Source organism: Cyclobacterium roseum, assembly GCF_010119225.1.
GTDB lineage: Bacteria > Bacteroidota > Bacteroidia > Cytophagales > Cyclobacteriaceae > Cyclobacterium > Cyclobacterium roseum.
Map to the genome: position 1 here is coordinate 1 of NZ_WNKF01000011.1, position 57,671 is coordinate 57,671.

Annotated in this window: 44 protein-coding genes and 1 tRNA gene (1 of these 45 running past the window's edge); 35 read left to right on the forward strand and 10 right to left on the reverse strand. The window is 46.2% G+C overall.

The genetic code is table 11. The annotated features are described in order from the left end of the window. Positions 1–361: 361 nt before the first annotated feature. Positions 362–1,270 carry a 1-aminocyclopropane-1-carboxylate deaminase/D-cysteine desulfhydrase gene (locus GJQ68_RS15470; RefSeq protein WP_162418217.1) on the reverse strand — a complete coding sequence of 303 codons (909 nt, stop codon included), beginning with the start codon at positions 1,268–1,270 and terminating at the stop codon, positions 362–364. A gap of 66 nt (positions 1,271–1,336) precedes the next feature. Between GJQ68_RS15470 and GJQ68_RS15475 the strand changes: the two genes are divergently transcribed. The 6 genes from GJQ68_RS15475 (at position 1,337) to rhuM (ending at position 11,243) form a co-directional block, all read left to right on the forward strand. Continuing rightward, positions 1,337–2,371, forward strand: a complete 1,035-nt coding sequence (locus GJQ68_RS15475) for an RluA family pseudouridine synthase (RefSeq protein ID WP_162418218.1) — start codon at positions 1,337–1,339, stop codon at positions 2,369–2,371. 487 nt (positions 2,372–2,858) lie between these two features. Next, entirely contained in the window at positions 2,859–7,211 is a 4,353-nt protein-coding gene (locus tag GJQ68_RS15480; protein WP_162418219.1) for a hypothetical protein, read from the forward strand. 75 nt (positions 7,212–7,286) lie between these two features. Further along, the gene (gene pheS / locus GJQ68_RS15485; RefSeq protein ID WP_162418220.1) at positions 7,287–8,315 is read left to right on the forward strand and encodes a phenylalanine--tRNA ligase subunit alpha; all 1,029 of its coding nucleotides are present in this window, start codon (positions 7,287–7,289) and stop codon (positions 8,313–8,315) included. A gap of 213 nt (positions 8,316–8,528) precedes the next feature. Further along, complete coding sequence (locus tag GJQ68_RS15490) at positions 8,529–9,221, forward strand: FkbM family methyltransferase (RefSeq protein WP_235941589.1); 693 nt, start codon at positions 8,529–8,531, stop codon at positions 9,219–9,221. Next, positions 9,221–10,003 carry a glycosyltransferase family 2 protein gene (locus GJQ68_RS15495; RefSeq protein ID WP_162418222.1) on the forward strand — a complete coding sequence of 261 codons (783 nt, stop codon included), beginning with the start codon at positions 9,221–9,223 and terminating at the stop codon, positions 10,001–10,003. The genes GJQ68_RS15490 and GJQ68_RS15495 overlap by 1 nt, the downstream gene beginning before the upstream one ends. Positions 10,004–10,763: 760 nt before the next feature. After that, entirely contained in the window at positions 10,764–11,243 is a 480-nt protein-coding gene (gene rhuM / locus GJQ68_RS15500) for a RhuM family protein (protein ID WP_235941591.1), read from the forward strand. 11 nt (positions 11,244–11,254) lie between these two features. Here the strand turns inward: rhuM and GJQ68_RS15505 are convergent, their stop codons facing one another. Next, positions 11,255–11,899: a collagen-like protein gene (locus GJQ68_RS15505; protein ID WP_162418223.1), complete on the reverse strand. Its 645-nt coding sequence runs from the start codon at positions 11,897–11,899 to the stop codon at positions 11,255–11,257. A gap of 451 nt (positions 11,900–12,350) precedes the next feature. After that, a tRNA-Arg gene (locus tag GJQ68_RS15510) sits at positions 12,351–12,422 on the reverse strand. 322 nt (positions 12,423–12,744) lie between these two features. On the opposite strand from GJQ68_RS15510, the gene GJQ68_RS15515 reads away from it, so the two are divergent. From GJQ68_RS15515 to GJQ68_RS15625, 23 genes are all read left to right on the forward strand, one after another. After that, positions 12,745–13,383 (forward strand): 30S ribosomal protein S16, encoded by a 639-nt coding sequence (locus GJQ68_RS15515; RefSeq protein ID WP_162418224.1) that lies wholly within the window; start codon positions 12,745–12,747, stop codon positions 13,381–13,383. Positions 13,384–13,397: 14 nt separating this feature from the next. Further along, positions 13,398–13,928 carry a ribosome maturation factor RimM gene (gene rimM, locus GJQ68_RS15520; RefSeq protein ID WP_162343461.1) on the forward strand — a complete coding sequence of 177 codons (531 nt, stop codon included), beginning with the start codon at positions 13,398–13,400 and terminating at the stop codon, positions 13,926–13,928. A 1-nt stretch (position 13,929) separates the two neighbouring features. Continuing rightward, on the forward strand, positions 13,930–14,655 hold the full coding sequence (gene trmD / locus GJQ68_RS15525; RefSeq protein ID WP_162418225.1) for a tRNA (guanosine(37)-N1)-methyltransferase TrmD: 726 nt from the start codon (positions 13,930–13,932) through the stop codon (positions 14,653–14,655). Between the two features lie 58 nt (positions 14,656–14,713). Further along, a complete protein-coding gene (rplS, locus tag GJQ68_RS15530; protein ID WP_162418226.1) occupies positions 14,714–15,079 on the forward strand; it encodes a 50S ribosomal protein L19 in 366 nt (121 codons plus the stop codon). A gap of 279 nt (positions 15,080–15,358) precedes the next feature. Next, positions 15,359–18,433 (forward strand): SusC/RagA family TonB-linked outer membrane protein, encoded by a 3,075-nt coding sequence (locus tag GJQ68_RS15535; RefSeq protein WP_162418227.1) that lies wholly within the window; start codon positions 15,359–15,361, stop codon positions 18,431–18,433. A gap of 19 nt (positions 18,434–18,452) precedes the next feature. After that, complete coding sequence (locus GJQ68_RS15540; protein WP_162418228.1) at positions 18,453–19,961, forward strand: RagB/SusD family nutrient uptake outer membrane protein; 1,509 nt, start codon at positions 18,453–18,455, stop codon at positions 19,959–19,961. A 358-nt stretch (positions 19,962–20,319) separates the two neighbouring features. Then, positions 20,320–23,415 (forward strand): SusC/RagA family TonB-linked outer membrane protein, encoded by a 3,096-nt coding sequence (locus tag GJQ68_RS15545; RefSeq protein ID WP_162418229.1) that lies wholly within the window; start codon positions 20,320–20,322, stop codon positions 23,413–23,415. Positions 23,416–23,445: 30 nt separating this feature from the next. Then, complete coding sequence (locus GJQ68_RS15550) at positions 23,446–24,951, forward strand: RagB/SusD family nutrient uptake outer membrane protein (RefSeq protein ID WP_162418230.1); 1,506 nt, start codon at positions 23,446–23,448, stop codon at positions 24,949–24,951. Positions 24,952–25,161: 210 nt separating this feature from the next. Further along, the gene (locus tag GJQ68_RS15555) at positions 25,162–27,819 is read left to right on the forward strand and encodes a c-type cytochrome (protein WP_162418231.1); all 2,658 of its coding nucleotides are present in this window, start codon (positions 25,162–25,164) and stop codon (positions 27,817–27,819) included. 76 nt (positions 27,820–27,895) lie between these two features. After that, positions 27,896–28,693, forward strand: coding sequence for a 3-keto-disaccharide hydrolase (locus GJQ68_RS15560; RefSeq protein ID WP_162418232.1), 798 nt, complete (start codon positions 27,896–27,898; stop codon positions 28,691–28,693). A gap of 89 nt (positions 28,694–28,782) precedes the next feature. Beyond that, entirely contained in the window at positions 28,783–29,847 is a 1,065-nt protein-coding gene (locus tag GJQ68_RS15565) for an aldose 1-epimerase family protein (RefSeq protein WP_162418233.1), read from the forward strand. 34 nt (positions 29,848–29,881) lie between these two features. After that, positions 29,882–31,087, forward strand: coding sequence for a cupin domain-containing protein (locus tag GJQ68_RS15570; protein WP_162418234.1), 1,206 nt, complete (start codon positions 29,882–29,884; stop codon positions 31,085–31,087). 173 nt (positions 31,088–31,260) lie between these two features. Then, entirely contained in the window at positions 31,261–32,292 is a 1,032-nt protein-coding gene (locus GJQ68_RS15575; protein WP_162418235.1) for a sugar phosphate isomerase/epimerase family protein, read from the forward strand. A 52-nt stretch (positions 32,293–32,344) separates the two neighbouring features. Continuing rightward, entirely contained in the window at positions 32,345–33,499 is a 1,155-nt protein-coding gene (locus GJQ68_RS15580; RefSeq protein WP_162418236.1) for a Gfo/Idh/MocA family protein, read from the forward strand. Positions 33,500–33,686: 187 nt separating this feature from the next. Then, entirely contained in the window at positions 33,687–34,574 is an 888-nt protein-coding gene (locus GJQ68_RS15585) for an EboA domain-containing protein (RefSeq protein ID WP_162418237.1), read from the forward strand. A gap of 106 nt (positions 34,575–34,680) precedes the next feature. Further along, the gene (locus GJQ68_RS15590) at positions 34,681–35,592 is read left to right on the forward strand and encodes a TatD family hydrolase (RefSeq protein ID WP_162418238.1); all 912 of its coding nucleotides are present in this window, start codon (positions 34,681–34,683) and stop codon (positions 35,590–35,592) included. Between the two features lie 8 nt (positions 35,593–35,600). After that, positions 35,601–36,500, forward strand: coding sequence for a UbiA-like protein EboC (gene eboC, locus GJQ68_RS15595; RefSeq protein ID WP_162418239.1), 900 nt, complete (start codon positions 35,601–35,603; stop codon positions 36,498–36,500). Between the two features lie 69 nt (positions 36,501–36,569). Beyond that, positions 36,570–37,730: a 3-dehydroquinate synthase gene (locus GJQ68_RS15600; protein ID WP_162418240.1), complete on the forward strand. Its 1,161-nt coding sequence runs from the start codon at positions 36,570–36,572 to the stop codon at positions 37,728–37,730. 36 nt (positions 37,731–37,766) lie between these two features. Continuing rightward, a complete protein-coding gene (gene eboE / locus GJQ68_RS15605) occupies positions 37,767–38,975 on the forward strand; it encodes a metabolite traffic protein EboE (protein ID WP_162418241.1) in 1,209 nt (402 codons plus the stop codon). Beyond that, on the forward strand, positions 38,972–40,348 hold the full coding sequence (locus GJQ68_RS15610) for an alkaline phosphatase family protein (RefSeq protein WP_162418242.1): 1,377 nt from the start codon (positions 38,972–38,974) through the stop codon (positions 40,346–40,348). The genes eboE and GJQ68_RS15610 overlap by 4 nt, the downstream gene beginning before the upstream one ends. Before the next feature lie 47 nt (positions 40,349–40,395). Continuing rightward, complete coding sequence (locus GJQ68_RS15615; protein ID WP_162418243.1) at positions 40,396–40,782, forward strand: transmembrane 220 family protein; 387 nt, start codon at positions 40,396–40,398, stop codon at positions 40,780–40,782. A gap of 67 nt (positions 40,783–40,849) precedes the next feature. After that, entirely contained in the window at positions 40,850–41,860 is a 1,011-nt protein-coding gene (locus tag GJQ68_RS15620; RefSeq protein WP_162418244.1) for an adenosine kinase, read from the forward strand. A 130-nt stretch (positions 41,861–41,990) separates the two neighbouring features. Next, positions 41,991–42,392, forward strand: a complete 402-nt coding sequence (locus tag GJQ68_RS15625; RefSeq protein ID WP_162418245.1) for a hypothetical protein — start codon at positions 41,991–41,993, stop codon at positions 42,390–42,392. A gap of 56 nt (positions 42,393–42,448) precedes the next feature. Here the strand turns inward: GJQ68_RS15625 and GJQ68_RS15630 are convergent, their stop codons facing one another. Genes GJQ68_RS15630 through GJQ68_RS15655 form a run of 6 tightly spaced genes read right to left on the reverse strand, consistent with a single transcriptional unit; the run spans position 42,449 to position 47,904 of the window. Beyond that, positions 42,449–42,985 carry a hypothetical protein gene (locus GJQ68_RS15630; protein ID WP_162418246.1) on the reverse strand — a complete coding sequence of 179 codons (537 nt, stop codon included), beginning with the start codon at positions 42,983–42,985 and terminating at the stop codon, positions 42,449–42,451. After that, positions 42,970–43,659 (reverse strand): tRNA (5-methylaminomethyl-2-thiouridine)(34)-methyltransferase MnmD, encoded by a 690-nt coding sequence (gene mnmD / locus GJQ68_RS15635; RefSeq protein WP_162418247.1) that lies wholly within the window; start codon positions 43,657–43,659, stop codon positions 42,970–42,972. Before mnmD ends, GJQ68_RS15630 begins: the two co-directional genes overlap by 16 nt. After that, complete coding sequence (gene ispF, locus GJQ68_RS15640; protein ID WP_162418248.1) at positions 43,656–44,153, reverse strand: 2-C-methyl-D-erythritol 2,4-cyclodiphosphate synthase; 498 nt, start codon at positions 44,151–44,153, stop codon at positions 43,656–43,658. The genes mnmD and ispF overlap by 4 nt, the downstream gene beginning before the upstream one ends. Before the next feature lie 37 nt (positions 44,154–44,190). Continuing rightward, positions 44,191–45,429 carry a M16 family metallopeptidase gene (locus GJQ68_RS15645; RefSeq protein WP_162418249.1) on the reverse strand — a complete coding sequence of 413 codons (1,239 nt, stop codon included), beginning with the start codon at positions 45,427–45,429 and terminating at the stop codon, positions 44,191–44,193. Positions 45,430–45,479: 50 nt separating this feature from the next. After that, positions 45,480–45,692 carry a heavy-metal-associated domain-containing protein gene (locus GJQ68_RS15650; RefSeq protein ID WP_162343436.1) on the reverse strand — a complete coding sequence of 71 codons (213 nt, stop codon included), beginning with the start codon at positions 45,690–45,692 and terminating at the stop codon, positions 45,480–45,482. Between the two features lie 4 nt (positions 45,693–45,696). Then, a complete protein-coding gene (locus tag GJQ68_RS15655; protein ID WP_162418250.1) occupies positions 45,697–47,904 on the reverse strand; it encodes a heavy metal translocating P-type ATPase in 2,208 nt (735 codons plus the stop codon). 172 nt (positions 47,905–48,076) lie between these two features. On the opposite strand from GJQ68_RS15655, the gene bshC reads away from it, so the two are divergent. The 3 genes from bshC to GJQ68_RS15670 are packed head-to-tail and all read left to right on the forward strand — an operon-like array spanning position 48,077 to position 50,707. Beyond that, positions 48,077–49,675 (forward strand): bacillithiol biosynthesis cysteine-adding enzyme BshC, encoded by a 1,599-nt coding sequence (bshC, locus tag GJQ68_RS15660; protein WP_162418251.1) that lies wholly within the window; start codon positions 48,077–48,079, stop codon positions 49,673–49,675. Further along, positions 49,632–50,207 carry a 5-formyltetrahydrofolate cyclo-ligase gene (locus GJQ68_RS15665; protein WP_162418252.1) on the forward strand — a complete coding sequence of 192 codons (576 nt, stop codon included), beginning with the start codon at positions 49,632–49,634 and terminating at the stop codon, positions 50,205–50,207. The genes bshC and GJQ68_RS15665 overlap by 44 nt, the downstream gene beginning before the upstream one ends. Before the next feature lie 20 nt (positions 50,208–50,227). Beyond that, complete coding sequence (locus tag GJQ68_RS15670; RefSeq protein WP_162418253.1) at positions 50,228–50,707, forward strand: hypothetical protein; 480 nt, start codon at positions 50,228–50,230, stop codon at positions 50,705–50,707. 52 nt (positions 50,708–50,759) lie between these two features. Here GJQ68_RS15670 and GJQ68_RS15675 read toward each other — a convergent pair whose 3' ends face one another. Then, positions 50,760–51,911, reverse strand: coding sequence for a PQQ-dependent sugar dehydrogenase (locus GJQ68_RS15675; RefSeq protein ID WP_162418254.1), 1,152 nt, complete (start codon positions 51,909–51,911; stop codon positions 50,760–50,762). A gap of 512 nt (positions 51,912–52,423) precedes the next feature. Between GJQ68_RS15675 and GJQ68_RS15680 the strand changes: the two genes are divergently transcribed. The 3 genes from GJQ68_RS15680 to GJQ68_RS15690 all read left to right on the forward strand — a co-directional run. After that, positions 52,424–52,858 carry a hypothetical protein gene (locus GJQ68_RS15680; protein WP_162418255.1) on the forward strand — a complete coding sequence of 145 codons (435 nt, stop codon included), beginning with the start codon at positions 52,424–52,426 and terminating at the stop codon, positions 52,856–52,858. 65 nt (positions 52,859–52,923) lie between these two features. After that, positions 52,924–54,477: an LruC domain-containing protein gene (locus GJQ68_RS15685; protein ID WP_162418256.1), complete on the forward strand. Its 1,554-nt coding sequence runs from the start codon at positions 52,924–52,926 to the stop codon at positions 54,475–54,477. Positions 54,478–54,742: 265 nt separating this feature from the next. Continuing rightward, positions 54,743–57,671, forward strand: the 5' portion of a protein-coding gene (locus tag GJQ68_RS15690; RefSeq protein ID WP_162418257.1) for an Ig-like domain-containing protein. 8 nt of this gene lie beyond the right edge of the window; 2,929 of the gene's 2,937 nt are visible here — the first part of the coding sequence; its start codon is at positions 54,743–54,745; its stop codon lies beyond the right edge, outside the window.

The window sequence follows — 57,671 nt, forward strand, 5'->3', positions numbered from 1 at the left end:
ATAACGATCGCCCTTATATTTACTTAAATACCTTATATGGTTTAAAAAAAAGGGGGACCATATAAGTGATATAAGGACATGTAAGGGATAACGATCGCCCCTTATATTTACTTAAATGCCTTATATGGTTTAAAAAAAGGGGAATCATATAAGAGATATAAGGGCATGTGAGGGATAACGATCGCCCTTATATTTACTTAAATACCTTATATGGTTTAAAAAAAAGGGGAACCATATAAGAGATATAAGGACATGTAAGGGATAACGATCGCCCTTATATTTACTTAAATACCTTATATGGTTTAAAAAAAAAGGGAATATAAGAGATTTAAGGGGTTTACGTATATGATCGCCTTATTTCTTATAGATCCAATCCAAAGCGTTGGTTAAATCCCCTGATTCCTTGCAACCCACCGGTGTGCAGGGCAAGTATTTTGATTCCTTTTGGAAAATAATCTTTTCGGATCAGTTCCAATAGTCCGAAAAATAGCTTTCCCGTGTATATGGGATCCAGCGGCAGATTGGCCTGGACTTGCATATGCTTGATAAAATCGATGAGTTCCGGCGTGAATTTGGCATAGCCTCCAAAGTGAAAATCGGTTTGGATTTCCACGGGTTTGGGAGGATTGATGTGGTGTGCTTCCAGTAGTTGTTGTACTTCCTTTCGTATAAAATCACCTTTTAAAGCCGAGAAGCCGAGTACTTGTTGGTGAGGCAGTGCGCTGGCAGCAATTCCGGCAAGGGTACCGCCCGTACCTACCGGAAGGGCTATTACTTGCATGGAGGCATCCTCATGCGATAAAATCTCCGAGGCACCCCGAATAGCAAAAGCGTTGGTGCCTCCCTCCGGGATCAGGTAAAAATTTCCAAATACACGGCGGAGTTGTGCCAGTACCCGCTCACTTTGTTTTTCCCGATAATCTGAGCGGGAAAGTGGGTACAATCGCATGCCTTGTTCCCTGGCATCCGACAAGGTGGAATTTTGCGGATCATCCACTTCTCCCCGGATAATGCCTATGGACTGAATGCCCGCTTCAGCACAAGCCATTGCCGTGGCGTGAATATGGTTGGAATAGGCACCTCCAAACGTCAGGACTTGGGTGTGGCGGCTTTTTTTTGCTTCTTGTATGTTGTAGCGAAGCTTGTAATACTTATTGCCCTGCATGCCCGGATGCATCAAATCCAGCCGTTTTACGACTACATGCACCTTCTTTTCGGAAAGTAGAGGTAGTTCAAGTGGTTGGTAGATGGGAGATTTATCGCTTTCCAAGAAATTATATTTAGGGATTTTAGATTAAAATTCTGATTGTTTTTCATCATATCCTAATTTTGTGCCATGACTACATCCAATGAGGGAGAATTGCCGGAGGAAGAATCCTATTTCGAACCGTATGAGCTGCAGGTAGATCCGGGGCAAAGGCCCCTGCGTATAGACAAATTTATTACGGACAAAGTGGCCAATGCTTCCCGGAATAAGGTCCAGCAAAGTATTTTGGCTGGTATTGTAAAAGTGAACGGGCAGCCTGTAAAGGCCAATTACAAGACAAAAGCCGGAGACCAGGTCTATTTTGTAATGGAGCGGAGCAGGAAGGATACGGATGTGGTTCCAGAACCCCTTCCATTGGATATTCGCTACGAAGACGAATACCTGCTCGTGGTTAACAAGCCCGCTGGAATGGTGGTACATCCGGCCCATGGAAACTGGACCGGTACGCTGGTAAATGGATTGGCCTATTATTTCAATCAGCTTCCGGAATTGCCTGGAAATTCCGGCAGACCTGGATTGGTTCACCGCATTGATAAGGATACCTCCGGTCTTTTGGTGGTAGCCAAATCCGAGCAAGCCATGGCGCACCTGGCCGCTCAATTTTTTGATCACAGCATCAAGCGAACCTACCTGGCGCTGGTATGGGGTGAGCCGATCGAAGAGGAAGGAACGGTGGATGTACCCATAGGTAGAGGGATGAAAGATCGTAAAGTAATGCAGGCCTATCCCGATGGGACCGCAGGCAAATCGGCGATTACCCACTGGAAATTGCTGCAGCGATTCCGCTATGTGAGTTTAATCAGCTGTTCGCTGGAAACCGGTAGAACCCATCAGATACGCGTTCATATGAAATACATCGGTCACCCCCTGTTCAATGATGCCGTTTATGGAGGAGATAAAATCAGAAAGGGAACGCAATATGCCAAATACACTTCTTTTGTAAAAAATTGTTTCAAACTGATTCCCCGGCAGGCCCTACACGCGCAGTCGTTGGGCTTTGTCCACCCCATTACCGGCGAAAATCTGTTTTTTGAATCAGAAATTCCGGAAGACATGGCCGCAGTAATAGAAAAGTGGGAAAAATACGTGCAGATTGATTCCTAATGGTTATTGATTTGTTAACCGATAGATTTAAATAGGGGTCACGATTGATGATAACCCTTAAATTTTAGCTTTTTATTGAATAGTATTAAAAAATAGATAAATTTTTATGAAATTATTTCTTTAAAAGTAAGCTTTCATTACATTTGAAGCATCAAAGTATTTACGGGTGGTAGTGCTGCCAATCGTTTTGGATTATATTTTGGTATCAACTTGTAGGATGTTGAAATTGGCAGACAAGCCCTCCTGTCTCGGGGGTGGGGAATCCGGATTTATCTGGTGTACTGGATAAAGCACACATCGAGCTCAATGTGTTGCCTAACAGCTCCGTGGAGGTTCGAATCCTTCTCCTACAGCGATAAGTAACAATCCGGCGGGTTTACCTGAGTGTATCCTGCCGGATTTTTTTTGTTGCTACCTTGCGGTAATTGTTTCTTTTGTTTCAGATTTTTGAATAATATCCACTTTATTTTGTATTCTTGATCTGGCAATGAGTGAAGAACGTTTACATACGAAACAGCAAAAAAACAGGAAGAGACGCTGGCTAAAAGTAGGTGGAATCCTGGTTTTCTTTACCTTATTTTTGCAAGCGGGCTTGTACTATGGTGGGGACCTGTTGTTTAGAGAGCTCATCAAGCAACAGGTAGAAAGCGTGTCTGACGGAAAATATGAGGTGGATTTTGATCGAATTTATTTCTCTTTGCTGCAAAGGGGCTTATTTGTAAAGGGATTTTCCCTGAACCCCACCGATCCGGCTATTTTTGATGAACAAAAAATTCCCTATTACCGGATTGATATAGACCAATTTGACCTCCTGGGACTTAGCTATTCTAGCAGCTCCGGCCAATTATCAGTGGGTACGCTTCGACTAACCTCCCCCAGGGTGCAGTCCCGACAAAATGCCAGCCCGGAAGATACCAGCAATGCCAGTCCCTTACAGTTGCTGGAAAACGAAATTCAAAAATCCCTGGGTGGGCGTCTACGGGAGATTTTAGTGGAAGATTTTTATGTAGAACAGGCCAATTTATTGATCGAAAACTTTATCAGCCAAAAGTCAATCTCTGCTTCCAACACCAACTTATACGTAAAAAATATCCAGGTAGGGGGAGAACACCCGGGTGAGCTACCCTTTGGATTGGAAGGCTTCCGCCTGGACTTTGATGATTTTGACATCGTTTTGTCGGATAGTATTCACCGGGTGACAGCCGAAAAGGTGCAGGTGTCTTCGTTGGAAAAACGCATCAGTGCTCAGACCCTGCAAGTGGTCCCGGACCTGCAGCGAGCAGCCGATGTGTATTATGAAATCGGCCTGGAGCAGTTGGTGCTGGAAGATGCGGATATCATGGAAATGTTTCGCACCGCTGAGGTAAACGTCGGATCCCTGAATCTGGAAGGACCGGAATTTGTTTTGTATACCGATCGAGCCACCCTGGAAAACGAACGAAGGACCACGGATCTCTATGAATTAATCCGGGATGTCCTTACCTCGATTTCGATTCAGGACCTCACCATAAACGAGGGACAGTTTCTTCAAAGGGGAGTCAGTGAGCCCAACCAAAATCGGATTGAAGCTGATGATATCCGATTTTCCATGGAGGGGGTTTACATTGGACAGGATGAGGCATTGAAAGCAAACAGTTTCTTTTATGCCAACGATGCCACCTTGGAAATAGACCGGGCAAGGATTGCCCTGGCAGATGAAATCCATTGGATTACCGGCCGTCGAATCTATTTGTCTTCCTACGATGACCGGGTCACCATAAACGAGGTAGAAATCAATCCTTTGGTAGACGAGGACAGTTTGTCAGATATCTCCTTGTTCGAGATCAAAGTTCCCCAACTGGAGTTTGCCAATGCCAATCTCAGGAAAGTATACAACGAGAAGATTATCGACATCGGAGAACTGATGATTCGTTCGCCGGATGTAGTGATTAAAGATATCCTGGGCAATTCTGAAAAGCCTGAACGAAGCACCCAACTGGCCTCACTTCAGCAATTGACAAAGGGATTTTTAAACGCAATTTATATTCAGCGATTGGAAATGCAAGAAGGCAGCCTGGTGCTGGACAACCACCTGAGACTTCGACAGGACAGCCTTTCCTTTGGAAAAATTGATTTTGTCCTGGAAAATTTTCAGTTGGATGAACAGCAGTTAATGGATTCGTCTTCCAGAATTTTTCTGGCCGAAAACCTGCAATTAGAAATCGAAGATTATGCCCTCAAGCTTTCCGATAACCTGCACTTGTTTTCCGCTGATAAAATCCGCATAGATACCAAAAGGGAGGAATTGATGATCAATGGGTTCCGCTTGCAGCCCCATTCGCCGGAAGAAGTGCTACAACTACTGGACCGGTATGGCAGAACTACGGTTCTGGACATTACCATTCCTGAATTTCTAGCCAGCGGGGTGGACATCAATCAGGCCTATTTTCAGGAAAAGTTATTCATTAACCACATCGATATTCCTAGCCCCAATATCCAATGGACCAAATACATTCCATCTGGAGAGGAAGAGCAGGCTAAACTGGAGCGTGGAGATATTCTAAACCTGATCACCAATTACTTCGAAGTGGTAAGCATTGATTCGCTGAGTATCAGCGAAGGGTCTTTTGTGTATGATAACTTTGCCAATGAGCGTTTTCGTACTTTTGCAGAAAACGACATTGAGGTCAACATCCGAAATTTTTACCTGGATGAAAAGGTAGATCCGGCCGAAAACCAAACGCTCTTTGCAGAGGAAGTGGATGTCAACCTGAACAATTACCTGTTTAATATTGCCAATGGGAAATACAGTATCGTTGCCGAACGTATTACCTTCAATTCTGCCACGGAAGAAATCAACACGTTTAATGTCCGGCTGAATCCAAATCGGTACCTGGATTCCAAAGTAAGCATAGCAGCGACCATTCCCGAGCTTAGCTTTCGTGGAGTGGATCTAGAGGCCTTTTTATTTGATAATACCCTGTCGCTTTCGGAGTTAAAGCTCACCGATGCCGGTGTTAAGCTGTCAATTAACCGCGATTATGGCGAGGAGGAAACCGAGGCAGAACCGGAGGAGGAAAAGCCTGCGGGACGGAAACTGCCTAAACGGATAGATGTCATTCGGATAGATTCCATTCTTACTTCCAATGCTTCCTTTAACGTGGCGTATTACCAGGAGGGGAAAGACCTGGATTTGATAAAAACGGGGATTAATCTATCCATTGCCGCTTTTTTATTGGATTCAGCACGTCTTTCGGAGGGAGATATTGCCAGTTTTTTCTCCAATGTCAGTCTGGAAGTGGACGATTTTTCCCTGGCACTAAAAGACAGTATCCATACGCTGACTTTCTCCAAAATTGGCTTTGATTCCGGAGATGAGGAGATTTTAGTGGACAACCTCCGCATTGATCCCAGTCAGATTTCAGGGATTAAAGGGGTACCAGTGGTGAGGGCTAGCGTTCCCAGGGTTACCATCAATACCCGATCCCTGCAGAGTTTCCAACGCACCGGCAGCCTGGATGTATCCCTTCTTCAATTCAGCGATCCGGATGTAAGCATCTACCTGGACGAAGACGAAACCCTGACCCTACTGCAACCGGAAAAAGAGAAAGAAGTGGTGCAAAAAGTCCTGGAAAGCCTGCTGATCAGGGATTTCAACCTCTCCGGAGGGAAACTTGCCCTAATTAATAAAGCAGATACCACCAAGGTGACGGCGTTTGAAAATCTGAGTTTAATACTTAGTGATCTTAATTTTGATTTCACTCAGAATCAAACCATCAGTTCCGAGTTCTTTTTTAGTAACGACTTCCAGTTTGAACTAAAAGACTACGAGCTTGACCTGCCGGACAGCCTGAACCGGCTGCAGATAGGGCAGGTGCTGATTTCTTCGAATCAACTTGTTCTCAATGATATTCGTTTCTTTCCCAAATCGGGACGGTATGCGTATACCCGACAGGTAGGAACGCAAACCGATGTGGCCGAGTTGTACATCCCGCAGGTAGTGGTGGATGGTCTGGATGCCGGGAAATTTATTGCGGAAGAAAAGTTAGTCGCCCGGTCCATGACCGTCAATTCCCCTCATGTGGAAATATTCCGTGACAAACGAATTCCTGAGGACACGACCGTGGTGAAGCCAATGCCGCAACAAGTTATGGATGCCATGAGTATGGTGATGGTTTTGGATACTTTGCTCGTGAAGAATGGTCGCCTTCGCTACAGGGAGTTTCCGGAAAAAGGAATGGTTCCCGGTGAAATCCTTTTTAGCCGGATGGAGGGGCTCATGTATCCTTTCAGTCTGGGGAAAATGGATCAGGAACGGGAAGAGGCCATTGTTAAAGCCTCCTTTCTGATCAATGACGCAGCGGATCTGGATGTGAGTCTTTCCATGAAGTTTGCTCCTCCCTATCCCATTGCAGTGGAGGCAAGCGTAGGTTCTTTTGACCTGCCGGTGATCAATTCCATATTGGAATCCAATGCCTTTGTCACGGTCGAAAGGGGCAAAATTCGGGAAGGAGAATGGCATTTTACCGCCGATCAAGAGCATGCCATTGGCGAAATGACGCTGAAATACAATGATTTAAAAGTCCGTTTACTGGAAGAACGGACACTCAAAAGGGCGGGAGGCCGAAAGGGCATCCTTACCTTTGTGATCAATGCCCTGGCCATGCGAAAAAATAATCCCCGGCCCTTATTTAAACGACTGGTATCATCGCCCATATACAAAGAGCGTACACCCTATAAGTTTGTCTTTAACTACATGTGGAAGGCTACCTTTTCCGGATTGATGGGGAGTTCGGGCTTGATGCAGCCTCGAATTCCTGCAAAAGAGGAAGAAGAGGAAGGCTTTGAAAGCGAGGAATGAGCCTTTCCCTATTTAAAAGGTAGGTGGCATCAATAATTTATTATAGATTTGTGACCTTAAAAAGACCAATTGCCCATGCAAAGCCAGAAAATAGACCAGATTAAAGCTGAAATTGCTGCTGCCAATGCCGAGTCCACGGAGGAGTTAGAAGCCTACCGGATGCGGTTTATCAGTAAGAAAAGTGTGGTAGCGGCGCTGTTTGCGGATATGAAATCCATCCCTAATGAGCAAAAAAAGGAATACGGGCAACAGGTCAATGAGGTAAAGCAACTGGCAGAAGAGAAGTTTAAACAATTGATCGAAGCGGTCAATACAAGCCGGCAACAAAAGACCGGACCCTTACCGGATCTTACCCTTCCGCCCACCACCTGGCCGGTCGGTGGGATTCACCCCCTAACCGCTACCCGGCAACGGATCGTGGAGATATTCGAACGGATAGGCTTTAACCTTTCCGAAGGCCCTGAGATAGAGGATGACTGGCATAATTTTACGGCCCTGAACTTTCCGGAAAACCATCCTGCCCGGGAAATGCAGGATACCTTTTTCATTGAAAAAGATCCGGATATTGCCCTGCGGACCCATACCTCTTCCGTACAGGTGCGGGTTATGGAAAATGAAAAGCCCCCCATTCGTACCCTGTCACCCGGTAGGGTGTTTCGAAATGAGGCCATTTCGGCCCGGGCGCACTGTATTTTTCATCAGGTAGAAGGCCTGTATGTAGATGAGAATGTGAGTTTTGCTAACCTGAAGCAGACCTTATATCATTTTGCCAAAGAAATGTTTGGCAAGCAAACACAGGTACGGTTTCGGCCTTCCTTCTTTCCTTTTACGGAACCCAGCGCAGAAATAGACATTTCCTGCCAGCTATGCGGGGGAAAAGGCTGTAATATCTGTAAGGGAACCGGTTGGGTAGAGATCGGTGGCTCCGGAATGGTGGACCCCAATGTGTTGGAAAATTGTGGAATTGATTCCGAAAAATACACCGGATTTGCCTTTGGTATGGGCATTGAGCGAATTGCCATGCTCAAGTACCAGATCAATGATCTGAGGTTATTTACTGAAAATGACATCCGTTTCTTGCAGCAATTCAGGGGATTGCTTTAAAGGGGTTAAAGTAGTCTGCCCCGAAATAGTTGGAGGCTACAAAATCAGCAGGGAATATTAGGTTTGGACATAAGGAATATGCAATCACCATTTTTGCCTCTTAAGAGAACATTTCAAAGCCAATGGAAGGCCCTGCGTTTTCAATTAAGCGCGTCGAATCATCCAGCGTTTATTGGTTTTTACAAGTATCTTTATAAGCCCGGGAAAGGGAGTTTGAGTGATTTTCTGAGCCGGTATTCGCTTTCAAAAAAAGGTGATTTTACGGTCGTTCAAATTGGGGCAAACGACGGCATCACCCACGATCCCATCCACAAATTCATCAAAAGGGATGGGTGGAACGGGGTTTTGCTTGAGCCGCAGCCGGAGGTCTATCATCGGTTTTTGAAGAAAATTTATGCCAAAAATAAGGGTATAAGCCCCCTATGCGCTGCCATCGGTGAAAAGGACGGCACACAGGACATTTATAAAATTGGCTTTTCCGATATGCGCTGGGCGACCGGATTGACTTCCTTTTCCAGGGAAAAAATCGAAAAGGCATTTGAGGACGGTATCGTTGCTGCCAATTGTTCGAAATTTGGGATAGCGATCCCCAAGGATAAAGATCGGTGGATCAGTAAGGAAGAGGTAGAAGTAATTGCTCCGCGAACCCTGATGAAGCGGTATGACATTCGTAAAATTGATCTTTTGCAAATCGATGCAGAGGGCTATGACCTGGAAGTGATCCGGATTTTTGACCTGCCACGTACAAACCCCGAGGCGATTGTTTTCGAAAACGTGGGTTTGAATGAAGTTGATTACGTTGCCTGCCTGGCACTCTTGCAGGAAAATGGCTACGGTACCCGGAAGTTCGGGCCCAATACCCTGGCCTTAAAAAAGACTGCGGAGATTTATAAAACGTTTTTTTAATGAGCAGGGAGGGCTTGGTTTCGGTCGTTATTCCCTGCTATAATCAGGGAAAGTACCTGGCAGAGACCGTGCAGTCGGTATTGGCATCCACTTACCGCCCGCTGGAGATTCTGATCGTTAATGACGGTTCCACCGATAATTCCCTGGAAACAGCCCTGGATCTGGAGAAGCAACATCCGGAAATCAGCGTCATAGACCAGGCAAATGCAGGGGTAGCCAAGGCCCGTAATACCGGGATACAGGCCGCCAGGGGTGGCATACTGCTACCGCTGGATGGGGACGATAAAATTTCTCCGGATTATATTGCACGGGGCGTGTCTGTGCTCCATCAGGATCCCGGGGTGAAAGTAGTGTATTGCCGGGCAGTAAAGTTTTCCGAAGCACGGCAGAAACCCTGGAAATTAAAACCTTTTAGCCTTCGAGCCCTGGCCAGGGACAATATGATTTTTGTGGCTGCCCTTTTTCGGAAAGCAGATGCATTGGCAGTGGGCGGTTTTTCGGAAGACATGCACATGGGGCGGGAAGATTGGGAGTTTTGGATCAAAATGCTCAAAAATGGAGGGGAAGTGGTACAGCTGCCCTTTGTAGGTTTTTATTACCGGATGACACCGGATAGCAAAAGGAAGAAGACCGGAACCGGCCGGAAAAAGCGGGAGCGAATAGATTATTTGAATGCCAAACACATGGATTTTTTTGAAAGGGAGCTCAGGGGCCCGCTACGATTTCAGCGCAGCTGGTCCAGGAGGTACAATACCTTGTTGAAGTGGTTGGGGAAGGGCTGATATTGGAAGCTTGGCCTTCAAATGGAAAAAAATCCGGATAGGTGCCGTAGTTGATAGTATGTTGCCCTGGTTGAACAAATGTCCAACTTCTTTATGTGAGAATTGGGGTTGTCTGAAAATCTGGTAGTCAAACTAAAGCCGAAGAAGTTGGCGTCAGGTACTTGACAACCTAAGTTCGATCTATTTTCCGTAAAAAGGTTCAACCCCGTCCGGGGTTGGAGGTTTGTTTTTGTTAGCTTTCCGCGGGTTGCACCCACGGTTATTATTGTTCAGGCCCTTCAGGCCTGCTTTTACTGAGTGAATCATCAGCAGCCTAAATTGGCATCTATAGCGTTTTTTTCCGTTAGTCCAATTAGGTTATAATGAGGTTCCAGATCACTTCTCAAGAAAAAAGCTCCTATTCGACTTCGAAGCCTGCAGGGCTTCAACAATAATAACTCTGGGCGAAACCCGGGGTTTAGGAGCCAATCTTTCCTTCCAGCAACCCTGGAGTGGGTTGAACACTTTTTTCAAAAAGCCCGGAATCAAGTTCAAAACCGGTCAAACGAAGCAAATTGCGACCTATTAAAATCGAACTCAGATTGACAGACCGATTTAATATATGTACTGAAAATTTAAATATGTTCATTTAGATATATAAATATGAACATATGCTATTAACAGGTCCACTTTATTTCTGGGTAAATTTAGCCTTAAAATTGGTGTAGGGTGCGCTTCTTAATTCAGCGTATTAGTTGAAGAATGGCTTACCCAAAAGGGTATGCAGGAGTTATTTAAAAAAGCCAAGTCCACCATATCAGAACACATCAAGAATGTATTTGAGGGAGGAGAATTGGACGAAGAAGTGGTAGTTCGGGATTTCCGAACCACCAGTCCACATGGGGCTATTATGGACAAAACGGAGGGAAATACCGTAAAATATTACAACCTGGACGTAATCATTTCGGTAGGCTATCGGGTGAAGTCTCAACGAGGTACGCAGTTCCGTATAGGGGCTACTAAGGCATTGCGGGAATACATTATCAAAGGATTTGTCCTGGAGGGTTGGCACCTAAAGCAAGGATCGGCACTTTTTGGCAAAGACTACCTAGATGAACTACTGGGACGTATCCGTGAGATACGAGCCGGTGAAAGAAGGTTCTACCAAACAATTACAAACATCTACGACCAATGCAGCCAAGAAAAATTGACCATCAGTCGCTTGGAGCTACCATTCCGAATGCTTTCCTGTTTGGCATAAATCAACTTAAATCATTCTTCAATTCCCAAAACTTTCCTAAACTGGTTAAAGTCCCTTATATCGGCAGTAGGTTGAATAGCCGTTGGAACCAAATTTTCCGTGGTTTCGATGGCTACTACTTTTACTTCTTCGTAAGTTTCTCCCGGTCCTGTTGTGGTCACCCGTGCTATGGTAATCTGGACAGCACTTCTGTTTGAAATATACTGATGATAGGTTCTGTAATATGTCCGTCCAGCATTACCATAATTCGGCAATATGTACCAGACGTTACCCCTTTTCATGTAGGTGTAGAAAAGTTTATTGTTAAAATCGTCAATTGACATTGAAATTTCTAATTGTTTGAGGCTATTTATAGCAAAGTCCTGTCCATCAAAGGTATATACCGTTACATTGGCATTTCCCGGAGCACCTTGTTCACCTTTGGGACCTTGAGCTCCCCTTGGTCCAGCCGGACCCATTTCTCCCTGATCGCCCTTCTGACCCGGCTCCCCTCGCTCGCCCCTGGGACCAACCGGGCCCATTTCACCCTGTGGGCCTACCGGACCTGCCTCTCCCTGTGGGCCTTCGAACAAACTACATGACCCGAATAAACTCATTGTAAATGCCATGGCCATTATGGCCAGAGATTTTTCACTGATATTTCGATTTCTTTTCATGGGAATACAGTTTAAAATGATAAGATGAATATTAAGATAGTTAATTTTATTTAATATTCTTTATTTATAACTAAATAAGGAAATAATAATAATTAAATGTTTAATTTACCATATAAAATTTGTTAGAGTAATCTCATGAAAGCTTTAAACTTCCACTACCGCTGTGACTGTTGCCCGGGATACCTATTTCAAATCCAACAGAATGGGCATAAAAAGGAGTAAGAACAAAGCCCTGAGATAATAATTTTATTTTTTCAGAGGTTTATGGGTTGCCCCTGCTATTTTTTTTAATGGTTGTTAAAAGTAAGTAATCCATCGGAAACCCTGTTTAGTCATTGTTGCGATCCTTTTATACCATGTTGCAAACGGAGCAGAAAAAGCTGTATTTAGCCTACAACTGTCCCCCCAAAAATAAAAAACCCCAAATACAGCTTGTATAAGGGGTTTTTTGTAGCCTCGACAGGAATCGAACCTGTATCTAAAGTTTAGGAAACTTCTATTCTATCCATTGAACTACGAGGCCAAATTATATTAGGGAACTTTCCTGTATGCCGGCAGGTATTCTATCCCTGTCCGACCGTTGTCAGCCGGGCGGGCATTGAACGACGAGGCCATTTAAACTTGAGGAAAGAGTAAGATTTACCTTTTGTAAACCAGGTAATTGGTGCTTTTTGGGGCTGCTTAAACGAGCAAGCCTCCGAAAAACAACGCAATTTAAACCATAATTTTACTATTTCACAAATAAAAGAGAGGCATATTCTTCTTTTTGATTTTAATGTTTTATGTTTGCAGTCCAAAAAATATCGATGGACGGGATCCATCAATTCACTAAAAGTCAAAATATTATGGCATTAAAAATCAGATTAGCACGTAGGGGCCGTAGAAAAATGGCCATTTACGATGTAGTAATTGCTGATGCTAGGGCTCCACGAGATGGACGCTTTATCGAAAAAATCGGGTCGTACAATCCAAATACCGACCCCGCTACCATTGCAATCAACAATGACCGTGCGTTAAAATGGTTGATGAATGGAGCACAGCCCACCGACACGGTGAAAGCCATGCTTTCCTACCGGGGCGTGATGCTGAAGAAGCACTTGCAGATCGGGGTGGTGAAGGGAGCTATTTCCCAGGAACAAGCCGATGAGAAATTTGAGGCCTGGTTAGAAACCAAAGAGAAAAACATCGCCAGCAAGGTGGACAAAATCCAGTCTGCGAAAGATGATGCCAAGAAAGCGGCATTGGAAGCGGAAGCGGCCAAAAATCAGGCCCGACTGGATGCCATTAAGAAACGAGAAGAAGAAGCGATTGCAGCGGCCGAGGCGGCTGAAGCGGAAGCCAAAGCTGCCGCAGCACCTCAGGAAGAGGCTCCGGCCGAAAGTGAAGCGGAAGCTCCTGCCGAGGACAAAGCAGAAGCACCCGCCGAAAACGAAGGAGAAGCTCCTGCAGATGATGCGGCCGCTTCTGACGAAGAAAAAGCCTAATCCCAGCACCGACCATGAACAAAGACAATTGCTTTCAATTGGGCCATATAGCCAAAGTTCATGGATTACATGGAGAGGTATTACTGGTACTGGATGTAGACTTTCCCGAGGATTATGAGGAGTTGGAGCATGTTTTCGTGGAAAAGGGCAACCGACTGGTACCCTTTATGCTGGAGCACATGGTACCTCAACCCAATAATAAATTTCTGGCCAAATTTGAAGAATTTGACCAGGTCGATCAGGTGAAGCCCATGGTAGGAGCCGCATTGTTCCTCCCATTATCCCTTCTTCCGGACTTGAAAGAAGATCAGTTTTATTACCACGAATTGGTAGGATATACCGTGATCGATGAGGAGCTGGGGGAATTGGGAGAGGTCAAAGTGATTTATGACCTGGAAACGCAGGATCTGATCGGAATGGATTACCAGGGCAAAGAGGTATTGATACCCATTCAGGATGGCATCCTGGAGGGGGTAGATAAGGCAGAGAAAAAAGTTTTCTGCAGGCTTCCGGAAGGCCTACTTGACATTTATTTGGAAGATTAACATGCGGATTGATATCATCACCGTTTTGCCCGGACTGCTGGAAGGGCCTTTTTCCCATTCCATTTTGAAAAGAGCGGAAGATAAAGGACTGGCCAGCGTAAAGGTGCATGATTTGCGCGGATATGGTATCGGGAAGCAGAAAAGTGTTGACAATTACGCCTTTGGCGGCGGTGCAGGCATGGTGATGATGATTGAACCCATCGCCAAATGCATCGAGGATTTGAAAAAGGAACGGGACTACGACGAGGTTATTTACATGACACCGGACGGTCTTACCTTCAATCAAGCCATGGCCAATTCCTTTTCATTGACGGAGAATTTAATCATTCTTTGCGGACATTATAAAGGAGTAGATGAGCGGGTTCGTCAACATTTGATCACCAAAGAGGTAAGCATAGGGGATTTTGTCCTTTCAGGAGGAGAGTTAGCCGCTGCGGTGGTGACAGATGCCATCATTCGATTACTCCCCGGAGTTTTGAATGACGAGACTTCTGCCTTGACAGATTCCTTTCAGGACGGCCTATTGGCACCGCCGGTTTATACCCGGCCAGCGACCTACAAAGGCTGGAAGGTACCTGAAGTATTGCTGTCAGGACATGCGGCAAACATCGAATCCTGGAGATTTGATGAATCGGTACGCCGAACCAAAGAAAGAAGACCCGACCTGATGGAAGGGGATAATTCTCTGGGCAAAGGCGATAGCACAACAGCACGAAACGATAATTGAGATAATTAAGGATACAAGAATCGGTATCCGATAAAGCGATAAGCAAAATAGTAAAGCAATGAGCGAACTACTTAAATTCGTAGAACAGGATTACAAAGACGCGCGATCCAAATTTCCTGCCTTCAAAGCCGGGGATACGGTCAATGTTCACGTGAAAATTACAGAAGGAAACAAAGAACGTATCCAGCAGTTTCAGGGTACGGTTATCCAGCGGAAAAATGTGAATACCAATGGCGAAACGTTCACAGTAAGGAAGGTTTCCAATAGTATTGGTGTAGAGCGAATATTTCCCATCATTTCCCCAAGCTTAGAAAAAATTGAAGTCCTGAGAGAAGGTAAAGTTCGCAGGGCCAAATTGTTCTACCTGAGAGGAAGACAGGGCAAGTCTGCAAAAATCAAGGAAAAGATCAGGGTAAAAAAGTAAGTTTATCCGAATTAATTATTAGTAATAGTATAAAAGGGGGCTTTTGCCCTCTTTTTTTGTGCATTAATTCCACTGAGCCAGTTTGACTTCCGGGACGAACCAGGTAACTAACCGTTTCATTTTTATCTTTTTTAATAGAGATATACCAAGTAATGTATTTTTAAGTTAGTTTTTTACCACTATAAAATTTTATTTAAGCAGGATAGTGCAGGATAGTATTGCTTGATCTTTTGGGTTTATTTAATTGACATAAATCAATTTAACCAAACACAAAAGATTATGAAAACAGGTTACAAACCACACTTAATCGGGTTTCGGACGGTGTTTATGGCTTTTCTTTTAGTAATTACCTTTTCCGGGTATTCCCAGGATACAGGGCAGATTACAGGGAGAGTCCTGTCAGCAGAGGATTCCGAACCCCTACCGGGTGTATCCATTTTGGTGAACGGAACCTCCCGGGGAACGGTCACCAATATGGACGGAGAGTTTGCCATTCAGGCATCTTCCGGAGAAACACTTACCATTAGTTTTATTGGATTTGAAACCAAGGAAGTAGCCGTCACCGGAGGCCAGACCAACTACGAAATTATTATGGAGCCCTCCATGGGGGATTTGGGTGAAGTCGTGGTAATGGGCTATGGCTCTCAACGAAAAGCGGACATCACCTCGGCGGTTTCCGTCATCAATATGGAAAATATTGGGGAAGTACCTACCACCAATGTTTCCCGCCTCTTGCAAGGTCAGGCCGCCGGAGTTCAGGTAAGGCAGACCAGTGGAAGGCCGGGTGAGGAAATGGAAGTAACCATCCGGGGAATTGGCTCCCTGGGAGCAGGCAGCCAACCGCTATACGTGGTAGATGGATTTCCGGTAGGAACCTCCCTGGGACAAAACCTGAATCCAGCCGACATCGAGAGCATGACCGTGCTAAAAGATGCGGCCTCAACGGCCATTTATGGTGCCAGGGGTTCCAATGGTGTGATCCTGATTACCACCAAATCGGCTAAAGATGGCGTGGTAAGCCTGGACTTCGTCGTCAACCAAGGCATTCAGAACGTCCCTGACGGGAGAAGAACCCGCATGATGAACGGACCGGAGTTTGCACAGTTCAAGCACGATAGTTTCGTAGACAGGATCCGCTATTTCGAGCAACGAGAGCCTGATCTGGAGGAAATTCCATTGGAATTCCGGTTTCCCGAACAGACCACCGTTTCGACGGATTGGTTTGAAGAGATCATGAATCAAAATGCGCGGTTTCAAAATTACAACGCCACCCTTACGGCCGGAAAGGGAGATATTCGCTCCCTGGTGTCGGTGGGCTATATCAATCAGGAAGGTGCCGTTATCGAGACGGGTTTCGAACGATTTAACGTGCGGGCCAATATTGACGGAAAGATCAATGATTTTATCAGTATGGGCTGGAACATTGCGGCTTCCCATTCCCGGGAGGATTATGCTTCTACCGACGGCAGAAGTGCGTTAATAGGTCGGTCACTTTGGGCAGATCCCCGGTATCCAGTGTACAATGAAGATGGGAGTTTTAATGACTTTATCGGGGGCACCCATGGCGTTTTTGGAACGGCCAATGTGGTACAGGAACTGCACGAAATGGAACGAACCCGGTCTGAGAACAACATTCTGACCAATGGCTATCTGGAGTTTACCTTTTTGAAAAACTTCAAATTCCGGACTTCGGTAAATGCCAGACTGGAAGGTACTGACCAGAAGGAATTCAGGCCATCCACCCTGGCAGGTACCGGTTTCAACCAGGCTCCACCCAGAGAGGCGACCTTATACCAGAGAAGAAATGAGGTGTTGAATATCGCAGCCGATCAGTTACTTTCTTATAATAAAATTATGGGTAGTCACCGAGTGGAAGGACTTTTGGGCTTTTCAGCTCAGGAAGAAACCTTTAAATACCTGCAAGGCAACGGAAACGAATTTGCCAATGACCAGGTCCAATACCTGAGCGCGGCCATTCGGCAAACCTCAACTTCTGGAGAGGCGGATTGGAGCCTTATGGCCTATTTTGCCCGGGTCAACTATTCTTTCAATGACAAATACCTCTTTTCGGCATCTTACCGTAGGGAAGGCAGTTCCCGATTTGGTGCCAATAACAAGTGGGGGGACTTTCCCGCCTTTTCTGCCGGTTGGCGGATTTCAGAAGAATCCTTCATGCCACAGACCAATTGGATTACCGATCTGAAATTGAGGGCCAGCTATGGGATTACCGGTAACAATGCCATCGGGAATTACTCCAGTTTGTCCAACCTGCGTATCTCGAACTATGTTCTGGGAGGTGCCATTGCCAATGGGCAGGTATTGTCCAATTTTGCAAATGCCAATCTAGGCTGGGAGCAATCCCAACAAACAGATATCGGCCTGGATCTGGCCATGTTTGATAACCGCTTGATACTGACAGCGGAGTATTACAACCGATTAACGGACAACATGCTGTTGTCGGTAGAAATGCCGGTCATCTCCGGTTTTACCCAGTCGCTGGATAATGTAGGGCAGGTACAAAACAGGGGGGTGGAACTGGCATTGGATTACCGGACCCGGATCAGCCAGCTGAATCTGCGAAGCAATTTAAACCTGACCATCAATCGAAACAAGGTGTTGGAAATCAGAGGTGAAAACGACGAAATCTGGTCGGGTGGTTTCTATAGCACCTATAATGTTTCTCAGGTGGGTAGGCCGGTTTCCATGCTCCATGGTTTTCGCATGATGGGCATTTTTGATACCGAAGATGAAATCGAAGCCTGGCCAACTCAGGACGGAGCCATCCCCGGTACCTACAAATATTTCGATGCAAATGGGGACGGGGAAATTTCCTATGACCAGCAGGACATGATAGAAATTGGTAACCCACATCCCGCTTATATATTGGGATTTACCCTGGGAGGGGACTATAAAAGCTTTGATTTTAACTTCATGTTTACGGGAGCCTTCGACTACGATGTGTTCCGGAATATAGAAGCCACCACCATGAATATGGACGGGGTATTTAACATTCTGCAGTCAGGTGTCAACCGCTGGCGATCTGCCGAAAATCCGGGTGATGGCCGGGGTGCTACGACCAATACCTGGAAATGGCAGCGGGAATCCAATTCCAGGTATGTATATGATGCGACACATGTGTGGTTACGAAATATCACCCTGGGTTACACCATCCCTCAAAATCCGGTGATACCCAATGCCAGGGTGTTTTTCAGTGCGGAAAACCCCTTCCTTTTCACCTCATTTCCTGGGACCAATCCGGAGATCAACCGAAGAGGCGGGATAAATATAGGAGTGGATGATGAAGCCTATCCCATGCCCAGGACCTTTACCTTGGGTGCGACCATCAGATTCTAATTAGTAAACTACCGAAGAGATGAAAAAATACATGCATATAAAATTAATTTGTCTGGGCTCCTTGCTGGCTTTTACTGCTTGCGATGAGGAGTTTCTGAACAAAACGGATCCCACTGTTCTGGTATCAGATAATTTCTACCAAACCGAAACGCAGGTAATCCAGGCGGTGAATGGGGTGTATGGACAACTTAGGCCCTTGCACTTAAATCAATGGCAATACACGGAATTTATATCCGACAATACCACCTTGCATTTTAACCCAGGCAACAGAGGAGCCGGACCCTCCCTGGAAGCCTTGGAATTTTGGCAGTACAACCCTGCCACTCCAAATATTACCAACCTGTACAATAGTACTTATGGGGTGATGGTCAACGTGAATACCACCCTGTCTAAATTGCCCGAATCCCTCGCCAGTGAGGCGATTAAGACCCGTTCGGAAGGGGAGTTGAAATTTATCCGGGCGTATTTGTATTTTCACCTGGTACAGCACTTTGGGGATGTGATCATCATTACGGAACCAGTAAACTCTCCGGCGGAAGCTTTCGAATACGAACGGCAACCCGTGGAAACGGTGTATCAACAGATACTATCGGATTTGAATACGGCCGTCAATGCGCTTCCGGTCAGTTATGATTCCGATCAGGTAGGTCGGGTGACCAAGGGAGCGGCGCTTAGTCTGTTGGGAAAGGTTCATCTGACACGCGGAAATTACGGACTGGCGATCGATGCCCTGGACCAGGTCACCTCAATGGGTTACGATTTATTAGCTGATTATGCGGATATTTTTGACCCGCAAAACAAAAACCACCAGGAGTCTGTCTGGGATATTCAGTACCAGGGAGACAATCAGTTTGGTGTAAACAGTAACTTTATTTACACCTTCGCTCCCCGGGAGTCCTTTGGTGCAGTAATAGATTTCCCGGGCCAGGAAGGCGGTGGATGGAACACGCCAAGCAATGACATCATCGCCGCCTACGAAGAGGGTGACCTGAGAAAAGTAGTTTCCCTGAAAGAAGGCTATACCAACCTGGACGGGGAATACGTAGGAGTCCCTTTTATCAATAAATTCAATCACCCCCATTCGATTCGGGGCGTTACCAATGACAACTGGCCCGTAATCCGGTATGCCGATGTATTGCTGATGTTAGCGGAGGCGATCAACGAAGTAGATGGCCCTACCGGCGTTGCCTATGGTTATCTGAATGAGATAAGGGAACGAGCAGGCTTGGATCCCCTGAGCGGGTTAGGCCAGGATGCTTTCCGGGAGGCCGTACTCGACGAACGTCGGATTGAACTGGCCTTTGAGAATCATCGCTGGTTTGATTTGAAACGAACTATGGGAACCCAAGAGTTGGTGAATTTTCTGAATGCTTATGGCCTGCAGGAGCGGGCCAATCCAACCACTTCCAGGGAGGGGATTCCCTTTTCGAATGGTGATTTTATCTTTGAAGCCCACGAGATTCTGTTTCCGATTCCGCAGGATCAAATCCGGATCAATTCGGAACTGACCCAGAATCCGGGTTATTAAGAATAGAAATGGATAAGTTAAAAGTCTTCCGTTATGAACTGTAGAAAACAGTTTATTTCGGAAGACTTTTTTGATTCGCTATCTTTTAATATCCATAGAAAATTTCCTTTGTTGGGGGGATTACCGGAGCGGCTTCCAGCAATCCTTATATTTTACCCTTAAACAGAAATTAATTTTGGTAAATAATTTTTTGTCAAACAGTTGTTTAACAAAGCCTGGCTTTTTCAAAAGGACTGATTGAAATCATATTCAGCACAGTGCAGGATAGTTCTGGAAGGAATATCGTTTTTATTTAGGAAAATTTCGGGTATAACACCTGGAGGTTTTAGAATAAATCCATTCATTTAACCTATTTATTATGAAAAAAGATTGCTACCCAATTTTGGATAGCAGGCGCCTGATTGCTTTCATGGCGGCCATGCTATTGACCTTCGCATCTTATGCGCAAAGCACCGTCTCGGGTGTGGTGCGCTCGGAGGGAGACAATGAAACGTTACCGGGAGTATCCGTCCTGGTAAAAGGAACCACCCGCGGAACGGTTACCGACCTGGACGGTAGGTTTCAGGTAGAAGCGGCAGCCGGTGAGGTGTTAACCGTTAGTTACATCGGATACGCAACACGGGAAATTCCCGTGCAGGGAGGCCAAACGGAATATGAAATCGTGTTGGCATCTTCCATGAGTGACCTGACCGAAGTAGTGGTCGTGGGTTACGGTAGCCAGTTGAAGAAGGAAATCACCGGATCGGTGCAAACCATCCAGGGAGATGACCTGATGGACATACCAGCTACACAAATGGCCCAGAAGCTTCAGGGACAGCTGGCCGGTGTGCAGATCAACCAAACCACTGGAAAGCCCGGACAGGGAATGAACGTTCGTATTAGAGGACAGTTATCTGTTTCCGCTGGTAGTGATCCATTGTATGTAGTTGATGGATTTCCGATTACTGGAGATATTTCTACATTGAATCCAGACGAAATTCAGGACATTACCATTTTGAAAGATGCGGCGTCTACCTCCTTGTATGGATCCCGTGCTGCAAACGGCGTGGTTTTGATAACCACCAAAAGAGGAAAAGCGGGGCAATCCTCCGTTGCCTTGAACGTGTACACCGGTTTGCAAAATGTACCTCATTACAACCGTCTGGAAATGATGGATGCGGTGGAATTTGCTCAGTTTAAGAAGGAATATTTTGAAGATGCGGGAAGACCCGTACCAGACATGTTCCAGAACCCTTCCCAATACGAAGGACAGACCCAGGATTGGTACGATGCCTTGCTGCAGACCGCTCCTATCACGAACTACAACCTGACGATCAACTCCAACACCGAGAAAATGCGAACTTCAGTGGTGGCAGGCTATTTTGATCAGGAAGGTGTGGTATTGAATACCGATTACGAACGGTTTTCATTGCGATTAAACACTGACTACACCGCTTCGGATAAACTAACCATGGGTTTTAACCTGGCTCCTACTTATGTACGAGACAACACTCCCAGAACCGATGGATCCAGAGGTACCGGGATTTTGTTTAATGCCTTGCATACCTGGCCTAATATGCCCATTTACGATGATAACGGGGAGTTGACGTATTTTAATAGATTCCCAAGTGAGACGGGTAATATTTTTGCCTATCCTAACTACGTAAGGTCAGCATTGGAAATCACCAATGAGACCAAACAGACCAATTTGTTGTCTAATGCGTATGTGCAATATGAGCCTATAGAGGGACTTGAAATCAAATCCACCATCAATGCTGAAATCAGGAATAGTAAGTATTTCTATTTCAATCCTTCTACCGCCACTCCGGGAATGAACGTGGCCATTCCTACGGTGGCTTCCTCCGTTCGGGATAATCGCGAAATATTCAGTTGGTTGAATGAAAATACGGTAACGTACACCAAGTCCATCAACGACCACAATTTCCAGCTATTGGGAGGGTTTACCAACCAGAAGTTCAGACTGGATCGGACCCAGGTGGCCGCCAATACCTATGCGGATGACCGACTCCCTACCGTTCAGGGGGCCATCAATATCAACAGAGGAAGCACGATCTCAGACGTTCAAGAGTGGGCCCTGACTTCTTTCCTAAGCCGATTGACTTACAACTACCAGGGTAAATACCTATTGACCGCGGCTATACGAGCGGACGGGTCTTCCCGATTTGGTTCCGAAAACCGTTGGGGAGTATTCCCTTCTGTGTCTGCCGGATGGGTCATGTCTGACGAAGGCTTCCTGAACACCAGTGACAAGGTTTCCTTTATGAAAGTAAGGGGTAGCTACGGAGTGACTGGTAATAACAACATCGGTAACTACACTCAGTATGCCCTGGTGAATAACACGGTGAATCATGTATTTGATAATTCAGTGGTGCCGGGTGCAGCCATTACTTCCCTGCAGAATCCCTTTCTGGGATGGGAAACCACCCAGCAGTTTGACATCGGATTAGACCTGGGATTATTTGACGATCGCATCCAGTTTGTATATGATTTCTATACCAAAAATACCACCAACCTGTTGTACAACGTGCAGATACCGCAGGAAGCGGGATTCGGCAGCTTTACGGACAACATTGGAGAGATCAAATTCTGGGGTCATGAATTTGCAATAACTTCGCGAAACACCCAAGGCAGACTGGTATGGACCACCAATGCCAACATCTCTTTCAATCGCAACAAGGTAATGGATCTTGCTGAAGGCATCGATCGGGTGTATGGTAACGTACATATCACACAGGTAGGGCAACCATTCGGACAATTTTATGGATTGAGAAAGCTTGGTAACTACATGAATGAGGAAGACCTGAACAGTTCTCCTCAGGTACCGGGTCGCTCCACGGTTGGCTCCATTAAATTGGAAGATATCAATGGAGATGGCATCATCTCCATTGGTGGCGATAACGATGACCGAACCATCATAGGCAATCCATTTCCAGATTTCACTTATGGAATCACCAATAATTTCCGATATGGAAAGTGGGATTTGAATATCATCGGATCTGGTTCCTATGGAAATGAGTTGTACATGAGACATCTTTTCAGTACGGCGAACCTGGATGGGGTATTTAATATGGTTCAAAAGGCCACTGAGCGTTTTCGTTCTCCGGAAGATCCGGGAGAGGGAATCTTCGGAACCACTGTGGGTGGAGGAAACGTGACGGGTATTGAACGAGATTGGGCCAACAGCAACTTTGTCTGGGATGCGTCCTTTTTCACTATCAAGAATATCACATTGGGATACAATCTTGGGGCAATTGCAAATGTAATTAAGTCTGCCAGGGTCTATGCTGCTGTACAAAATGTGTACATTTTTACTCCCTACTGGGGAGGTCCTAATCCGGAAGTCAGTCAGCAAAATAATGGAAATGGCGACGGAGGAAACCTTAGTCAGGGAGTTGACCTTACCGGTTATCCTGTTCCCAGAACCTTTACAGTAGGTGCGAATATTACCTTCTAAAGAAGCTTTACATCTAAAATTGACTGAAAAATGAAAAAAATAAATATCATCCTGGCGTTTTTGGGAATCATGCTGTCAAGCTGTGAAGAGTTCTTGACCATTGCCCCGGAAACAGCCCTCAGCTCTGCTACTTTCTATCAGACAGAGTCTGATTTTGAACAAGCGGTGAATGCAGCCTATGCCCCATTAAGAACCATTGCCGATAACCGGTCCTGGTTGCTATGTGAAATGCGGTCCGATAATACGATTTATGCACGAAATATCAACTTTGGAGCTACCGAGCAGCAGGAAGATCTTTCCGATCATGCCCTGCCAGAAGCACAGGGGATCACCTCCAATACGCACGTGCTGAATCAATACCGGCAGGACTACCTGATCATTGCGAGAACCAACGAAATATTGTCTCAAATAGACGATGTAGAATTTGATCAGGCGTCTAAGGATAACCTGAAAGGTCAGGCCCTTTTCTTGCGTGGATATGCCTATTATGAATTGGCCCGTTACTTCGGAAGTGTGCCCTTGCACCTTACTCCGGTTACTTCCAGAGAGGAAGCAGCATTGCCTTTAACACCCGAAGCTGAAATTTATACTCATTTGATCGGTGACATTCAGTCTGCTGTTAATTTATTGCCCGTTCGATCCCAGCAGGGAGTGGGAAGGGCATCCAAGGGAGCCGCTCAGATGTTATTGGCGGATGTGTTTATCACCCAGAAGCGCTGGGGAGATGCAGAAACCCTGCTCAAAGCCATCGAGACCAGCGGTGAGTACGAGTTGATACCCAATTACGAAGATGTATTTTCTGAAAGCGTGGGAAATAAAAACAATGCAGAATCACTGTTTGAGATTCAATACCTGGAAGGTCCGGAAGGATTGAACAGTGACTTTTTGTATGCGTTTATGCCACGTCCCATTTCTCCCGATGAGTTGCAACCCATCACCGGCACTTCTAATCCGCAACCGTTGGATGGAGAAGGAAACAATATCCCTACTCCGGACATCATTGCTGCTTTTGAAGAGGGCGATTTGAGAAAGGATGCTTCCATCGCCTACGTTGAAATTGCGGGTAGTGACCGTGACGATAAGGTATATCCTTATATTAAAAAATATGCCAAGCATCATGACTTGCATGGCAATCACGGGATGAATTGGCCCATTTACCGCTATGCGGAGGTCTTGTTATTCCTAGCCGAGGCACTGAATGAGCAGGGTAAAACCGAAGAAGCTGCTGGCTACCTGAATCAGGTGCGAAGCCGGGCCGGATTGGACGATACCAATGCTTCCGGACAGACCGATATGCGAGAAGCCATCTTTAACGAACGAAGGGTGGAATTGGCCTTTGAAAACAAAAGGTGGTTTGACATCACCCGTGCCGACAGGGTGCAGGAAATCATTGGCGATTTTGGGCAAAGGGCTTTAGCCAATCCACAGGACTATTACTATCCTGAGGGAGCTACCTTCCGATCCAATGCCTTTACCAATATCACCAAATACTATGCTTTACCAGCTGCCGAAGCAGAGATCACGCCTCACTTTTAACAATGCTGTAGGCTTGGAAACGAAATAATCCAACCTGATAGATACAGCGGGAAGCCCATTTGCTTTCCGCTGTTTTTTGGTTAATTATGATCAAAGGTTTAAATTCCACTTTACTGGCTTTATAAAGCAGTGGATTTGGGTTAAATTTAGAGTTGTTTCCCGGGCTTTTAAAATGCCTAAGAGGAGAAATTGCCAATTAATAATAACTATATGTATACCAAAAACTCAATGAAAAACTGGCTGATGGCTGCATTGATCCTCCTGTTTGCAGGATCCTGCGGCCAGGGTGGCGGCGACCAAAAAGAGGTTGACCCCAAAGTTGCCAAGTTGAAATTGCCCTCCGGCTTCGAGGCGGAGCATCTCTACAGCCCTGGGGATAATGAACAGGGCTCCTGGGTGGGAATGACCTTTGATGATAAGGACCGATTGCTTACGGTGGACCAATATGGAGCCATCTATCGGCTGGAGGTTCCGGCCATCGGGTCTGATTCGCTGACACCAAAAGTAGAAAAACTCATAATAGGAGAAAACGGCGACGGTAAGATCGGTATGGGCTATGCCCAGGCACTCTTATATGCCTTTAATAGTCTCTATGTGATGGTCAATCACCGGGCAAACGATGACTTTGACAAAAACACCGGCATTTACAGGCTACAGGATACCAATGGAGACGATCAATTTGATTCCATAACCATGCTCAGAGAATTTACCGGTAGCCCCGGTGAGCACGGGCCGCACAGTATGGTGGTTTCTCCGGATGGCGAATCCATTTACCTGGTGGTAGGAAATCACATTGACGTTCCGGAAATGGATCATTACCGAATTCCCCGGGTTTGGGAAGACGATAACCTCATTCCGGAAATCAAAGACCCCAGAGGTCACGCCAATAGCCGGGGAGCACCGGGAGGATGGATCGCTAAAATTGACCCCGAAGGTACCGAATGGGAATTGATTAGCGTGGGTTATCGTAACCCCTTCGATATCGCCTTTAATGAGGTAGGAGATTTGTTTACGTATGATTCCGACATGGAGTGGGATTTTGGAATGCCCTGGTACCGGCCTACCCGTATCAATCACGTGACCAGCGGGAGTGAATACGGCTGGCGAACCGGTAATAAAAAGTGGTCTCCCAACTACACCGACAACTTACCGGCAATTTTGAATATTGGTCAGGGGTCCCCCACGAATGTGTTCTACGGGACCAATGCCAAATTTCCGGCAGAATACCGAAATGCGCTTTACGCATTTGATTGGAGTTTTGGTATCATGTACAAAATTAATCTGACACCTGAGGGCGGCTCTTATGCCGCTACCGGTGAAGAGTTTATTTCGGGATCGCCACTTCCGCTTACCGATGGCGTGATTGGTCCTGATGGGGCCCTTTACTTCATGACCGGAGGTAGAAGGTTGGAGTCGGACCTGTACCGGGTGCATTATACCGGAGACTTAAGCGATGATGGCAACGGAGGACTGACCGAGGCCGATTTGCCGGAAGCGCACAACATTCGAAGGAGCCTGGAGGCATATCATGAAGGTCCACAAGCAGGTGCTATTGATTTTGCCTGGCCTTATTTGAGTCATGAGGATCGATTTGTTCAGTATGCAGCGAGAATTGCGGTAGAGCACCAACCCCTTTCCGAATGGCAAAGTAAGGCCTTGAATGAAACCGACCCAAGAGCACTTACCCAGGCGATTATTGCACTGGCCAGACACGGAAATGCTTCCCAGCGAAATGCCATGCTGCAGTCGCTGATGGGAATCGATTACGCATCCCTGAATGAAGAAGACCGGCTGAACCTTTCCAGGGCGGTAGAAGTGGTCATCGCCCGGCATGGAAATCCAACCGGTGGCGTGCGGACCCAGTTAATCAGTTACCTGGACGCTCATTTCCCGGCGGAAAGCAACAGTTTAAATCGGGTTCTGGGTAAAGTCATGGTAGCGTTGGAAGCCCCATCGGCGGTACCACAGCTATTGGGATTGTTAGAAAACGCGGAGGACGATCCGAACTTTCAGAAGACACTAACGGCTTCTTCGGACCTGATCATGAGAAATCCCCAATACGGGTTGGATATAGCCAATATGCTGGCCAATGTTCCACCTGCCCAGCAGACCTACTATGCGACCGTATTGGGAGGTGCCAAGGCAGGATGGGATGAGGAGTCCTACGAGAAGTATTTTAACTGGACGCACAATGCTTTTCAATACAAGGGCGGAAGAAGCTATGTGGGCTTTATTGATCGCGCCAGAAAAATGGCTTTGAGTACCGTTCCGGAAAATAAATTTGAACAATACGATGAGCTTTCCGGTGGCAAACTTCTGACCGGCTCGGGCAATGATATTGCCGTATCCGAAGTTCAACCAGAGGGTCCGGGTAGAAGGTGGACGGTAGAAGAGGCCGCACCATTGGTAGAAGACTTGAGCAACAGGGATTTGGAAAAAGGAAAGGCCATGTACGGGGCCGCCCTTTGTAGTTCCTGTCATGCCATAGGTGGAGAAGGGGGAGCGGTAGGTCCTGACCTGACCCAATTGGGCAATAGGTTTACTCCGAAGGACATTCTGGAGGCTACTCTTGACCCAAGTGCGGTGATCTCAGATCAATATGCGGCGATGGTATTCGTTATGGGAGACAAATCTTCTGTAGTAGGTAGGTTGATCAGGGAAGATGATGACACCTATTACGTGTCCCAGAATCCCTTTGCTCCCGAAGTGATCAAGGAGGTGCCTAAGGATGAAGTCACCAGCATCAAGGAGTCAGAAGTATCCGTGATGATGCCGGGACTGGTAAACCGTTTAAACGAAGAAGAATTAAAAGATTTGATGGCTTATCTGGTCTCAGGAGGTAATCCAAACCACGAAGTTTATCAATAAGTATTGCTTATATAATTGTTTTCAGGCCAGGCAGCAATTGTTTGGCCTGAAAGCATTCAACCTAAATCAGCATGCAATGAAGAAATATACTCAATTAGCCTTCCTGGCTGCATTTTCCACAATGGCCTTTGCTTGTGGATCGGGGCAGCAAAATGATTCCGAGACCGAAAGCGTCGCCCAAGCCGTTCAGAGTGAGGATGACAACGATGGTTTTGTTCAAATTTTTGATGGGAGCACTTTGAATGGCTGGGATGGCGATGCTACCTATTGGCGCGTAGAAGACGGAACCCTGGTGGGAGAAATTACCGAAGAAACCAAGTTGGAAAGAAATCATTTTATTATCTGGCAAGGGGGGCAACCGGGAGATTTTGAATTCAAGGCCGAGTTTAAAATCACTGAGGCTGGCAATTCCGGTGTCAATTATCGTAGCGAAATGGTTGAGGATCTCCCCTTCGCACTACGTGGCTATCAGGCCGATATTGACGGTAAAAACAATTACACCGGTCAAAATTACGAAGAAAGAAAGCGGACCACGCTTGCATACATCGGACAGAAAACGAAAATCAACCCCCAGGAAACGGAGGGCGATCTCCGAGCCAATGTGGAGCGGAATGCCTGGTTGGGGCTGGAAGTAGTAGAAGAACTTGGTGACAGGGAAGAAATGAAGCAGGTAGTAAATTCCAATGACTGGAATGAGATTCATATTGTAGCCAAAGGAAACAGACTGCAACATTACATTAATGGCACACTGATGAGTGATGTAACCGACGAGGATCCTGCAAATAGGTCCATGAAGGGATATTTGGGCATGCAGGTACATGTGGGGCCTCCCATGCAGGTAGCCTACCGAAATATATTTTTGAAAGAACTTTAGTAGTGAAGCTATCCTATCTGGAGAGATACCAGAAAGAACAGGATAGTTAGGATAACTTAAAGCCATATATTGTACAAAAACACAGATTTATGGATTCCGGATACAATCCCTGGAATGGAAAAGTAGGTAGTGTTCGTCAGATAGGCGGAATCGAAACCAGCGTTTTGGATAACGGTCCCGGACGTGGTGTTCGTGTGGCCTGGATCGATACCGGGGCCGGATTGCGCTACCAGGTGGTTCTTGACCGAGGTATGGATATCAGTGCTGCTTTTTTTCGGTCGCAAAGTCTGGCATGGCTTAGTCAGGTCGGAATCACAGCACCTTCCCCTTTTTCGGACAAGGGCCTGGATTGGCTTCGGACCTTTGGTGGAGGCTTGCTCACGACTTGTGGGTTGAGTCATGTAGGAGGCCCCGAGGAGGATGAGCAGGGTCATCGGGGATTGCACGGAAGGATTTCAAATAATCCGGCAGAAATCATCGAAATCAAACAACCGGATATTCTTGGCGGCGACTTGAACATGCAGCTAACAGGCATTATTCGGGAAAGCAGTGTGTTTGGCCCGCATTTGGTCTTAAAGCGCACCATTACCGGGATTTTAGGACAACCTTACTTGAAGATAACGGATGAAGTCATCAATGAGTCCAATGTGGAAGTTCCCCATATGTTGCTTTACCATGTGAATTTTGGCTGGCCTTTGGTGGATGAGGGGAGCCGGATCGTGTGGAAGGGCTCCTGGAAGTCCAGGGATGGAGATGCTCAGAACCGGATTTTCAATCCCAAAAATGACTTCAAAACCTGCCCGCCCCCATTGGAAGATCATGCAGGGTTTGGGGAAGACGTAGCATTTATCGATCCGGAGGTAGAAAGTGATAATCGCTGTCGGGCGGGCATCTATAATTCCTCTCTGGGTTTTGCCCTTAGGATGACTTTTGATAAACGCCAATTACCCAGCCTGGTTAACTGGCAACATTGGGGAAAAAATGAATACGTTACTGCCTTGGAACCTGGCACCCATCCGCCGATAGGGCAGGCCAAAGCCAGAGAAGACGGCTCCTTGATCATGCTCAAACCAGGTGAAAAACGTACCTATGACCTCATGCTGGACGTTTTGACGGACAGCAAAGGGCTTAAATCCTTTACAAATACGAAATAAGTAGCATTACAAACAATAAATCAAATAAGAACCTATGAGTTTGGCAAAAAAAGCAATAGAAGAAGGACAGGGGATTTTGCGCCTGGCACCTACTTGGGTACCCAGATCTTTTTGTGTTCCCGGAAGGAGGATAAAATTACACCCGGATGATTATTACGTGTTGGGTGGGGAACGAGGAGGAATCGATGAACGATGGCTTTCTTCCACCACCGCTGCCGAAAATGGACCCCTTACCGGGAAAGATGAAGGGTTGAGCAAAGTAATTGTTGGGGCTGAGGGCAAGGAGGAACAAATCCTGCTTAAGGATGTAATCGAAGAACTTCAAGGTGAAATCATAGGATCCCGAATTTGGGACGAGCACCAAAGCTGGCCCATGTATTCCAAGTTTTTTGATAATATGGGGCCCCTGCCGCACCACATTCATCATAACGATGAGCACGCTGCTAAAATCGGGATGAAAGGAAAGCCGGAAGCCTACTATTTCCCGCCGCAGTTGAATAATCACGGAGGAGATTTCCCCTATACCTTTTTTGGGATCGCTCCGGGTACTACGAGAGAGCAAATCAAGGAATGTCTGATGAATTTCAATAAGGGGGACAACAAGATCACCAGTTTCTCCCAGGCATTTAAACTGGATCCGGGAACGGGTTGGGATGTGCCTCCGGGGATGCTGCATGCACCCGGTAGCATGTGTACCTACGAGCCCCAAAAGGCATCCGATGTTTTTGCCATGTACCAGTCTCTGGTCAATGAAGCCATTATTCCCGAAGAACTCCTTTGGAAAGGAACACCGAAGGACCGGATGGGAGATTACGATCAGCTGATGGAAGTTATTGACTGGGATTTGAATGTGGATCCAAACATCCTGGAGACCCGGTTCATGGCTCCTGTTCCTGTAAAGGATACCGCTGCCATGGAAGCGGAAGGTTTTATTGAAAACTGGATTTGCTATCGATCAGATGCTTTCAGTGCCAAAGAGCTGACGGTTATGCCCGGACAAACGGTCACGATAAAGGACAATGCGGCTTATGGTATGATCATGATGCAAGGTCATGGGACCATGGGCGTATGGGATGTGGAGACCCCTGCCCTGATCCGATACGGACAATTGACCCATGACGAATATTTTGTAACGGAAAAAGCGGCCAGGGAAGGAGTAAAAATCAGCAATCACTCTAAAACCGATCCGATTGTGATGCTCAAACATTTTGGTCCCGGAAATCCAGACCTTAAATTATAAGTATCGCCTTATTTATAGGGGCAGAATCCTCTTTTATACTGGGATTCTTTCAGTTATTTATTAAATTGAAGGGGATTTTTGGAGGAAGATCTCCGGTAACATGCTGAGGCTTCCTCTTTAACAGAGCTTTATTTTAATTTCAATCAATTATTCATAGTAAAAAAAATAATATTATGTCCCAAAATAATTTTCCAAAGTTACATAATGCCACCTGGCCTGGAATTGTAGGAAAGGGGCCGGATTCGGAACCCATCATTTCCTTTGATGAGATGCTGGAAAACACCGCCAAAGCGGAAGTTGACGGAGTAAAGTTTGATGGAGTGGACATAGGTCTTTTTGACCCTCATATCGATCTGGAAATGGACGACGATGGGGTAAAAAAGCTTGTTGACAAGGTGTCTTCCTACAATCTGGAAATTGGCTCAGTAGTGGCTCCTATCTGGGGAGGTCCCATACTGGGTTCCAAAGAAGACCGGGCCACCTACCTGGATTTACTGGAAAAATCCTGTAAACTAGCTTCAAAGCTCCGGGAAGCAGGAATCCGACCCAATGGCATTGTCCGGGTGGATACGGCCAGTAGCCCGGAACAATGGGCCAAAGATCCGAAAGGAAGCCAAAAGATCATCGTAGAGACCTTTAAGGAGGCCTGTAAAATTGCTGAGAATTACGGGGAAAAGTTAGCTGCCGAAGGCGAAATTTGCTGGGGAGGCATGCACAGCTGGAAGACCATGCTGGAAACACTGGAGTCTGTAGACAGTCCCTACCTGGGTTTTCAGGCAGACATGGCGCATACCCTATTATATACCCTGGGCTACAACTATCCGGAGCATAGAATTTTACCGGAGGGCTACGATTGGAAGGATAAATCCGTATGGAAAGCGGCATTAAAGGAAATGACCGATGCCTTGCGTCCCTGGACCATCGATTTTCACGTGGCTCAAAATGATGCCACCGTTTTTGGTTCAGGATCTCATGATAAGACCGGCAGGCATTGCCTGGCTAATGATCCTAATGGAAAATTGGATATTGCCGAAGACGCAGGATACTGGCTGCGAGATGAGAAAGGAAATCTCACCAAAGCTTTTAACCACATTTGCTGGGATGGTTGCATGTTCCCCAATGCGGTGATGAGCAAGCAGGACACCTGGAATAATATTCTAGCAGCATTGATTCAGGTTAGAGAGGCGCACGGCTGGAAAGCCTAAGTCCGATTCTTGTTTTGAATAGATTCGATTTTCCAAACAAAAAATGTTAACCATGTCAGAAAAAAAGCAAATACGAATAGGATTGATCGGTACGGGTTTGATGGGAAGAATTCATACCAACGGATATAAACGATTAGGGGATTTTTTTCCCGAATACGAATACCGGCCGGTATTGCAAGTGGCCTGCTCCAGACGGGAGGATAAAATTAAGGCCTTTGCCGAACAGTGGGGCTATGCCTCCTACGAAACCGACTGGAAAAAAGTCATTGCGCGGGACGATGTGGATGCCATTGACATCTGTACGCCTAACGATTCGCATGCCGAGATCGCCATTGCCGCTGCCAAGGCAGGGAAGATGATTTTGTGTGAAAAACCGCTTTCCCGAACCCTGGAAGAAGCCAAGGAGATGGTCAAAGTGATTGAAGCTACGGGCGTAAAAAATACGGTTTGGTATAATTACCGTAGGGTACCCGCGGTTACCCTGGCCAAGCAATTGGTAGATTCCGGAAAATTGGGTAAAATTTTCCATTACCGGGCCAATTTTCTTCAGGACTGGACCATCAGTCCGGACCTTCCTCAAGGTGGAGACGCTTTGTGGAGGCTGGATGCCGATGCGGCTGGTTCCGGGGTAACGGGAGACCTGCTGGCGCACTGCATTGATACGGCCATGTGGCTGAATGGGGGGATTAAAGATGTGTCCGGTATGGCGGAGACCTTCATTAAAGAACGGGTACATCAAGAAAGTGGCGAGAAGAAAAAAGTTGGCATAGACGATGCCTGTACCTTCCATTGCCATTTTGACAATGGTTCGCTGGGGCTGTTTGAGGCTACCCGCTATGCCAGAGGGCATAAAGCATTGTATACCTTTGAAATAAATGGAGAACATGCGTCCATTCGCTGGGATTTACACGATTTGAATCGCCTGGAATATTTTGATCACCGGGATGAATCGGTGGTTAGAGGATGGCGATCCATTCACGTCACCGATGCGGATCAGCCGTATATGGACCGTTGGTGGATACCCGGTACCAGTATTGGCTACGAACATTCGTTTATTCATCAGGTGGCTGATTTCTTTAAAAGCCTGGAAGGAGACGAACCGTGTTCGCCTACTTTTAAGGATGCTTACGAAACCCAAAAGGTTTGTCAGGCCGTGTTGGATTCGGCAGCCTCCAGAACATGGAAAGATACCGGCGTGGATTGGTAGTTTTCCCTCCGATCGGATACGCTTTTGTTATCGTTTAAAATCCAGGCCTTTTTTAAAACAAAAGGTCTGGATTTTTTCTTTTTCCTTGCTTTATACTTTTGACAAAAAATATGATTATTCTCAGTTTCAAAAAATGAAAATGGAATAAGTGTTATATTTACCGAGAATTTAACTGATCGTTTGACTTATGCATAACCTAAGCGCTACCAGGCAATTTCTAAAGGATCTTCTATCGGATGCGGCATCCGCCCAAGCCATGGATTGGTTGAGTACCCAGGTAGAAAAAATTAAAAAAGCAGATGGACAGATGAAGTTTTTCCTGGCTTTTAGCCAGGCATCCAGGCATTTCTCAAAGGAAGTGCTGAATTTGTCAGAACAAAAGGAACTGGAAGCAAGGAAAATCCGAGCTGGATTTCAGCCGGGTTCCTGGACGGTTTTACAAACGGCCCGAACCTTATTGGTATTGGAAATTGCTTCTGAGACAGCAGGGGATTGGATCCATACACTGGATCGGCTCTTCGAATCGGCGGATATGCATGAGCAGGAGGCTTTGTATGCCGCGCTTCCCTTGTTGCCCATTCCTGAAAAACATACCCATCGGGCTGCCGAGGGCATTCGAACCAATATAACCTCCGTTTTTGATGCGGTGGCATTGGAAAACCCCTACCCTTCGGAGTTTTTGGATGAGCCAGCCTGGAACCAACTGCTGCTAAAGGCGATCTTTATGCAACGACCCCTCTACCGGATAGTGGGTGCCGATCGGCGGGCAAACATCAGGCTTGCGAAAACGCTGGTGGATTACGTGCACGAACGCTGGTCAGCCGGGAGGAATGTCATCCCGGAATTATGGCGTTTTCTGGCACCCTTCGTGGACGAAGAGGTTTTGGGTTTATTAGAAAAGGTATTAGAGGAAGGAAATGATTTGGAAAGGAAGGCGGCTGCATTGGCCTGTTCTTCCGGTGAGCATCCTGGTTGTGTGATTCTGCTATCCAAATATCCGGATTTACAGGAAATGATCGCAAGAGGAGACCTCTCCTGGGAGGGGATCGGAAAGGAATACGATGCGGAAAGATAGGTTCAGCTTTCTTATTTGCCGCTTCCTTAGGAAATGACCCGTTCACCGGGGATTGTTATGAATTGGATTAAAAAAAGATTAGGTTAGCAAATAAAATTAATTCGTTATGATGTACATCGATCCACATATACACGTTACCTCCCGGACTACAGATGATTACGAAGCCATGCAGAAGGCAGGGATCGTAGCGGTCATTGAACCGGCGTTTTGGTTGGGACAGCCCCGCACCAAGGTGGGTAGCTTTCAGGATTATTTCAGCAGCCTGGTAGGTTGGGAACGTTTTCGGGCCAAGCAATTTGGTATCGTTCATTACTGTACCATTGGCTTGAATAGCAAGGAGGCCAATAATGTAGCCTTGGCGGAAGAAGTCATGGAGTTGTTGCCGCTGTATGTTGGTAAAGAGGGAGTGGTGGCGATTGGTGAGATTGGGTATGACGACCAAACGGAGGCAGAAGACCGCTTTTACCGCTTGCAGCTGGAGCTTGCCAAAGACGTGGATCTTCCGGTGATGATCCATACTCCCCATCGGGATAAGAAGAAAGGAACCATCCGGAGCATGGATGTGAGTGAGGAACACGGCCTGGATCCGGGAATGGTCATCGTCGATCACAACAACGAAGAAACGGTGAAAGAAGTGCTGGATAGAGGCTACTGGGCGGCGTTTACCATCTATCCCCATACCAAAATGGGAAGTGAGCGAATGGTGGAAATAGTCAGAGAATACGGGCCGGACCGCATCATCGTGGATAGCGCGGCGGATTGGGGTATTAGCGATCCGCTGGCGGTGCCAAAGACGGCCGATTTGATGTTGGAAAAAGGAATTCCGGAGGAGCATGTGCGGATGGTTTGTTATCAAAATGCATTGAAGGCATACGGACAAAGCGGGCAGATGGAAGAAAAAGACTGGCTGGAAAAAGAACCCATCGATCAAACCAAAAAACATGGAGGAAGTACCGTCTTGAGAGGGGGACAAAAACCCAGGGTGGACAATGATTCCTCGAATATCATAGAGAATTGAATCGGTCGATGCGATCCTTAATTGCTCACATCAGACTCACCCGCCCGGCTAATATTATCACGGCAATAGCCGATATTTTGGCCGGTGCGGCCATCTTAGGTGCGGCTTATTTCCTTATACAGGAAAGCCAGTCAGAATGGTGGGGCGATCTTGGCTGGTTGGTTCTTGCCACGATTGGTCTCTATGGTGGCGGGGTGGCATTTAACGATGTCTTTGATGCCGAATTGGATAAAAAGGAGCGTCCGGAACGCCCCATTCCCAGTGGGCAGGCGAGCGTTAAAAGTGCGGGCTGGATGGCCTTTTTATTGCTTTTGATGGGTGTGTTAGCCGCTTGGCAGGTTAGTTTGCTTTCCGGAGTCCTGGCCCTGGCGGTAGCCCTTTTGGCCCTTTTGTACGATGTCTGGGGAAAACACCAAACCCTTTTTGGGCCTATAAATATGGGCCTATGCAGAACAGGAAACCTGCTTTTGGGTATGAGTCTGGTTCCAGGGGCGGTGCAGCAATTTGCCTACATTGGATTGGTTCCGCTGGTTTATGTCGCCGCCATCACCATGGTCAGCCGCGGAGAAGTGCATGGGAAAAACACCCGTGCATTGTATGGCGGGTTGGTCATGTACGCGAGCATCCTTTTATTTATCGCCGGGTTGGCTTACATTCAGAAAGATCATTTTTGGGAAAGCCTTCCCTTTCTGGTCTTACTGGCCTATTTTATTTTCCCTCCCTTGGTGAAAGCAATAAAGAAGCAAGAACCGGCACTGATTGGCAAATCCGTGAAGGCGGCAGTACTCGCCTTAATCCTTGTAAATGCTTCTCTTGCGGCGGCTTTTTCCGGTTGGCTGGTGGGTTTGATCATTTTGTTACTATTGCCGGTATCCTTGCAATTGGCCAAGGTATTTGCCGTCACCTGATGAACCAAAAAGGGGATTAATTACTTATATTAATGAAATGAAACGTTCGGCGGAATCGTCTAGTTAAAAATGGAAAAAAGAGTGCATCAATCAATTGAGCAGGTTTTCAGTGTCCCGTTTACCTACCAGGTTTTTTTTACGGAAAATTTATTTTCTTCCGCTAACGGTCTTTTTACAGATTTAGTAAAAGGGGACAAAGTTCCCAAGGTATACCTGGTTTTGGATGAAGGAGTGGTCCGACATCATCCCGGTCTGCTAGCTGGTATCAAAACCTATGCCGCTGAAAACAGCGACGTATTTAACTTGTGTGCAGAACCCCTGGTAGTGCCTGGTGGGGAGCAGGTGAAAAACGATCAGCAGTATTTTCAGCAGGTTTTAAAGGCCACGCATGAATACGGAATAGACAGGCATTCCTATATCGTTGGATTAGGGGGAGGGGCCCTGCTGGACATGGTCGGTTTTGCCGCCACGATAGCCCATCGAGGGATTCGCCACATTCGCATTCCCACCACGGTGCTTTCACAAAATGATTCGGGCGTTGGGGTTAAAAATGGCATCAATGCTTATGGTAAGAAAAATTACCTGGGGGCTTTTGCTCCCCCCTATGCCGTGATTAACGATGCGCAATTCCTGCAGACCCTGGAGGAGCGGGATTGGCGTTCCGGAATTTCGGAGGCGCTAAAGGTGGCCTTGATCAAAGACGCTTCCTTTTTTGTATGGATAGAACAGCAGGCGCTGGATTTGATGGATAAAAATCATTCCTCCATGCAGGAGTTAATCTACCGCTGTGCCCAGATGCACATGGACCACATTGCTTCCGGGGATCCCTTTGAAGCGGGTTCTTCCAGGCCGCTGGACTTTGGACACTGGTCTGCACATAAACTGGAGCATTTGAGCGATTACCGAATACGTCATGGAGAGGCAGTCGCCATAGGTATTGCCCTGGACACCACGTATTCCTTTTTGGCGGGAATGATTTCTGAAAACGAACTGAACAGGGTGCTGGATGTCATCGTTAAACTTGGTTTTGAGTTATATGTTCCGGAATTGTCCGGAGATTCCCTATTAAAGGGCCTGGAAGAATTCAGGGAACACCTGGGGGGAGAATTAACCATCATGCTTCTGGATAAAATTGGTAGCGGAGTAGAAGTTCATCAAATGGACCCGGCGTTGGTACGCAATGCCGTTGAAAAATTAAATCAATTACAATTAGCTAATTCCAGGGCCTAATCCCTATTTTTAAGTTAATCAAGTAGAACCTGAAACATGCGCATTGCCGATTATCATTTAACCTATTGCACCAATATTCATCCCGGAGAAAGCTGGGAAGCAACCTTTACCAACCTCAAAGATTACGTTCCACCGATAAAAGAAAGGCTGTCCGCAAAACAGCTCTTTGGAATCGGTTTGAGGATTTCGGACGAGGCAAGCAGGGAATTAATGGAGCCCGGAAAATTAGGCGAGCTCAAAAGCTGGCTGGAAGCGAATCATTGCTACGTGTTCACGCTAAATGGTTTCCCCTTTGGTGGCTTTCACCGGCAGGTCGTAAAAGATGAGGTGCATCATCCCGACTGGACTACTCGTGATCGGGTCACCTACACCCTCCGACTATTCGATATCTTATCAGCCATTATGCCCTCCGGCATGGATGCGGGCATTTCCACTTCTCCATTAAGCTACAAACACTGGCACAAAACTCCGGAAGCATTGGAACAGGTAATGATCCAATCTTGCGATCACCTGTTGGAAGTGGTGGACCGTTTGTACCTCCTGAAAAAGGAAAAGGGTCAGTTGCTCCACCTGGATATAGAACCAGAACCCGACGGGATCATTGAGAATTCGGCAGGGTTAATCCAGTTTTATAAAAATTGGTTGCTTCCAAGAGGGATGAGGCTGTTCGGTGAAAAATATGGAATGGCTGCAGCGGCTGCCCGGGAACTTATTCTGGATCATATACGGGTTTGTTACGATGTGTGTCACTTTGCAGTGGCTTATGAAGATCACGATGCCGTCCTGAAGACGTTTAAGGAAGAAGGCATCAAAATTGGTAAATTCCAGCTCAGTGCCGCCTTGAAAATATCGATACCTGAAAAAATGGGGGAGCGAAAAACAGTAGAAAAGGCATTATTGCCCTTTGTGGAATCTACCTATTTGCACCAGGTCATCGGAGTCGAAAGGGATGGCACCCAACACGCTTATCCGGATTTACCGGATGCCTTGTTGAAGCTATCAGAAACGGAAGAAGTCGAATGGAGGATCCATTTCCATGTACCGGTATTTTTATCCGGTTACGGTACCTTACAATCCACCCAGGAGGATATTCTTACCGTTTTAAAATTAAATGAAAAAGGGCAGTATTCTGCGCAGCTTGAAGTGGAAACCTATACCTGGGAGGTGTTACCCGAAGACATTCACCTGTCGTTGGGACAATCCATTACCCGGGAGCTGGATTGGGTGAAAAAACAAATCACATGAAGAAAACAGTTGTACTCAACGTAGTGGCACTATCGGGAAGGATCCTGGGAAAACACACCCCCTTCCTCAGCCAGTGGGTAAAAAAACGAAAACAAGCGTCTATTAAACCGGTACTTCCCGCCGTTACCTGTTCGGCGCAGTCCGTTTACCTGACCGGTAAATGGCCTGCCGAAAACGGGGTTGTGGGAAATGGCTGGTATTTTAAGGATGAATGTGAGGTCAAATTCTGGAGGCAATCCAATCACCTGGTCCAGTCATCCAAAATCTGGGATGCGCTGAAGGCCGAAAACCCCGATTTTACCTGTTCCAATATGTTTTGGTGGTACAATATGTATTCTTCGGTGGATTATGGGGTTACGCCGAGACCCTTGTATCCATCCGATGGCCGAAAATTGCCGGATGTTCATAGTCAACCCATGGATTTGCGGGATCGCCTACAGAAAGAGCTGGGCCAGTTCCCCTTGTTTTCCTTTTGGGGGCCCAATGCCAATATTTCTTCTTCCAAATGGATAGCGGAAGCGTCTATGAAAGTAGACGAATGGCATGATCCCACCCTTACCTTTATTTACCTGCCTCACCTGGATTATGGCTTGCAAAAACACGGAACTGATTTTGATTTCATTGGGAAGGATCTGGAGGAGATAGACGCGTTGTGTGAGCGATTAATTACCTATTACGAGCAGCGAGGTGCGGAGATTATCTTACTCTCCGAATATGGAATCACTTCCGTAAACAAGCCCATCCATATCAACCGGGCCCTTAGAAAAGAAGGCTATATACAGGTAAAGGATGAGTTGGGATTGGAGACCCTGGATGCAGGCACCTGTAAGGCATTTGCCGTTTCAGACCACCAGTTGGCGCATATATATATCAATGATCCGTCGGAAAAAGAAGCGGTCAAAAAACTGATAGCTTCCCTGCCGGGCGTTGAAAAGGTGCTGGATGAGGAAGGGAAAAAAGAATACCACCTAAACCACGAACGGGCAGGTGATCTGGTAGCCGTAGCAGACAAAGACTCCTGGTTTACCTACTATTATTGGCTGGATGATGCAAAGGCACCGGACTATGCGCGTACGGTAGATATCCATAGGAAACCCGGCTACGATCCGGTCGAAATGTTTGCCAATCCGGAAATTCCCTTTCTGAAAGGAAAATTAGGTTGGATTTTGCTCAAAAAGAAACTGGGATTCAGATACCTGATGGACGTGATCCCTTTACAGGCTGACTTGGTAAAAGGCTCCCACGGACGAATTAGCGAGAATCCCCTGGACTGGCCCGTTTTGATTCTACCCGCAAACTCCACCGATACGGAAGATGAAGTCAGTCCGATCGATGTGTATTCCTTGATTTACGATCAGGTCATGAGAAAATGACTGTTTTGGATACGTTTTATTTCTAAAATAAGTAACTTACATATCCTATGACAAAAGGTTGGAAATGGTTTTTCGGTATCAGTTCGCTGCTGTTTTTATTGTTTGCCTTTTGGCAGATAAATGATCCGGACCCAATGTGGTGGGTACCCGTGTACCTGATTGCCGCCCTAACTTCCGGGTTTGCTTTTTTTGGAAAATTTAGCGTGAACCTACTGGTCTTCTTCACCTTTAGTTATTTGATTGCTGCGGTATTCTTCTGGCCGGATAATATCCTGGGATGGATAGGGGAAGAGTGGCAACAAAAAGACCTGTCCATGAAAACCACGGCCATGGAAACAAATCGGGAATTTTTTGGCTTAACGCTGTCAGCAATTCTCTTTGCGCTGCAGGCAATTATCGGAAGGAGAAAAAGGCTTTTGGAAAATCAGAATTAAAAGGAGCTGGACGCTTGATCCTTAAAATTTGGCCACTTTGCTGGCTTGAAAAAATAAATCATAAAACATGACGAAAAAATACGATGTGACGGGTATGGGAAATGCCCTGGTGGATATAGAGTTTGAGGTAAGCGATGCCTTTCTGGAAACGAATGGTATTGAAAAAGGTCTGATGACGCTAGTCGATGAAGAACGTCAGGGAACGCTAATGACGGCCATTCATACTAAAACTTCCAAGCTGCAATGTGGTGGATCCGCCGCCAACACCGTTATCGCTCTCAGTCAGTTCGGAGGAAAATCGTACTACTGCTGCAAAGTGGCAGACGACGAACTGGGTAGGTTTTTTATGGAGGATCTTCGGGAATCCGGAGTGAACCATAACCTGGATCCTTATCAGTTGGAAAAAGGCATTACCGGTAAATGCCTGGTAATGGTAACGGCTGATGCTGAAAGAACCATGAATACCTTTCTGGGGATTACTCAAACCTTTTCAGCATCCCAACTGAATCTCGAAGCCATCAAAGACTCCAGGTACCTGTATATCGAAGGGTACCTGATCACTTCTCCTGATGCCAAAGCGGCCATGCTTAAGGCAAAACAAGTAGCCAAGGAAAACGGCGTAAAAGTAGCCCTTACCTTTTCGGATCCTGCGATGGTCAAGTATTTTGGAGCCGGTTTTGAGGAGGTGATCGGTGATGGGGTGGACCTGCTTTTCGCCAATGAAGAAGAGGCCATGTTGTACACCGGCGAAGAAACCCTTCTTGAAGCAAGGGAGGCGATGAAGAAGCTGGCAACCCGTTTTGTCATTACCCAGGGTAAAAATGGAGCGATGATCTACGATGGCGAAACATTTATAGACATCGAACCTTACCCGACCCGGGCTGTGGACAGCAATGGTGCCGGGGACATGTTTGCCGGGGCCTTTCTTTATGGGATTACCAATGGCCATTCCTACGCTTCCAGTGGAAAATTAGCCAGCATGGCTTCCTCCAGAATAGTCAGCCAATTTGGTCCCCGCCTTACCTGGGATGAGGCCAGAGAAATCTTGGATCGGCTCAAGCCGGATCAAGAGGCATAAAGACCGGTAAAACACGTGATAACTTGTAAGTTATAAATGTCTTTGACCTGTTAAATTTTTGTCAAAGTTGCTTTTATAGCTATTAATGGATAAATTGTTTTACATATTCGTAAACCCAAACCGTTTTATCATGACAAGTTACGCAAATTCAAAAATGTTATTTCGTTTTGGCCTACTATTGTTGGCCATGGGCTGTCTGGTTTTCTTCCAGGCCGAAGCTTTTGAAAAAGAAGGCGATGGAGAAGAAATAAGTGTTAGCGGAGAGGTTTTGGATCTTTCCTGCTTTATGGCTAGTGGTGCCAAAGGAGAAGGACACAAAGGCTGCGCTGAAAAATGCATGGCTAATGGCATGCCTATTGGATTGCTTGGCTCAGATGGCAAAGTCTACCTCCTGGTAGAGGATCACAAAAATGCCAGCCCATATCAATCATTAAAGGAACTTGCTGCGGCAAATGTGGAGGTAACTGGAAATTATTTTGTAAGAAACGGGATGCCTGGTATCGTAATTAAGACCGTATCAAAAAAGGGTTGATTTATTAAAAAAGGTTAGATATATGTATAGGGGCGGGAATATTTCCGTCCCTTTTTTTATTCCTCGAACACGACATATGTAAAGGAATAGTCGGTGCGTACCAGACTGTCCGTTTCCGATGGAAGGTAATGTAAATCAAATAGCACGTGGTTTAGATCCAGTGCGTTGTTGATAACTACCTGGTAAGCTTGTTCCCCGATTTTGGTGAGAACGTAATCGGGGAATTCCGGAAAAGTAAATTCGATTTCACCGCTATATGCCAATGGAAACCGCGCTTTGAGATAGAATTTATCCTCAAATAGGAAGGCATCCTGTATGTGCGGATAAAATTCATTGTAGATCCGTTTTTCATCCACCAATAAACTTTCAAAAACAGTGATTTCGTCATCCAGATATTGTTGCCTGGTACTGTCACCATTTTTGACTTCGACCCACCCGTCAAGATGTGCCGAAGCTTGGTTATCCTGAATAATAATCTCCTTCCTTGTGCTATTTTCGGAGGTTTTCTCCTTCTTTTTTGGCTTACAGCCTAAGGTACCCAGCCAGCAAAGCAGGAATAACGGGAAAACTACCTTATTTAGCTTTTTTTCCATGCCCGGGTCATTTCTTTTTTACCCGGAGGTCCAGGCACCTCATCCAGGGTTAGCCCCAGGGATTGAAGGTTCTTTTTGAGATGGCCTGCTGCGCAGTAGGTTACAAAGGTAGCACCGGGATTCATACTGGCATGAATTTTTTCAAGTAGCGGTTTCTCCCATAGTTCGGGTTGTTTTTTAGGAGAAAAGGCATCAAAGTAGACAATGTCAGTAGGATAAAGTTGGACATCCTGCAAGGAAATGCTCTCCTTTTTGATGTTAAAATAGTCCGTTAAAGGCTTCCCGGTGTCCCATTCCATTTTGTGCAGCTTTCTGAAATAGCCGTTGTAGTGAGTGAGGGTTTCATCTAGCTGGGTATAATTTAAGGACTCGTAGATTTTTTCCGGAAGAGGAAAGGGTTCTATGGTGTGGTACAATACGGGAACCTGATTTTGTTCTGCCCAAATCAAGGTAAGCCAGGCATTGAGGCCGGTACCAAAGCCCAGCTCAAAAATCCGGATAGGAAACTTACCCCGGTTCCGGGCGTACCAGGCTTCCAAGCCATAAAGTAGAAATACGTGGATGGACTCCCGATAGGCACCATGGGAAGAATGATAGCTTTCGTTGAGTTCCGGAAGGTATACCGAGTGGGAACCGTCTTCCGTAGTAATGATTTTGGGTTCCTGCTTGTTCATTTGATGGGTTGATTTGGCTGGTGAATTAAAGCCACACAATAGGCAGATACTCCTTCTTGCCTGCCCACAAAACCCAAATTTTCCGTGGTCGTTGCCTTAATGGAAATCTGGTTTTCGGTTACATGCATTACTTCCGAGAGGCATTTTTTCATTTCCGGGATAAAGGGATTGATTTTTGGCTTTTGAAGGCAAATGGTGGCATCCAGGTTTCCCAGAACATAGCCGCTACCCGCGACCAGCCTCATGACTTCTTTTAATAATAATTTACTGTCAATTCCCTTGTACTGGGGATCCTGATCTGAAAAGTGGTAGCCAATGTCGCGCAGGTTGGCCGCTCCCAGGAGGGCGTCACATATAACATGTATTAGCACGTCAGCATCCGAATGCCCCACGGCCCCTTTGTCATGGGGAATTTTAATTCCACCCAACCAAAAATCAACGGTTTCTTCCAGTTGATGGACATCGTAACCAAAACCGACTCGAAAATTATTCATGATATCGTATGTTAGTCCCGGAACTTCTCGGACCAGGTTAATTCTTACATTTATAATAAACTACTGAAGCCAAATCATTGCTTAGGTAGGCAGTAGATGCCTCCCTGATTTCTTCTGCTGAAATGGCTAATTTCCGGTCAAATTCCGTCTGGATTAAAGAGGGATCGCCCAATGAGGCATAATAGGCCAGCTTCATGGCCCGCCCCAGCAACGATACCGACTCGAAAGTAGTCATTGCCTCTGACTGGTTCTTTATCTTTTGAAGGACCTGCTCTGGAAAAACGTTTTGCTTTAAGGTGTCGACAATTTTATCCAGCTCTTCCTCTGCTTTTTCGGCCGGAATGCCTTTTTCCATTTTACCGGTAAACACCATGAGCCCGGGGTCTATGTTGCCCAAAACGTACGCCTGGCAACTGGCAAAATATGCGCTGTTTTTCACCAGTTTTTGCTCCAATACCGAGGATCTTCCGAAACTTAAAATATCGGTAATTAAATCGCAGTGCAGGTAGGCATCATCCAGCCTACCGGGAATCCGGTATACTTTGTATAGTGCCTCAGTAGGTACCTCTGCGAATACCTGCTTGCTTCTTTTTTCTTTTTGGGGAGGTTCGGAAACAGGCGTAGAAATCTGATGCAAACTCGCCGGAATTTCACCAAACCAGTGAGCTACCTTATCCCGGACTTCGTCAAATGTTACTTTCCCGGCAATGCACAAGACGGCATTATTGGGGGAGTAATGGTGCTGATAGAACTGCAGCAAATCCTTTTTTTCCAGTAGCTCGATATCTTCTATTTGTTGTCCGATGGTAGGCCAGCGGTAAGGATGTTGCTCATAGGCCAGGTTTCTGACATGGTGCATGGCATCCCCATAGGGCTGGTTGAGATACCGCTGTTTAAACTCCTCCATGACCACTTGCTTCTGAGTCAGCACTTGCGGGTCATTCAAGTTCAGGTGCAGCATTCGGTCAGATTCCAACCAAAGTGCCGTATCCAGATTGACCGCCGGAAGGGTAATGTAATAATTGGTAATGTCCGTATTGGTAAAGGCATTACTGGAGCCCCCCACCCTTTCCAGTGCGCTGTCAAATTCAGGAACGTGTTGCGAACCGGAAAACATCAGGTGTTCAAAATAGTGAGCCAAACCGGTTTTACCAGCGGTTTCATTTCTGGAGCCTACCTTATAGAGTAGGTTGACAACGGCCATTTCCGATGTGGGATCTTCATGAACCAGCACCTGCAGGCCATTGTCTAATGTAAATTCTTTGTAATCGATCATAGAATAGGGTCAAAAGTAAGAAAATTTTGTCCCATCCGAAGCCTGTTTTTCTAAATTGATTCCCCCTTGTATCCTGATTTTTCCAAAGCAGCCTTGACGGATTCGGGATCGACTTTTTCGTTTACGGTTAGAATTCTATCCGGGGATTTGAGATCCACTTCCCATTGGTTTGGAGCGAGTTGATTCAGGGCCGGACTCACTGCAGCAATACACGCCGCACACTTGATGTTGGTTTTAAATTGCATGGATTTTTCGTTATTCATGGTTTTATTTGATTTTAGTAAATTTTAATCGAAGGCTATTGCTCACTACTGAAACAGAACTCAAGGCCATGGCGGCACCGGCAATCATGGGGTTTAGTAAAAAACCCGATATCGGATACAACAACCCTGCGGCGATGGGAATTCCGATGATATTATAAATAAAGGCCCAAAACAGGTTTTGGCGGATGGTTCCTACCGTTTGCGTGCTTAATTGTAACAGTTGAGGGACGCTTTTCAGGGATGAATGCATCAGGGTGACCTTGGCGGTTTCCATGGCAATGTCCGTACCCGCGCCCATGGCAATGCCTAAATCGGCGAGCACCAGGGCCTCGCTATCGTTGATACCATCACCGACCATGGCCACCTTATGCCCTTTTTTCTGAAGTTCCCGGATGTAGTTTCCTTTATCCTGGGGCAACATCCCACTTTGAAAATGCCGGATACCGACCGCTTGCGCCACAGAGGCGGCGGTTTTTTCCTGATCTCCGGTCAGCATGTGCACGGTGATCCCCATTTTTTCCAAGGTGGCGACGGCCTCTGCGGAGTCTTCCCGGATTTGATCGGATATGGCGATCCAACCCACCAGGCTAGCGTCTACAGCCAAATAAACAAGAATGCTACCCTCTTCCAGGGCTTTTTCTCCCGACTGGATCAGGTCGTCTTCCATGCCTACGCCCAAGGATAGCAGCCAGTTTTTCGTGCCAATACGGTAGGTTATTCCTTCGTAATGCGCGCTGACGCCTTTCCCGGTTTCAGACTGAAAATTTTCGATTCCCAACGATTTGTCAGAAGGCGTAAAATGCTGCGCAATAGCCGCAGCCAAGGGGTGTTCACTTTTAGACTCAAGTGCCTGAAAAACCCGGCTCAGCTGCGTTTTATCCACGCCTGTTTTCCACTTCACCGTTTTCACTGTGGGCTTTCCAAGGGTGATGGTGCCGGTTTTGTCCAGGATGAGGCTGTCTGTACGCTTCCCTCTCTCCAAACTTTCGGCATCCCGGATCAGAATCCCGTAGGAAGCTGCTTTCCCCATTCCCACCATGATGGCAGTGGGCGTGGCCAGGCCCAGCGCACAGGGACAGGCGATCACCAATACGGTAATTGCGGAGAGCATCCCCCGAACCACCGCTTCTTCCACACCACTGAATGTCCAGACAAAAAAGGTAAGCACAGCCAATCCCAGCACCACTGGCACAAAAACAGCCGTTACCTTATCTACCGTCTTCTGAATGGGAGCTTTGGAGCCCTGGGCTTGTTTTACCCGGTCAATGATGGCTGCCAACAACGTTTCTGAAGCGGATACGCTGGCTTTGAAAATAAAACTTCCTTTCTGGTTGATGGTACCGGCATAAACCGTATCCCCTGGTTTTTTTTCAACGGGAATCGGTTCTCCGGTAAGCATGCTTTCATCTACATAGGAATTGCCTTGTTCCAGAATTCCGTCCAGGGGTACCCGCTGCCCGGGTTTGATCATAATGACTTCCCCTATTTCCACCTCTTTCACAGGCAGGCTAAGTTCCTTACCATCCCGGATGGCGATTAGACGGTCAGGCTGCAGCCCGATCAGTTTTCTCAGTGCTTCCGATGTTCCCGCCTTAGCTCCTGCCTCCAACATTCGTCCTAATAAAATAAAAAAGACAATGACAGCGGCCGTTTCAAAATAGACGTGCGCGACGATGCCTCTTCCTTCCAGCCATTGGGGAAAAAAAGTGGCAAAAGTACTGTACAAGTAGGCAATTCCGGTACTCAATGCTACCAGGGTGTCCATATTCGCCTTACCGATTTTCGTCTGTTTGACGGCATTGGTAAAAAAAGCCCTTCCGAAAACGAAGAGGACTGGAGTTGTCAGAAGCCACATGATATAATTCCCATAGGGCATCTCCATCCAAAACATGCCAATCAGAAACACCGGCAGGGCCAATATGCCCGAGGCAATGGTGTTTCTACGCAGTTTTTTATAAGCCGCTTTTTGAACCTCTTCCAGGCTATCCTTTTCCTGCTGGTCAATCAGTAATTCATAGCCTACGGCATGTATATTTTTCCTGGCCTGATTCAGGTCGGTTATTTTTTCATCAAAAACCAGGGTGGCTGCTTGTGTGGCATAGTTCACACTGGCAGATTGAACACCCGGAGTTTCTTTCAGCATGGTTTCCACGCTTACGGCACAGGCAGCGCAACTCATACCTGATACTGGAATTTCGACGGTTTTACTCATAACTTAACGTTTCCCAAAATTACACAGGACAAGGTCACTACCTGTTATATAATTTTCAAAAAATTGTATAAAGGCATTTCTGATAAATCGATAAAAATGTTGAACTTTAACGTTGGTACGCAAGTTTTTAAACTTTATTTACTTCTGATAACCAGTCAAAATTGCACCTTTCATGATAAAATCCACCGTAGATCCTGCCTGTACGGGCTTATTTTCAGATTTATTTTTAGACTATATTGGGCAAAAGGATACACTAGCACCATTTTATCAGGAATATCCGGAATTAAACCGATTTAAAACGAGCCTAGAAAAGAAAGCCTTTTCGGAAGCGAAGCGACGGGTACTGGTGGATGCGTTACGGGAACAGTATAAAGGATTCGGGGAATCTGCGGTTACCCGCAATATTGAGAAACTGGCTGATCCGAAAACCTTCACCGTTACCACAGGCCACCAGCTTAACCTGATGACAGGACCCTCTTTCTTTATTTATAAAATTGTTTCCACCCTGCGACTGGCAGAAAAGTTACAGAAAGCGTATCCGGATTACCAGTTTGTTCCGGTGTACTGGATGGCCAGTGAAGATCATGATTTTGAAGAGATCAATCATTTTCATTTTGACGGGAAGAAATACACCTGGGAAACAAATCAGGAGGGTCCGGTAGGCGAGTTTGAAATAGACGACACCCTGAAAGACTTATTGAAGCAATGGGATTTTGTCCCCGCATTTTTTAAAGAAGCATATACCCAAAGCAAGTACCTGAAAGAGGCTGTCAGAAAATACGTTCATCACCTGTTTGCAGAAAAAGGGCTGGTAATCGTAGATGCCAACCATCAGGCACTGAAAAGGCAGTTTTTACCCATTATCAAGGATGATCTTTTTTATCAACGGGCCAATACACTTGTAAATGAGAGCAACGAATCCCTTGAGGCTGCCGGATACAAGACTCAGGTATTTCCCAGAGAAATCAATTTTTTTTACATGGAACCCGGGCGAAGGGAAAGGCTGGTACGGCAGGACGCGGAATTTCGTACCCACGATGGTAAAAACAAATGGACAGAGGCCGAAATGGAGGCCTTTTTAGAGACCCATCCGGAGAAGTTCAGCCCCAATGTGGTCATGCGGCCCTTGTATCAGGAAGTGATTTTACCCAATCTGGCCTATTTGGGAGGCCCTGCCGAGGTGGCCTACTGGTTTCAATTAAAAAAAGTTTTTGACCATTATAAGGTATCATTCCCCGTTCTTCTGCCAAGGAATTTTGCCATGATCATTCCGGGACAGGTGCAGCGGAAAATCGACAAATTGAGGATGAAACCAGAAGAACTTTTCCAGTCTATTGACCGACTGAGGATTGCCTATGTAAAACAGCACGCACCTGAAGACCTTTCTCTGAAAACAGAAAAAGAGCAGTTGAATCAACTGTTCGGGACCTTGGAAAAGCGGGCAAGCCGGCTGGACCCCACCTTAGAGGCTGCGGTAAAAGCAGCGCTCACTAGAAGCGATAAAATTCTGGACCAGGTAGCGGTTAAATTCAGGAAGGCCGAAGAAAAAAACCAAAAGGATGCCATCCGGCAACTAAGGGAAGTCAAGGCTTATCTCTTTCCAAACGGAACCTTGCAAGAGAGAAAGGTCAATTTTCTGGAATTTTACCTTAAGGATCCGGAAATGATTGAACAACTTTTAGGAAAATTTGATCCATTGGATTTTAATTTCATAATTTTGCAGGAGAATGGAAGCGAAGGAAGTACTCAGGAGAAGGTTCAAATCGGATAGAATAGCCCTGGGAAAAGAGGAAAGGGCTCTACGGTCTGAAAAAATTGCCCGTGAATGCATGAATTTTTTAGTCCAACGGAAAAAAATCCGGCATATTCACCTTTTTTTTCCTATCAAACGGCTTTTCGAAATCAATACGGTACTATTATTGCCTTTGTTATTTGAGAGAGGATATAAGGTCTACGGGTCCATTACGGATAAGCAATCACAACGCCTTCATACAGTTAAAATTGATGAAAGTACTGTTTTTCAGGATGATCAAATGGGTATACCTGTACCTCAAAATCCGGAATCAGCTCTCAATGAAGACATCGAATTGGTATTCGTTCCCCTTTTAGGGCTTGATGCCAAGGGTAATCGGTTGGGCTACGGAATGGGCTATTATGACCGGTTTTTTCGCATGCTAAAGCCGGGAGTACTTAAAGTCGGATTGTCCTACTTCCTTCCTTCCGGCGAATTGCCTACGGCAGGGCACGACGTGCCCTTGGATGCCTGTGTTTTTCCGGAAGGTAGTATGGTTTTTAATCAATAGTTTTTCTAAATAATAGTTGTATGGTAAAAAAATCAATGATTTTCGTATTTGCTCTAATGATGGGCTTGGGTCTCCTCAACGAGAGCAGGGCTCAGACGTATGCCACAGGGATAGGTTTGAGGGCAGGTGTTAGCAATGGGCTGACAGTAAAACACTTTATTCAAAGCGATGTGGCCTTGGAGGGGATCCTTCATTCACGCTGGAGGGGCTTGGTCCTGACCGGATTATATGAGGTCCATAAAGACATCCGGGAAGTCCGGGGACTTCGTTGGTTTTATGGTGGTGGAGCGCATATTGGAAGCTGGAATAGCGGGAACACGATAAAACGAGATTACGGTGGTACCACTATTGTAGGGATTGATGGAATCATCGGCCTCGATTTTAAGTTTGCCGATGCGCCGATTAATTTATCCCTGGACTATAAACCTGCATTTAATATCATCAATGATGTGGGGTTCTGGGGCGATGAGGTCGCACTTTCCATTCGGTTTACATTTTAGATACGATCTGGCAATAAAAAAACCGCTGAAATTTCTTCAGCGGTTTTTTTATTTATTCCTGTGGAATAAGCTTAATCAGGAAGCCAGTACCCTCGGTGAGGGCATAGATGTATCCGTCCGGAGATTGGGCCACCTGCCTTACACGGCCGATGTCCTGCAGTAGTTTTTCTTCACCTTCGTATTCCGTGCCATTAAGCATTACCCTGGCGATGTGTTGTTTGGCCAGCGCGCCCACGAGGAGATTTCCTTTCCATTCAGGGTACCGGTCTGAGGTGACCATCATGGACCCGCAGGGAGCAATGGAAGGCCGCCAGAAGTGGATAGGCTGTTCCATGCCTGCTTTTACGGTGTCTTCAGTGATGATGCTGTCGTCATAGTCGATTCCGTAGGTTATTTCCGGCCAGCCATAATTATTGCCTTTTTCGATGAGGTTAATTTCATCCCCACCTTTGGGACCGTGTTCGATGCCGTAAACCCGATCATTGGCAGAGTCATAAACCAGGCCCTGGGGGTTTCGGTTTCCATAGGTCCAGATGGAAGGTATGGCATCCGGCTCATCGACAAAGGGATTGTCTGCGGGAATCCGCCCATCGTCATGAATCCGATGGATTTTTCCATGGGAATTTTTCAGCGTTTGGGCATTCTCAGGGTTGGCACCTCTTTCTCCATTACTAAAGTAAAGGTAGTTATCCTTGTCAAAAATAATTCTGCTGCCGAAGTGCCGGCCACCTTCTACCGCTGGTGTGGTTATAATCAGGTCTTCTTGATCCGTTAGGCTGTTTCCGTCCACTTTTGCCCGCATGATAGCAGTGGCTCCGCCTCCCTCAACCGGCTTAGCATAGGAGAAATAGATCCATCCATTGTTTTCGTGATCCGGGTGCGTTTGAATATCCAGTAAACCCGCCTGATTTACTTCATGAACTTCCGGCACACCGGCTAATTTTTCGCCCGTAAATTGGTCATCCTGAAAAACGAGGATTTCTCCTTTTCTTTCCGTAACCAACATCCTACCATCGGCCAGCCAGGTCATTCCCCAGGGATTCTCCAACCCTTCGTACAGGGTATCTACTTTAAAGGTAAGCTGATCGGAAGTCACGGCGAAGGGATCCGGAGCGGATTTTTCCTGAACGCCTGACTCGCAGCCTACACCCAGGCCTACCAATGCCACTCCTAATACTATCTTTGTTAAATCTGTTTTTTTCATCTTACATTTTTCTTTTAAAACCCGAATATACCACATATTTCAGGATTTTTTGATTTCAATCTCGGGTGGAATATGGATTGTTTAGCCGCAGGTTAACTGATTTTTCCGCATTTCGTCAGGAAACTGTTAACAGCGCAGGGACGCAACGTAGGTCTCAATAAACAAGGGAATTACCGATATGGCAAATAGATGCTTATAATCAACAAAATAGGTAGTATAAAAAAATACATATAGAAAAATTTGGTTTTTGTATAATAAAAAAAATTTTGTATTAAAATATCGCAAAATAAATGCATTAGCGCTTTCTGGACAGGACTTTGATTTCTACTTTTATCACTGAAAACCAACTCATAACGAAAATTTAAACCTTTCAAAGGACCCTTTTGTCGCCTGGTATGACGGGTTCATCGAAAAAATCCCAATGAGGATTTATAATTACCGAATTTAGATGCATCGATCAAAAAACAGCAAGAAACATATCGAGTAGGATATAGAAATTTTAAACAACAGAGATGATGAAAAACAGCAGAAACAACTCTAAAATGATGGCGGGAGCCTTGGCGATATTTGCCACATTATTTTTTGCCTCCTGTGTGGATGAGCCCATTGAAGGACCCATTGGTGGTCAGGTGGAAACGATTGAAACCTTGCAAGCTTCCGGCACATTTGACTGGAAAACCAGTGAAAAAATCACCGTCGTAATTGAGGGCCTGGCAATAGACGTGGATGTCATCAGAAAGTTAACTTTGGAAACAGGTGGCGGCGATGAGTTTTTTGCCGGAGCCCAGGCCATGGACGAGGACTTTGAAATGACCTTCGATCTGCCAGCGCATGTAACAGAAGTCACCATGAAGTACGGTGCTATTGAACAAAAGAAAGCGATCAGCCAACACCAGGTGGCGTTTAATTTTGTGGAAGAACGAAGCGAGGAAGATCTGGAACTTTGAGAAGTTTCGGTAACAAAAACAGCAAGAAGGAAACGATTATTTTTAAATTTTTAATAATGATGACCATGAAAAAAGTATTGGTATTCACCTATATAGTGGGAATGATGAGCTTTTCCCTGCAAGCTCAGGAAATTTGGGTGAAAAATGATGCCGAACTGGGTGACCGGGATAGGTATTTTGCTGCCTGCTGGTCCATGGGAGCGATAGCAGTAAGCGATAATGAGCAAACCCTGATATCTGGAGATTACAGTCTTCGAAGCAACCAGGTCACAAATGAGTCAAGAACGGCTACCTGGTTAAAATCGCCATGGATGATGATGGAGGCTGGTAAGATAAGTTTCAATACCCGCTTGGATGGAAATGCCGGTGGAAATAGAAGCATTATCGTCCAGTACATAGCATTTGATCCATCGAATGGGTCTACTGGTGAAGGTGATGTCACTGAGATAGATGAATTTGAGTTTCCTACTCCCATAAACCGCCAAACGGAAGTGCACGAAGTGACTGTTTCTGTACCTGATGCGCTCGAAGGAAAGACGGTTAAAATATACCTTAGCTTGGTTGGTTCCGGTGGAAGTGCCCGAATAGGAATCGATGATCTGGCCATCCCAGGTACCTACGCTGCCGATCCTTCAGAAGGTTGTTTGCCAAAGAGCCAGATAGCTGACAAAGATAATGATGGTATTGCAGATGAAGAAGATGCGTATCCGGAAGATCCCTACCGGGCATTTGATAATTTTTTACCTGCTACCGGGTTCGGTACTCTGATGTTTGAAGACTTATGGCCAGCCAGAGGGGACTATGACTTCAACGACCTGGTTGTGGATTATAGGCTAAACCGGATCACGGATGCTACGGGTGATGTCGTAGAAATCAAAATCGAACTGTCGCCAAGGGCTGCAGGGGCAGGTTTCACCAACGGTTTCGGAATCGAGTTTGCAGGTTTATCACCGAAGAAAGTGATGCAGGTAACCGGAACCAAATCCAGTGCGGAAAGCATTCACAAAATAGACGAAAAAGGATTGGAAATGGACAATGAGTTTGCCACAATCATTCCTTTTGATAAGGTTTCCCTCGTCCTCACCCATCCCGGTGGCGGTGCATTGGGTATCAATACCGATCCGAAATTTAAGCTTCAAATACCGGAGCTGCAGACAATTGTGATCACATTGAAAGAAGAAGGCAAAAGCACCGAAGAGGGGGCGACAAAATTGAATGAGCTGGGACTGGATAATTTCAATCCTTTCCTGGTTGTCAATCAAAAAAGGGGGGTAGAGATTCACTTGCCAGGGATGAAGCCAACCAGGCATGCAGACCAATCCATCTTCGGGACAAAGGAAGATGGAAGCGTTGCCGGACCGGGTAGCTATTACCGCAACAAAGAAAATGGATTGCCCTGGGGAATGAACGTGCCGGTAAGTATTCCTTATATGATTAACAAGGCTCCGATCACCGAAGGGTATGCCCGGTTTTTTGAATGGGTTGTTTCCGGAGGAGAGTCCTACCCGGATTGGTACCTGGACAATGCCGGATTCCGAAACGAAAGATTAATGTTGAACGCAAATATGCACGGAGACACGATCGTCAGGGGTGGAGGATCTAATAGAGTCCCGAGATAGGGAGAGTTTTTCCCACTGACAAAACAGCCCTGAAAGTTTAGTCTTAGATGGGATGCTGCTGATCTGGGGATAGCTCATCAGCAGGAATCTTAGATAGGAACTCGGGTAGTCGAAGGCTACCTGAGTTTTAATTTGCGGGATTGACACGAAAGGATAAAGTGTAAATTTTTTTGGATTTAGTAGGAAATGGCTACTTTAGCAGTACTTTGTTTATGTTTGTTGTTTTTTATGATGGTAGATGGATGGTTTTTAATAGAATGGAATTATGGGAAATTTAATGGTACAGAATATGCCTGCCTCGCATATATTTTTTAAAAGAAGCGGCCTCATTCCGGCACTCATGCTTTTGTTTATGCTTCAGGCAACTACAGCCGTTTTTGCTCAGGTAGTGACGGTCACGGAAAATGAAAATTTTATTCCAATGGAACGGGTCACCTACCTCATAGAAGGGCAGGAGCTTATTCAAACGGAACCTGAGGGAAACCAGAACCCCAGTCCGGAAAATGTGCCGGTGATCGTCAGTGGAATCCAAATAGAAGGGGGCAATACAATTTATGCCACCACCCGAAATCCTTCTGTCGCTAACCCCAATCCAGCTATCGGGAGCAATGAAATCCGACCGGATGCCATACAGATCGTCCGATCGGACAATAGCATTATTTCACACAGAGACCAGGAATTTTTTAGCAACCTGGAAGCGGTCGTTTCAACACCTGACATCCGCTCCTATTGGGATATTAATGCACAGCCTTCCATTCCCAGAGGGGAACCTTTTGTTGACCTGATTTACTCCGATCCGGTAGTTACATCCGGGTTCCTGCTATACACCGAACGGGATGGGAATTCGCCGACCGATTTTATTGCTCTGGGTAGGAATGGAGAACCGATTGAAGGAGCAAATACCATCGAAGTCAGAGGCTACCAATGGAAGACAGGTATCCATCATGTGAGCAATGTGCCGGAGCAATCGCAGGAAATGGTGCTGTTCTCGCCTTCCCTTTTTGAATCGGACCAGCCGATATTTGGTATTCGAATCATTGCAGTAAATGAACCTGACGGCAAATTGATTTTCTTCGTAAACGCTATTTCCGCTACCCCTGACCTGGCCGAGCGCGTAAACAGTGAACTTGGCGGAGAAGCCGTGCTGAATATTTTTGACAATGACGAACTAAATGGAGCAGCTCTTAATCCTATAGATGTCCAATTAACGATTCTGGAGGATTTTCCGGTAGGCACAGCAGTGTTAAATCCCGACGGATCGGTGGATGTACCTCCCAATACCCCTCCGGGGGTTTATACGCTGACCTATGAAATTTCTGCGGGACAGGATTCCGATCAGGCAGAGGTCAGGATTGAAGTAATTGAATACAAGCCGGAGGCTTTTGATGATTCCGTGGAAGTACCGGATAGTTTTGCCAGGGATAGTGTTCTAAATGTGCTGGGTAACGACATGTTGAACGGCTTACCCGCCCTCATTGAAAATGTCAACCTAAGTGAAATAAGTAATGATTCAGGCAGTTTTATCAGCCTTACAGCTGATGGATCTATTGATATTGCGGAGGGAATTTCCGCAGGAGATTACCTCCTGGTTTACCAGATTTGTGATGCAGCAGATCCGGGTAAATGCGATCAGGCAACCGTGGCGGTTACCGTGGCACCAACCCTGCTGACGGCGGTAGATGATGAGTACGGTAATGTAAATCTAAACCGTGGGGGACTGATCGGAAACGTACTGGATAATGACCTCCTGAATGGGGAAGCGGTGCCTGAGGATCGGGTAAGTGTCTCCTTGCTGGATGCAGACGGCTTGTCCGGAGTGACCCTTTCGCCTACCGGGGAATTAGAACTTCCTGTTGGTCTTCCCAATGGTGATTATGAATTGCAGTATGAAATGCAGGAAGACATCAACCCCGGAAACCGGGATCAGGCGTTTATCCGGTTTTCGTTACTGGATATCCAATTGGAGGCAAATGATGATGAATATACCACCAATCAAAACCAGGAAATCAGCTTAGATGTACTGGCAAATGATTTTATTAATACCGGAGAGCTGCAGGTGGAAACACTGGAAATTATCGACGCACCGGTAAACGGGACCTTACAGCCTAACGGAGATGGAACGTTTACCTACACGCCAACGGCTAATTTTTCCGGAAGCGATAGCTTCACGTATGAAATATGCGAAAATACGGACAGGCAATTTTGTGATCAGGCTCTGGTAAGCATTACCGTCAGACCGATATCGCTGGAGGTATCCAAAACGCCTAATCTGACAGATTTACCCATAGGAGGAATGGCCATTTATACCATTACACTTACCAATAATTCGGAATTTGACCTGGAAAATGTGTTGGTGGAAGAAGTCCTACCGGATGGGTTGATGCTGCTTTCCTCCGATCCGGAGCCGACGGAAGGAAGCGAGTGGCTTATTGAAACAATACCTGCTGGCACTGAAGTCCGGATAGTGATCGAAGCGATGGGCGTTGGGCTTGGCCAGCAGGTAAATATTGCGAACATTAGTATGGGGGATTACACTGATTTGGTGCAGGCGGTGCCGGTCACGGTATTGGCCAGACCCGTTGATATCCACATAGAAAAGACCTCTTTCGGTATTGATTTGTATGAAGGAAACGAGTTTGAATACGAGATTCGGGTAAGTAATAACGGTACCGGTCCGGGAGAAAATATATTCCTTGAGGATCAATTGCCAACCGGCTTGGTTTACCTGGGTTTTTCCGGTGATGCGGAAGTGAATGTATCTGGTAGCACGGTAAGCTGGACTATTCCAAGCCTTGCGGCGGGAGAGGAGCAGGTTTTCAGGATTCGGGTTCAGGCGACTCAAACCGGCACCATCACGAATACCATCCGGGTACAGCTTCCTGAAGATCAGGAAAACATTTCTCCGGTTCAGGAGGATAGCGACACCAATCAGGTCAATCCGTTCTTTATTCCAAATGTGATCACACCGGGGAATCCGGATGGTAAAAACGACCGGTTTGAAATCCGAGGAGTCGAGCGCTTTGCCCAAAGCTCCCTGACCGTATTGAATAGAAATGGCGACCATGTATTTGCTTCAGAAGATTACCAAAACGATTGGGCTGCAGCCGGGCTTAATGCCGGGTCCTATTTTTATGTATTGGTGATTACCGATAGTCAGGGGGAAAGCCAAACCTACAAAGGTTGGGTTCAGGTAG

What these genes read in the sequence shown, in the direction of transcription:
- GJQ68_RS15560 (WP_162418232.1), top strand. Translation starts at nt 27,896, where the DNA reads ATGAAGAAATATACTCAATTAGCCTTCCTGGCTGCATTTTCCACAATG.
- GJQ68_RS15685 (WP_162418256.1), top strand. Translation starts at nt 52,924, where the DNA reads ATGAAAAAAGTATTGGTATTCACCTATATAGTGGGAATGATGAGCTTT.
- rplS (WP_162418226.1), top strand. Translation starts at nt 14,714, where the DNA reads ATGAGCGAACTACTTAAATTCGTAGAACAGGATTACAAAGACGCGCGA.
- rhuM (WP_235941591.1), top strand. Translation starts at nt 10,764, where the DNA reads ATGCAGGAGTTATTTAAAAAAGCCAAGTCCACCATATCAGAACACATC.
- GJQ68_RS15550 (WP_162418230.1), top strand. Translation starts at nt 23,446, where the DNA reads ATGAAAAAAATAAATATCATCCTGGCGTTTTTGGGAATCATGCTGTCA.
- bshC (WP_162418251.1), top strand. Translation starts at nt 48,077, where the DNA reads ATGATAAAATCCACCGTAGATCCTGCCTGTACGGGCTTATTTTCAGAT.
- trmD (WP_162418225.1), top strand. Translation starts at nt 13,930, where the DNA reads ATGCGGATTGATATCATCACCGTTTTGCCCGGACTGCTGGAAGGGCCT.
- GJQ68_RS15540 (WP_162418228.1), top strand. Translation starts at nt 18,453, where the DNA reads ATGAAAAAATACATGCATATAAAATTAATTTGTCTGGGCTCCTTGCTG.
- ispF (WP_162418248.1), bottom strand. Translation starts at nt 44,153, where the DNA reads ATGAATAATTTTCGAGTCGGTTTTGGTTACGATGTCCATCAACTGGAA.
- GJQ68_RS15620 (WP_162418244.1), top strand. Translation starts at nt 40,850, where the DNA reads ATGACGAAAAAATACGATGTGACGGGTATGGGAAATGCCCTGGTGGAT.
- GJQ68_RS15515 (WP_162418224.1), top strand. Translation starts at nt 12,745, where the DNA reads ATGGCATTAAAAATCAGATTAGCACGTAGGGGCCGTAGAAAAATGGCC.
- GJQ68_RS15655 (WP_162418250.1), bottom strand. Translation starts at nt 47,904, where the DNA reads ATGAGTAAAACCGTCGAAATTCCAGTATCAGGTATGAGTTGCGCTGCC.
- GJQ68_RS15590 (WP_162418238.1), top strand. Translation starts at nt 34,681, where the DNA reads ATGATGTACATCGATCCACATATACACGTTACCTCCCGGACTACAGAT.
- GJQ68_RS15505 (WP_162418223.1), bottom strand. Translation starts at nt 11,899, where the DNA reads ATGAAAAGAAATCGAAATATCAGTGAAAAATCTCTGGCCATAATGGCC.
- GJQ68_RS15480 (WP_162418219.1), top strand. Translation starts at nt 2,859, where the DNA reads ATGAGTGAAGAACGTTTACATACGAAACAGCAAAAAAACAGGAAGAGA.
- GJQ68_RS15495 (WP_162418222.1), top strand. Translation starts at nt 9,221, where the DNA reads ATGAGCAGGGAGGGCTTGGTTTCGGTCGTTATTCCCTGCTATAATCAG.
- rimM (WP_162343461.1), top strand. Translation starts at nt 13,398, where the DNA reads ATGAACAAAGACAATTGCTTTCAATTGGGCCATATAGCCAAAGTTCAT.
- GJQ68_RS15580 (WP_162418236.1), top strand. Translation starts at nt 32,345, where the DNA reads ATGTCAGAAAAAAAGCAAATACGAATAGGATTGATCGGTACGGGTTTG.
- GJQ68_RS15675 (WP_162418254.1), bottom strand. Translation starts at nt 51,911, where the DNA reads ATGAAAAAAACAGATTTAACAAAGATAGTATTAGGAGTGGCATTGGTA.
- GJQ68_RS15565 (WP_162418233.1), top strand. Translation starts at nt 28,783, where the DNA reads ATGGATTCCGGATACAATCCCTGGAATGGAAAAGTAGGTAGTGTTCGT.
- eboC (WP_162418239.1), top strand. Translation starts at nt 35,601, where the DNA reads ATGCGATCCTTAATTGCTCACATCAGACTCACCCGCCCGGCTAATATT.
- GJQ68_RS15625 (WP_162418245.1), top strand. Translation starts at nt 41,991, where the DNA reads ATGACAAGTTACGCAAATTCAAAAATGTTATTTCGTTTTGGCCTACTA.
- GJQ68_RS15680 (WP_162418255.1), top strand. Translation starts at nt 52,424, where the DNA reads ATGATGAAAAACAGCAGAAACAACTCTAAAATGATGGCGGGAGCCTTG.
- GJQ68_RS15630 (WP_162418246.1), bottom strand. Translation starts at nt 42,985, where the DNA reads ATGGAAAAAAAGCTAAATAAGGTAGTTTTCCCGTTATTCCTGCTTTGC.
- GJQ68_RS15555 (WP_162418231.1), top strand. Translation starts at nt 25,162, where the DNA reads ATGTATACCAAAAACTCAATGAAAAACTGGCTGATGGCTGCATTGATC.
- eboE (WP_162418241.1), top strand. Translation starts at nt 37,767, where the DNA reads ATGCGCATTGCCGATTATCATTTAACCTATTGCACCAATATTCATCCC.
- GJQ68_RS15600 (WP_162418240.1), top strand. Translation starts at nt 36,570, where the DNA reads ATGGAAAAAAGAGTGCATCAATCAATTGAGCAGGTTTTCAGTGTCCCG.
- GJQ68_RS15645 (WP_162418249.1), bottom strand. Translation starts at nt 45,429, where the DNA reads ATGATCGATTACAAAGAATTTACATTAGACAATGGCCTGCAGGTGCTG.
- pheS (WP_162418220.1), top strand. Translation starts at nt 7,287, where the DNA reads ATGCAAAGCCAGAAAATAGACCAGATTAAAGCTGAAATTGCTGCTGCC.
- GJQ68_RS15570 (WP_162418234.1), top strand. Translation starts at nt 29,882, where the DNA reads ATGAGTTTGGCAAAAAAAGCAATAGAAGAAGGACAGGGGATTTTGCGC.
- GJQ68_RS15585 (WP_162418237.1), top strand. Translation starts at nt 33,687, where the DNA reads ATGCATAACCTAAGCGCTACCAGGCAATTTCTAAAGGATCTTCTATCG.
- GJQ68_RS15670 (WP_162418253.1), top strand. Translation starts at nt 50,228, where the DNA reads ATGGTAAAAAAATCAATGATTTTCGTATTTGCTCTAATGATGGGCTTG.
- GJQ68_RS15475 (WP_162418218.1), top strand. Translation starts at nt 1,337, where the DNA reads ATGACTACATCCAATGAGGGAGAATTGCCGGAGGAAGAATCCTATTTC.
- GJQ68_RS15610 (WP_162418242.1), top strand. Translation starts at nt 38,972, where the DNA reads ATGAAGAAAACAGTTGTACTCAACGTAGTGGCACTATCGGGAAGGATC.
- GJQ68_RS15535 (WP_162418227.1), top strand. Translation starts at nt 15,359, where the DNA reads ATGAAAACAGGTTACAAACCACACTTAATCGGGTTTCGGACGGTGTTT.
- mnmD (WP_162418247.1), bottom strand. Translation starts at nt 43,659, where the DNA reads ATGAACAAGCAGGAACCCAAAATCATTACTACGGAAGACGGTTCCCAC.
- GJQ68_RS15575 (WP_162418235.1), top strand. Translation starts at nt 31,261, where the DNA reads ATGTCCCAAAATAATTTTCCAAAGTTACATAATGCCACCTGGCCTGGA.
- GJQ68_RS15545 (WP_162418229.1), top strand. Translation starts at nt 20,320, where the DNA reads ATGAAAAAAGATTGCTACCCAATTTTGGATAGCAGGCGCCTGATTGCT.
- GJQ68_RS15650 (WP_162343436.1), bottom strand. Translation starts at nt 45,692, where the DNA reads ATGAATAACGAAAAATCCATGCAATTTAAAACCAACATCAAGTGTGCG.
- GJQ68_RS15615 (WP_162418243.1), top strand. Translation starts at nt 40,396, where the DNA reads ATGACAAAAGGTTGGAAATGGTTTTTCGGTATCAGTTCGCTGCTGTTT.
- GJQ68_RS15665 (WP_162418252.1), top strand. Translation starts at nt 49,632, where the DNA reads ATGGAAGCGAAGGAAGTACTCAGGAGAAGGTTCAAATCGGATAGAATA.